The sequence below is a fragment of the Flavobacterium sp. S87F.05.LMB.W.Kidney.N genome, assembly GCF_004366435.1.
Taxonomy (GTDB): domain Bacteria; phylum Bacteroidota; class Bacteroidia; order Flavobacteriales; family Flavobacteriaceae; genus Flavobacterium.
In genome coordinates this window covers 679,344-737,014 of record NZ_SODX01000001.1, presented here as the reverse complement: position 1 = coordinate 737,014, position 57,671 = coordinate 679,344, and the positions used below count along the sequence as shown (strand labels likewise).

The 57,671-nt window shown below is 32.7% G+C and carries 50 protein-coding genes and 1 riboswitch (2 of these 51 cut by a window edge); of the genes, 25 read left to right on the top strand and 25 right to left on the bottom strand.

What is annotated here, in order from left to right; translation table 11 throughout:
- The 7 genes from thrA to EDB96_RS03235 form a co-directional block, all read right to left on the bottom strand.
- A protein-coding gene (gene thrA / locus EDB96_RS03265; RefSeq protein WP_134139207.1) for a bifunctional aspartate kinase/homoserine dehydrogenase I crosses the window boundary here: on the bottom strand, positions 1-1,101 show its 5' portion. The gene continues 1,314 nt to the left of window position 1, outside the view; 1,101 of the gene's 2,415 nt are visible here — the first part of the coding sequence; the start codon lies at positions 1,099-1,101; its stop codon lies off the left edge, out of view.
- A 1-nt stretch (position 1,102) separates the two neighbouring features.
- On the bottom strand, positions 1,103-2,086 hold the full coding sequence (locus tag EDB96_RS03260) for an alpha/beta fold hydrolase (RefSeq protein WP_243839302.1): 984 nt from the start codon (positions 2,084-2,086) through the stop codon (positions 1,103-1,105).
- Positions 2,087-2,165: 79 nt separating this feature from the next.
- Positions 2,166-2,273: riboswitch (SAM riboswitch) on the bottom strand.
- A gap of 189 nt (positions 2,274-2,462) precedes the next feature.
- Positions 2,463-2,666 (bottom strand): hypothetical protein, encoded by a 204-nt coding sequence (locus tag EDB96_RS03255; RefSeq protein ID WP_057117582.1) that lies wholly within the window; start codon positions 2,664-2,666, stop codon positions 2,463-2,465.
- 643 nt (positions 2,667-3,309) lie between these two features.
- Positions 3,310-4,398, bottom strand: coding sequence for an aspartate kinase (locus tag EDB96_RS03250; protein WP_057117685.1), 1,089 nt, complete (start codon positions 4,396-4,398; stop codon positions 3,310-3,312).
- A 212-nt stretch (positions 4,399-4,610) separates the two neighbouring features.
- On the bottom strand, positions 4,611-5,915 hold the full coding sequence (locus EDB96_RS03245) for an O-acetylhomoserine aminocarboxypropyltransferase/cysteine synthase family protein (protein ID WP_134139203.1): 1,305 nt from the start codon (positions 5,913-5,915) through the stop codon (positions 4,611-4,613).
- A 78-nt stretch (positions 5,916-5,993) separates the two neighbouring features.
- Positions 5,994-6,188 (bottom strand): hypothetical protein, encoded by a 195-nt coding sequence (locus EDB96_RS03240; RefSeq protein WP_057117584.1) that lies wholly within the window; start codon positions 6,186-6,188, stop codon positions 5,994-5,996.
- A 394-nt stretch (positions 6,189-6,582) separates the two neighbouring features.
- On the bottom strand, positions 6,583-9,429 hold the full coding sequence (locus tag EDB96_RS03235) for a TonB-dependent receptor plug domain-containing protein (protein WP_134139201.1): 2,847 nt from the start codon (positions 9,427-9,429) through the stop codon (positions 6,583-6,585).
- Positions 9,430-9,961: 532 nt separating this feature from the next.
- Between EDB96_RS03235 and metK the strand changes: the two genes are divergently transcribed.
- Entirely contained in the window at positions 9,962-11,212 is a 1,251-nt protein-coding gene (gene metK, locus EDB96_RS03230) for a methionine adenosyltransferase (RefSeq protein WP_057117586.1), read from the top strand.
- A 111-nt stretch (positions 11,213-11,323) separates the two neighbouring features.
- Here metK and EDB96_RS03225 read toward each other — a convergent pair whose 3' ends face one another.
- From EDB96_RS03225 to EDB96_RS03215, 3 genes are all read right to left on the bottom strand, one after another.
- Positions 11,324-13,570 carry a hypothetical protein gene (locus EDB96_RS03225; RefSeq protein ID WP_134139199.1) on the bottom strand — a complete coding sequence of 749 codons (2,247 nt, stop codon included), beginning with the start codon at positions 13,568-13,570 and terminating at the stop codon, positions 11,324-11,326.
- 92 nt (positions 13,571-13,662) lie between these two features.
- Positions 13,663-16,347, bottom strand: coding sequence for a carboxypeptidase-like regulatory domain-containing protein (locus tag EDB96_RS03220; protein ID WP_134139197.1), 2,685 nt, complete (start codon positions 16,345-16,347; stop codon positions 13,663-13,665).
- A gap of 38 nt (positions 16,348-16,385) precedes the next feature.
- Positions 16,386-17,270, bottom strand: a complete 885-nt coding sequence (locus EDB96_RS03215) for a GLPGLI family protein (protein ID WP_057117686.1) — start codon at positions 17,268-17,270, stop codon at positions 16,386-16,388.
- 224 nt (positions 17,271-17,494) lie between these two features.
- On the opposite strand from EDB96_RS03215, the gene EDB96_RS03210 reads away from it, so the two are divergent.
- The 3 genes from EDB96_RS03210 to EDB96_RS03200 all read left to right on the top strand — a co-directional run bounded on the left by EDB96_RS03210 (position 17,495) and on the right by EDB96_RS03200 (position 19,689).
- Positions 17,495-18,298: a hypothetical protein gene (locus EDB96_RS03210; protein WP_317126455.1), complete on the top strand. Its 804-nt coding sequence runs from the start codon at positions 17,495-17,497 to the stop codon at positions 18,296-18,298.
- A complete protein-coding gene (locus tag EDB96_RS03205) occupies positions 18,298-18,912 on the top strand; it encodes a deoxynucleoside kinase (RefSeq protein ID WP_057117590.1) in 615 nt (204 codons plus the stop codon). Before EDB96_RS03210 ends, EDB96_RS03205 begins: the two co-directional genes overlap by 1 nt.
- 105 nt (positions 18,913-19,017) lie before the next feature.
- Positions 19,018-19,689, top strand: a complete 672-nt coding sequence (locus EDB96_RS03200; RefSeq protein WP_208326179.1) for an Imm6 family immunity protein — start codon at positions 19,018-19,020, stop codon at positions 19,687-19,689.
- A gap of 168 nt (positions 19,690-19,857) precedes the next feature.
- On the opposite strand, the gene EDB96_RS03195 is transcribed toward EDB96_RS03200, so the two are convergent.
- The 5 genes from EDB96_RS03195 to EDB96_RS03175 form a co-directional block, all read right to left on the bottom strand.
- Positions 19,858-22,383 (bottom strand): sodium-translocating pyrophosphatase, encoded by a 2,526-nt coding sequence (locus EDB96_RS03195; protein ID WP_134139194.1) that lies wholly within the window; start codon positions 22,381-22,383, stop codon positions 19,858-19,860.
- Between the two features lie 111 nt (positions 22,384-22,494).
- Positions 22,495-23,025 carry an inorganic diphosphatase gene (locus tag EDB96_RS03190; RefSeq protein WP_057117592.1) on the bottom strand — a complete coding sequence of 177 codons (531 nt, stop codon included), beginning with the start codon at positions 23,023-23,025 and terminating at the stop codon, positions 22,495-22,497.
- Positions 23,026-23,136: 111 nt separating this feature from the next.
- Entirely contained in the window at positions 23,137-23,736 is a 600-nt protein-coding gene (locus EDB96_RS03185) for a DNA-3-methyladenine glycosylase family protein (protein ID WP_134139193.1), read from the bottom strand.
- Between the two features lie 207 nt (positions 23,737-23,943).
- Complete coding sequence (locus EDB96_RS03180; protein ID WP_134139191.1) at positions 23,944-26,445, bottom strand: DUF5686 family protein; 2,502 nt, start codon at positions 26,443-26,445, stop codon at positions 23,944-23,946.
- A gap of 70 nt (positions 26,446-26,515) precedes the next feature.
- On the bottom strand, positions 26,516-27,493 hold the full coding sequence (locus EDB96_RS03175; protein ID WP_071636151.1) for a pyruvate dehydrogenase complex E1 component subunit beta: 978 nt from the start codon (positions 27,491-27,493) through the stop codon (positions 26,516-26,518).
- Between the two features lie 500 nt (positions 27,494-27,993).
- On the opposite strand from EDB96_RS03175, the gene EDB96_RS03170 reads away from it, so the two are divergent.
- From EDB96_RS03170 to EDB96_RS03155, 4 genes are all read left to right on the top strand, one after another.
- A complete protein-coding gene (locus EDB96_RS03170; RefSeq protein WP_134139190.1) occupies positions 27,994-28,740 on the top strand; it encodes an electron transfer flavoprotein subunit beta/FixA family protein in 747 nt (248 codons plus the stop codon).
- An 86-nt stretch (positions 28,741-28,826) separates the two neighbouring features.
- Positions 28,827-29,795: an electron transfer flavoprotein subunit alpha/FixB family protein gene (locus tag EDB96_RS03165; protein WP_134139188.1), complete on the top strand. Its 969-nt coding sequence runs from the start codon at positions 28,827-28,829 to the stop codon at positions 29,793-29,795.
- A gap of 164 nt (positions 29,796-29,959) precedes the next feature.
- The gene (locus EDB96_RS03160; protein WP_057117598.1) at positions 29,960-30,583 is read left to right on the top strand and encodes a bifunctional nuclease family protein; all 624 of its coding nucleotides are present in this window, start codon (positions 29,960-29,962) and stop codon (positions 30,581-30,583) included.
- A gap of 119 nt (positions 30,584-30,702) precedes the next feature.
- Complete coding sequence (locus tag EDB96_RS03155) at positions 30,703-31,554, top strand: thymidylate synthase (RefSeq protein ID WP_134139187.1); 852 nt, start codon at positions 30,703-30,705, stop codon at positions 31,552-31,554.
- A gap of 37 nt (positions 31,555-31,591) precedes the next feature.
- On the opposite strand, the gene EDB96_RS03150 is transcribed toward EDB96_RS03155, so the two are convergent.
- Positions 31,592-31,888 carry an isoamylase early set domain-containing protein gene (locus EDB96_RS03150; RefSeq protein WP_057117600.1) on the bottom strand — a complete coding sequence of 99 codons (297 nt, stop codon included), beginning with the start codon at positions 31,886-31,888 and terminating at the stop codon, positions 31,592-31,594.
- Positions 31,889-32,127: 239 nt separating this feature from the next.
- Here EDB96_RS03150 and EDB96_RS03145 point away from each other — a divergent pair, with 239 nt between their 5' ends.
- The 4 genes from EDB96_RS03145 to EDB96_RS03130 all read left to right on the top strand — a co-directional run bounded on the left by EDB96_RS03145 (position 32,128) and on the right by EDB96_RS03130 (position 34,992).
- On the top strand, positions 32,128-32,472 hold the full coding sequence (locus EDB96_RS03145) for a 2TM domain-containing protein (RefSeq protein WP_057117601.1): 345 nt from the start codon (positions 32,128-32,130) through the stop codon (positions 32,470-32,472).
- A 12-nt stretch (positions 32,473-32,484) separates the two neighbouring features.
- On the top strand, positions 32,485-32,967 hold the full coding sequence (locus EDB96_RS03140; protein ID WP_057117602.1) for a dihydrofolate reductase: 483 nt from the start codon (positions 32,485-32,487) through the stop codon (positions 32,965-32,967).
- Positions 32,968-33,548: 581 nt separating this feature from the next.
- A complete protein-coding gene (ubiE, locus tag EDB96_RS03135; RefSeq protein ID WP_057117603.1) occupies positions 33,549-34,280 on the top strand; it encodes a bifunctional demethylmenaquinone methyltransferase/2-methoxy-6-polyprenyl-1,4-benzoquinol methylase UbiE in 732 nt (243 codons plus the stop codon).
- Position 34,281: 1 nt separating this feature from the next.
- Complete coding sequence (locus EDB96_RS03130) at positions 34,282-34,992, top strand: porin family protein (protein ID WP_134139185.1); 711 nt, start codon at positions 34,282-34,284, stop codon at positions 34,990-34,992.
- Positions 34,993-35,001: 9 nt separating this feature from the next.
- Here the strand turns inward: EDB96_RS03130 and EDB96_RS03125 are convergent, their stop codons facing one another.
- Complete coding sequence (locus EDB96_RS03125; RefSeq protein WP_134139184.1) at positions 35,002-35,730, bottom strand: TrmH family RNA methyltransferase; 729 nt, start codon at positions 35,728-35,730, stop codon at positions 35,002-35,004.
- A gap of 37 nt (positions 35,731-35,767) precedes the next feature.
- On the opposite strand from EDB96_RS03125, the gene EDB96_RS03120 reads away from it, so the two are divergent.
- From EDB96_RS03120 to accD, 3 genes are all read left to right on the top strand, one after another.
- Positions 35,768-38,341, top strand: coding sequence for a BamA/TamA family outer membrane protein (locus tag EDB96_RS03120; RefSeq protein ID WP_082586809.1), 2,574 nt, complete (start codon positions 35,768-35,770; stop codon positions 38,339-38,341).
- A 60-nt stretch (positions 38,342-38,401) separates the two neighbouring features.
- Entirely contained in the window at positions 38,402-39,469 is a 1,068-nt protein-coding gene (gene fbaA, locus EDB96_RS03115) for a class II fructose-bisphosphate aldolase (protein WP_057117606.1), read from the top strand.
- A 75-nt stretch (positions 39,470-39,544) separates the two neighbouring features.
- Positions 39,545-40,399: an acetyl-CoA carboxylase, carboxyltransferase subunit beta gene (gene accD / locus EDB96_RS03110; protein WP_026728501.1), complete on the top strand. Its 855-nt coding sequence runs from the start codon at positions 39,545-39,547 to the stop codon at positions 40,397-40,399.
- Positions 40,400-40,570: 171 nt separating this feature from the next.
- On the opposite strand, the gene EDB96_RS03105 is transcribed toward accD, so the two are convergent.
- Together EDB96_RS03105 and EDB96_RS03100 are read right to left on the bottom strand one after the other, a co-directional pair.
- Positions 40,571-41,458 carry a cupin-like domain-containing protein gene (locus EDB96_RS03105; protein WP_134139183.1) on the bottom strand — a complete coding sequence of 296 codons (888 nt, stop codon included), beginning with the start codon at positions 41,456-41,458 and terminating at the stop codon, positions 40,571-40,573.
- A gap of 79 nt (positions 41,459-41,537) precedes the next feature.
- Positions 41,538-42,785, bottom strand: coding sequence for an ABC transporter permease (locus EDB96_RS03100; protein ID WP_134139181.1), 1,248 nt, complete (start codon positions 42,783-42,785; stop codon positions 41,538-41,540).
- A 165-nt stretch (positions 42,786-42,950) separates the two neighbouring features.
- Between EDB96_RS03100 and purH the strand changes: the two genes are divergently transcribed.
- From purH to rodA, 6 genes are all read left to right on the top strand, one after another.
- Complete coding sequence (gene purH, locus EDB96_RS03095) at positions 42,951-44,477, top strand: bifunctional phosphoribosylaminoimidazolecarboxamide formyltransferase/IMP cyclohydrolase (RefSeq protein WP_057117609.1); 1,527 nt, start codon at positions 42,951-42,953, stop codon at positions 44,475-44,477.
- 54 nt (positions 44,478-44,531) lie between these two features.
- A complete protein-coding gene (locus EDB96_RS03090) occupies positions 44,532-45,560 on the top strand; it encodes a rod shape-determining protein (protein WP_008466528.1) in 1,029 nt (342 codons plus the stop codon).
- 111 nt (positions 45,561-45,671) lie between these two features.
- Positions 45,672-46,502: a rod shape-determining protein MreC gene (gene mreC, locus EDB96_RS03085; RefSeq protein WP_057117610.1), complete on the top strand. Its 831-nt coding sequence runs from the start codon at positions 45,672-45,674 to the stop codon at positions 46,500-46,502.
- The gene (locus EDB96_RS03080; RefSeq protein WP_134139180.1) at positions 46,495-47,001 is read left to right on the top strand and encodes a rod shape-determining protein MreD; all 507 of its coding nucleotides are present in this window, start codon (positions 46,495-46,497) and stop codon (positions 46,999-47,001) included. The genes mreC and EDB96_RS03080 overlap by 8 nt, the downstream gene beginning before the upstream one ends.
- Complete coding sequence (mrdA, locus tag EDB96_RS03075) at positions 46,998-48,971, top strand: penicillin-binding protein 2 (RefSeq protein ID WP_134139178.1); 1,974 nt, start codon at positions 46,998-47,000, stop codon at positions 48,969-48,971. Before EDB96_RS03080 ends, mrdA begins: the two co-directional genes overlap by 4 nt.
- A gap of 15 nt (positions 48,972-48,986) precedes the next feature.
- Positions 48,987-50,222: a rod shape-determining protein RodA gene (rodA, locus tag EDB96_RS03070; protein ID WP_057117613.1), complete on the top strand. Its 1,236-nt coding sequence runs from the start codon at positions 48,987-48,989 to the stop codon at positions 50,220-50,222.
- Positions 50,223-50,514: 292 nt separating this feature from the next.
- Here the strand turns inward: rodA and EDB96_RS03065 are convergent, their stop codons facing one another.
- The 6 genes from EDB96_RS03065 to xrtF form a co-directional block, all read right to left on the bottom strand.
- A complete protein-coding gene (locus tag EDB96_RS03065; RefSeq protein WP_057117614.1) occupies positions 50,515-51,195 on the bottom strand; it encodes a DedA family protein in 681 nt (226 codons plus the stop codon).
- A 133-nt stretch (positions 51,196-51,328) separates the two neighbouring features.
- Positions 51,329-51,670 (bottom strand): heavy-metal-associated domain-containing protein, encoded by a 342-nt coding sequence (locus tag EDB96_RS03060; RefSeq protein WP_057117615.1) that lies wholly within the window; start codon positions 51,668-51,670, stop codon positions 51,329-51,331.
- A gap of 59 nt (positions 51,671-51,729) precedes the next feature.
- The gene (locus EDB96_RS03055; protein WP_134139177.1) at positions 51,730-53,736 is read right to left on the bottom strand and encodes a TonB-dependent receptor plug domain-containing protein; all 2,007 of its coding nucleotides are present in this window, start codon (positions 53,734-53,736) and stop codon (positions 51,730-51,732) included.
- 114 nt (positions 53,737-53,850) lie between these two features.
- Entirely contained in the window at positions 53,851-54,249 is a 399-nt protein-coding gene (locus EDB96_RS03050; RefSeq protein ID WP_134139175.1) for an HYC_CC_PP family protein, read from the bottom strand.
- 47 nt (positions 54,250-54,296) lie between these two features.
- Positions 54,297-54,743 (bottom strand): exosortase F system-associated membrane protein, encoded by a 447-nt coding sequence (locus EDB96_RS03045; protein WP_134139174.1) that lies wholly within the window; start codon positions 54,741-54,743, stop codon positions 54,297-54,299.
- On the bottom strand, positions 54,733-55,269 hold the full coding sequence (gene xrtF, locus EDB96_RS03040; RefSeq protein ID WP_134139172.1) for an exosortase family protein XrtF: 537 nt from the start codon (positions 55,267-55,269) through the stop codon (positions 54,733-54,735). The genes EDB96_RS03045 and xrtF overlap by 11 nt, the downstream gene beginning before the upstream one ends.
- A gap of 71 nt (positions 55,270-55,340) precedes the next feature.
- On the opposite strand from xrtF, the gene EDB96_RS03035 reads away from it, so the two are divergent.
- From EDB96_RS03035 to rpsO, 4 genes are all read left to right on the top strand, one after another.
- Positions 55,341-55,796, top strand: coding sequence for a GAF domain-containing protein (locus EDB96_RS03035; protein ID WP_057117619.1), 456 nt, complete (start codon positions 55,341-55,343; stop codon positions 55,794-55,796).
- Between the two features lie 33 nt (positions 55,797-55,829).
- Positions 55,830-56,525 (top strand): hypothetical protein, encoded by a 696-nt coding sequence (locus tag EDB96_RS03030; protein WP_134139171.1) that lies wholly within the window; start codon positions 55,830-55,832, stop codon positions 56,523-56,525.
- Positions 56,526-56,549: 24 nt separating this feature from the next.
- Positions 56,550-57,491, top strand: coding sequence for an energy transducer TonB (locus EDB96_RS03025; protein ID WP_134139170.1), 942 nt, complete (start codon positions 56,550-56,552; stop codon positions 57,489-57,491).
- 155 nt (positions 57,492-57,646) lie between these two features.
- Positions 57,647-57,671 carry the 5' end (the start) of a 30S ribosomal protein S15 gene (gene rpsO, locus EDB96_RS03020; protein ID WP_057117622.1) on the top strand. It continues 242 nt past the right edge of the window, so only the first 25 of its 267 coding nucleotides appear in the window; its start codon is at positions 57,647-57,649; the stop codon falls past the right edge of the window.

The window sequence follows — 57,671 nt, the reverse complement described above, 5'->3', positions numbered from 1 at the left end:
ATTTTCGAACTCTTTTTCTAATTCTACAACTGCAGTTGTCGCTTTATCTGTTGCTACAACTAAGCCAATTCCTCTTTCTGAAGATCCTTGCGAAATAATACTCACACTAATATTATGATCGCCCATTACCTTAAAAATACGGGCATCTACTCCTGCCTTTCCAAGTAATCCGCGTCCTTCAAGGTTAACAAGAGAAACATTTTCCAAAACAGAAAGTGTTTTAATTCCTTCTTTAGCAGAATCGGATGTAATTAAGGTTCCGCGGTTTTCGTGATTGAAAGTATTTAAAATACGAAGCGGAATATTTTTTTCTAATAACGGAATTATCGTTTTGGCGTGCAGAATTGTTGCTCCAAAATTAGCCAGCTCATTTGCTTCGTTAAAAGACAAATATTCGATTTTTTTAGCATCTGCAACTAAATCTGGATTTGCCGTGTAGATTCCGTCTACGTGTGTAAAGTTTTGAAGTTCTTCGGCATTTAAATAATTCGCAATTAACGAAGCGGTATAGTTACTGCCGTTTCTACCTAAAGTAGTTGTGTCGTTGTTGTTGTTGGAACCAATGAAGCCTGTAACTATATTAACCGTTTCGCCGTTATGTTCTTTAAAATAATTTACTACGTTTTTCTTTGAAAGCTGTTCTAGAGGCTGTGCATCACCAAATTTAGAATCGGTTTTCAGCAATTCTCTTGAATCTACAAAATTCGCTGGAATTCCTTTTTCTATCAAAATAGCGGTCAATAATTTAGCCGAAAGCAATTCTCCTTTTGATAGAATCTGATCTTTGATTTTTTTACTGTAATCGCCAATTAGACTTACACCTTCAAAAAGTTTGTCTAAAACATTAAATTCCTCAGATAAATCTACATGCGGATAATCTGATATTTGATATTTTTTAAAATTCTCTAATAATTCTTTATAACTGCCATTTTTAGCAGCAATGCTTAAAATAAATTCTAATTCATCTGTTGCGTTTCCGCGTGCAGAAACTACAACGGTAATTTTTTCACCTTGATTTACCTTATCCGAAATGATTGAAACAACTTTGTTAAGTCCTTCTCCGTTTGCTAATGATTTACCTCCAAATTTTAATACTTTCATTTTATTTTTTTATTGTTTCTGCCTTAAAAATGTCGGCAAGTAAATGATCTAATTGTTTGTACTCGATTAAAAAAGCGTCATGTCCGTGAACCGAATCAATTTCGCTGTAGAAAACATTGTCTTTAAATTTCTTCAATTCTTCGTAGGTTTCTACGTTTTCTTTTGCTGTAAAAAACAAATCCGAATTAATTCCTACTATATGAATTGATGCATTTGATTGTGACAGTAAGTTTTCAAAACTTTCACTATTTCTAGTAATATCAATTGTTTTAAGCAGCTGATTCATTAATTTATAAGAAGCTAACTGAAATCTATGCTGCAATTTTTTTCCGTGATGCGCCAGCCAGCTTTCGATATTAAAAATCAAAAGATCTTGATTGATGGTACGCTGAAATTTTTCTTTGAATGATTCTGGCGAACGATAACACAGCATGGCGTGTATTCTCGCATCTTCGATTGGTTTTGAAGAATTATTAAGAATTTGTTCTTGCAGGAAACAATTGGCAATAAGCCAGTCTGTCGATTTCCAATCGCTTGCAATCGGGATAAGGTGTTCTGTGATATTTGGTTCTAAAGCTAAGATTTCCCAAGCAATTCCGCCTCCAACTGAGCCTCCAATTATGGCATAAAGCTTTTCAATATTTAAAGCTTTTAGTCCTTCAATAAAAATTCGGGCAATGTCTCTGGCAGTAAAATCTAGATAATTTTCGATTAGGAAAGAATTGCTTCCGTTTCCTGGAATATCAAACGCTAAAATGGTATAGACAGCAGTATCAATGGTTTTACCTTCACCAATTAAGTTATTCCACCAGCCATTCTCGCCAGTAACTTGGGCGTTTCCTGTCAAGGCATGATTTACCAAAACAATAGGCGCACTATGCAAAGGCTGACCATCAATAGTAAAACTTAAAGGCAGTGTATGATAAAGCGCACCATTTTCTGTGGTGAAATTTTGTATGCTAATAGGGTTTGGTATATTTTCCAATTTCAAATCTGTTGTATTATCTGATTTGTATCTGGAAATATTAGAAAGAAAAAACTAGTATAAACTAGAAAAATTCTTGTTGTTATCTTTCCACGTTGGGCGTGGTAGAATGCAGCACCTTCTTCGAATTAACGAAGGGTTGCTAAGGATTCATCGGGTCTAATCCCTCGTCCTTTCTTTATAACATTTCAATACTTTTTTGAACTTAACGAGTGCAAATTAACTACTAATTTCTTTAACAAACAAATTTTATCGAAACTGTTTGCTAAATTTCATAAACATATTGCAGCAAAAACTATTATACGCAAAAATTTACCGAACAGAAATGCCCAGTAAAATTAAGCAGGCCGAAGCCTATTTTGCGATGCTTTTTAATTTAGATAAAAAGCGTTTCATTTTCTTTTGAATACATCAAAAACAACAAAGAATTTGGTGTTATTTTTTCGGTATTTTTATCCGTTTCAGTAATTCCGAACCTTGGGTGAGCCAATTCGTTTGCTGGCGGCGGCGGATTATTTCTTTTCGTTCTTTTGTTTTTCAAAGTAGAAATCGTTTTTGCTAAGTAGTTCAATGTGCTCATGATATTAAGTTTTAGTTTAGTTGCGTTTTATAATCTTTATTTCTTTTTTATGTTTATGTTAAATCGCTTTCAGGAATAAAAAAACCCTTTTGGAATTTCAGATACCAAAAGGGTTAAGTTTTTTAAACTCATTTATTCTTTTAGTATCAACAGACGTTCACGCAAATAAGCGCGACAGCAAACATCTTGTTCATCTGTAAGGATTTATTCATCTGTGATTTATATTGTATTTTATTTAAATTCTGCATTTTTGTGTAAAATTAAAAAGCCTCCCAATATGTTTTGGGAGGCTTTACTATATATTGTATTCTTACAATTTTTTAAGCAATAGACAACCCAGCCTCGGTTATAACCGAAATGGCGCAAAACATTTTGTTGACTTTTAAGTTCATTTGATTGTAGTAGTTTTTGGGTATAACAAATATGCAACTATTATTTTTATTAAACAAATAAAATTCAAGAATTTAATTACAAAATACGTTAAAAAGTGATTTTTTTACGTCGAAAAACATCTTACAAAAATAATTTACAGAAAAAGACTATAAAAAATTGATCAATAAGCAGTTTTAAAGCTTTCTAAACTTCCTTAACGAATCAGTTTATCAAAGAACATTAGTTATATTTTTTATTTTCTACGAAGTTTTTAAGACCAAACGGCCTCTTTATTTCTAATTCTTTCCGCTACTTTCAAAATATCGGTTATAATTCCTCTCGAAATTGCCTGTTTGCACGGCGGTGCACTTTGGATTACAATTGGAACCTGTGCGTAAGATTGTGTATAGATTTCAAAAATGGTATCCGAGCCCTTTAATTGTCCAATTGCAGAATGTGCAGGTTCTGAAATCAATTTGACTTCCAGCTTATTTTTCTCAAAATCAAATTCGCCCACATAACGAAGTACATGATTATCAGACTGTGTTATTTTTGCTATTTTAAATGATTTGTCAACTGCTTCTTTATTCAGCACTCCATTTTGTTCCAGATGATTTTCTGTAATAAAAGGATGTATTTGAATATCTGAGAAATTGAAATCTTTGCCAACTTCTCTGGCCAATATTAGAAGTTTTCTTGCCGTGTCGTTTCCAGATAAATCTTCCTTGAATGTTGATTTCATTAATCCCAAAAGACTTGCATCTTTTAAAACGGATGAAAACGAAACATCTTCAGAAGAAAATCTATTAAACACGTAACTCAAATTATCTGAAAATACTCCTCGAATCTTGGTGATTTTTTCTCCCGAATAATACAAATCTCTTAAAGTCTGCAAAACCGGAATCCCTGTATCGACAGATGTTTCATACAAAAACTCTTTGTCATACTTTTTAAGATTTGATCGCAGCTCTTTGTACAAGTCTATCGGCAGTGTGTTTGCTTTTTTATTGACAGCCACAATATTAAATCCGTTTTTGATGAGCGTATTATAATGTTTCACCAATTCATCACTGGCTGTTGCATCTACAGCAATCAAGTTTTCGAATTCATTTTCTTTAGCAAATTCAATAATATCTTCTACTTTAAAAGGAACAGCCAATTGTCTAAAATTGGTTTCCCAAGCATAACCAACACCTTCTTTCTCGAAAAAGGCCACTGTAGAATTGGTTATAATAGGAAAATGAAAATCTACGTTTTTACTTTCAAGAAAAAAGTCCTGACTTTCAATAATCTGATTAATCAAAGTACTTCCGATATTTCCAATTCCAAAAAGGATAATGTTTATTTTAAGCTTTGACATAATTTCTACTATTTTGTTTTTTAGCCATATAAGTGATATAAGTTCATTTAATTTTCTTTGCGTTAAATTGCTAGACGCACTGTGGTGCATTTTACTAAATGAACTTATATCACTTATATGGTTGAATTTTTATAATGATGCTTTTCATAAAAAATTACCTTTAGCAATAACCAATCACTAAAGGCAATCTTTCAAACAAAAAACAAAAAAACCTAATTTTTATTAATACTGTATTGTGATAGCGAAACACTCTCAAAAACAGTTTGCAGATCTGCAATTAAATCTTCAATATCTTCAATTCCCACAGACAGACGAACCAAATCTTTTGAAACTCCTGTTTCGATTTGTTCTTCATCTGTTAACTGCTGATGTGTGGTACTTGCCGGGTGAATAATCAGCGATTTAGTGTCGCCAATATTGGCTAGTAAAGAGAATAATTTTGTATTATCTACAACTTTTTTAGCAGCATCAAAACCACCTTTTAATCCAAAAGTAATGATTCCGCTTTGGCCTTGTGGCAAATATTCTTGGGCTAAATCGTAATATTTATTCGATTTTAAACCTGGATAATTTACCCACACGACCTCATCTTGTTTCTCTAACCATTCGGCCAAAGCCAAAGCATTCTCACTATGTTTCTTGATTCGGATTGGAAGTGTTTCTAATCCTTGAATAATCTGAAAAGCATTAAATGGACTCAAAGCAGAACCAAAATCACGCAGTCCTTCAATTCGCGCTTTTGCAATAAAAGCCGCATTTCCTAAAGCTTCGTGATATACTAATCCATGGTAACCTGCAGACGGTTCGGTAAATTCAGGGAATTTTCCGTTTGCCCAGTCAAAATTTCCAGCATCAATGATAACGCCCCCTAAAGAAGTTCCGTTTCCAGCGATATATTTAGTTAAGGAGTGAATTACAATATCGGCACCATATTTAATTGGGTTCAATAAGTAAGGTGTCGCAACTGTATTGTCTACTATAAATGGCACTTTAAATGCTTTGGCTTCTGCCGAAATTCCTTTTAAATCTAAAACATCTAATTTTGGATTTCCGAGAGATTCAACAAAAAAAGCTCTTGTGTTTTCTTTTGCCGCTTTGGTAAAATTTTCTGGTCTTGAAGGATCTACAAATGTTGTTGTAATTCCTAATCTTGGTAATGTAACTTTCAGCAGATTATAAGTTCCTCCATATAAGCTGTTTGATGCAACTATATGATCTCCAGCTTTTAGCAAAGTCAATAATGTTGTAGAAATTGCCGATGCTCCAGATGCTGTTACTACCGCTCCGATTCCGCCTTCAAGTGCTGCCAGACGCTGTTCTAAAACGTCGTTTGTCGGATTATTTAATCTTGTATAAATAAATCCAGCTTCGGCAAGACCAAATAAATTGGCAGCGTGATCTGAATTGTTAAATACATACGATGATGTTTGGTAAATTGGCACTGCTCTTGTGCTTCCGTTTTTAGTAACATCGTGTCCTGCGTGTAATGCGTTTGTTGCAAATTTTTGTGTACTCATGATTTCTTAGTTTTTTTAGGTATTGTTATACGTTTATATTGTAATTAAGTTTTGAAATTGTAATTCAGTTAAAATGACTTAAATAAAAAAATCTTCTCCTTCTTCTTCAAGTGCATACATATGAAACAGTACTGATTTGTGAGTTTTTAAATATTGTTCCGGGTTATATTTTAAAGTTTCACTCGTTGATTCTTCAACTTTAGTATTATTTTTTTGTGAATCTGTTCTCAATAAGTATTGAAATGCAATTGTATTTATATCTAGTGTATTCATGATTTAAAATTTAAAATGAAAAAAGCCCTTTCGGATGGCTACCAAAAGGGCTTATAGTTCTAACTATAACAAAGATTTTATCTTTCACTTTTGGCAACAGCAAGTCGGGATGCACATTTGCATCATTCCACAACACATCATATTTCTTCTTGCTATTGCTTTCATTTTTTTAAATTGGTTTGTTTTTTTAATTCGACTAATTCGATAGAGTAAATGTAGTAATATTTTTTTAACTACCAAATTAAAATTCGATTTTTATTATTAAATTTTTATAATCACTTATTATATATACAATTATTCTAAAAGATGTCTCCAATTTAGCCACAGATTAGAAAATTAAAATGATTAAACAAACCTTTTAATTTGAGTAATCTTCGGCATCAATTCTAAATTCTTAAAACTTAAAGCTTAAACGTGCAAAACCAAATCTTCCGTTCAATCCAAATTGAGAAACTGCTCTTGAATAAGCAAACTGATTTGCATTGGTCAAGTCTGTACTTGGTGCTGGAGATAAAGTTGGAGTTGTATTTGTAAAAGCTGGAGTTGCCGGATTGTTTCTATCTGGATAAACGTCTCCTATATTATTAAATCCAACAGTCGCTCTAAAATGTTCGTTAATCTGATATCCGAAAGATAAATCTGTTACTAATTTTGCACTGTATTCTGGATGCTCGTATACAGAAGCTGATCCGTCAAGATTAACATCTGTTGCTCCTGGATCTGTAACTTTTCCGAAATAGCTGTTTCTTAAATAAATATCTAGTTTTTTGATGCTGAAAGTTGTCATTAAGTTTGCTTTTAATTTTGGAATTGCTTCTTCTAAATAAATTCGGCTTGATTCTGGAAAGAAAGAATAAATATACGGATCTCCTCCTGCATCAATTATTGATTGCGGAATGTGTAAATCTCCAACTCTTTTGGTTTCATTGTAACTCAAAGCAAAATCATTTCTGATTACGAAATCCTGAATAACATCATATTTTTGAGATATTACCAAATCAATTCCTTTAGTTTCAGAGTCGATTCCGTTTGTCCAGAACGAAGCTCTTTCTACACCTTTCAAATCAAATGCCTGTTGGAACAATGTCAACGCTTCTGCCTGCGTTGGAGATGTAGCGGCAGCAATTTGCGCATCTGTTGGTCTTGCATATTGTCCCGACAATACAACGCGATCATTGATTCTTGTAAAATAAGCATCAGTAGCAATGGTTATGTTAGCTTCAGGAATTTTAAATGTAAATCCTGTACTGATGCTTTTTGATTTCTCTGGTTTTAGGTTTTCTACACCAATACTTTTGGCAGCCTGCGAATCGTTTGTAAAATAACCTACTTGATATGGCGAACCATTGATGAATTGTGTTGAACTTGCTTCAAAATACTTTTGCTGTAATGAAGGCGCTCTAAAACCTGTTTGTCCAGAAATCCTCCAATTAATATTATCTGTCAATTTTAAAAGAGAGGCTAGTTTAAAAGTAACTGTACTTCCAAAATCTGAATAATTTTCATAACGCGCAGCTCCATTTACCAGCCATTTTTCTGTTGCATTCAATTCTAAATCAATATATCCTGCACCACTTTTTCTATCGCTTTCTTTAGCATCTGAAGGCTGGAAACCTGAGAATCCCTGTGCTCCTGCTCCACGTTTGTTTCCAAAGAAATCTGTAACTATTAAAGGAGAAGTGCTTGGCAAAATTCCCGTTACCAAATTTCCGTTTACATCATATAAGCCATAAGAAGCTTCATCTCCTTGTTTAATTTGGTAATTTTCATATCTGAATTCCCCGCCAAAAGCAACGTTTAATCCTGAAAGAACATCGTATTTTTTACTAAAGTCTAAATTGGTTGTACTTTGTAAAAACGAAACTTTACCGGCATCAAAACTAAAAGGAGAATTTGTTCCAAGGGTTGCATTAATAGTATTGTTTACATCATATTTGAATGAGTTTGTTCCAAGGTTTGTACTTAAATCGGTATCAAAACCAAATAATTCTGTGTTTACGCCAACCGCTGCAGAAGCATCTAATATATCTGATTCTATTTCTGGCAAAAATCCATTTTGATACACTTGCGTGAAAGTTCCAGAACCGTTTGGAAGCCTGTTAAACGCATACGATTTTCCATTTCTATACGACACTCCACCAAAAGAGTACAAAGAAGTACTTTCTGTTAAGGGATATTTCGCATTATAATATGCCTGACCAGAAGCAAGTTCTGACTGGCCAACACTCATATTATAGTCACTTCTTTGCTGTCCTCTGTAGGCTAATTCATTATTAGTAACATCAAAATTCAAAGCTGTCTGCATTTGCGCAATTGTTGTTGCAGATGCGATTGCAGTTTGCTGTGCTGCTGTAAAATAGCTTACTTGAGGAGCATATTGCTGTAATGAACTAATAATTTGAGCCGAGTTTCCAGTGGTATTAATGTTGGTGAATAATGAATTTATTTCAACTCCATTTTGTGCTGCTCGATTTTCAACAGCATTATAGGCATTAAAAATATTATTGCTTCTAATTCCTGCTCTGCTTGTTGCTTGTCTTGTAACGGCAGTTCCTGTAATATTGAAGAAACTTCCCGGTTTACCTAACGAAGTTCCGTAATTTAAATCGACTTGTACAGTTTGCCCGTCTGCTCCTCCTTCGAAATTATTAGATCCAGATGACAAATTAGTTCCGTATTGAATTCCTCCAGTAAGAAAGTCAGCGTTCTTTTTTAATACAATATTAATTACTCCGGCAATTGCATCAGAACCGTATTGGGCCGCAGCTCCATCTCTTAAAACTTCAATTCTTTCTATTGCAAAAGACGGAATCGCATTTAAATCTGTTCCAACAGAACCTCTTCCTGGCGATCCGTTTATATTAACTAAAGCACTTGTGTGTCTTCTTTTTCCGTTTACTAAAATTAAAACCTGATCTGGTCCTAATCCTCTTAATTGCGCTGGATCAACGTGATCTGTTGCATCTGCTGTTGATGTTGCGTTACTTGTAAACGAAGGCGCAACATAGTTTAATATTTGAGTTACGCTGGTTTGCGGCGCACCTTTTGTTATTTCGCCCACGTTAAAAACATCAACCGGAACCGGCACATCTGTTTTTACTCTGTTTTTACTTCTAGATCCAATAACTGTTACTTCTGTTAATTCATTACTCTTTAAAGTATCCTGCTCTTTTTTATTGTCCTGAGCATAAATACCTGAAAATGTAAAAAGACCTAAAACGATTAGTACATTTTTTTTCATTTTTTTAACTGATTAATTAGTTGTTTTTGGCTTAAAAAAAATCTTACAGCTTTCTTTTTTGAACAAAAAAAACCTCTGCGGTCTGCAGAGGTTCTATATATGTTGTTGAAAAAAAACTACAATAGAGTCTCTGCGGATAACTCCGGCATCTTACAAGACATCATATTGCAAATTGTAAATTTCATTTCTTTCTGTTATTTTAACGAAGCAAATGTGCGAACTATTTTTTAATCGACCAAACAAAAACCAAAATAATTTCTATTACCCTATCAATCTAGTATGTTTTTGTTAAATTTCTGTTGTAAAAAATAAAAAAAGTTGAACTTTAATTTGCAAATCAAAATGGTTTTGTACTTTTGCACGCGAATACAGAGGAAAAATTTGAACTGATTGCAACCTCTTCATAATGAAATGGTTCGTTATGAATACTGAAAGATAGATTTCAGTAGTAAAAAATGCTAAAGCAGGAACTCTCCTTTAGCACTTTCAGCAATTACTTTTTCCTCGCTTAATGTTAATTTAATAAATTATTATGGCTTATTTATTTACGTCAGAATCTGTTAGTGAAGGGCATCCAGACAAAGTTGCAGATCAAATTTCGGATGCTTTAATTGATAACTTTCTGGCATTTGATGCTGATTCAAAAGTAGCTTGTGAAACATTAGTTACTACAGGTCAGGTAATTTTAGCAGGTGAAGTAAAATCGAATACTTATCTTGATGTACAACAAATTGCACGTGAGGTAATCCGTAAAATTGGATATACTAAAAGTGAATATATGTTTGAAGCGAATTCTTGTGGAATTCTTTCTGCAATTCACGAGCAGTCTGCAGACATTAATCAAGGGGTTGACAGAGCGAAGCCAGAAGAGCAAGGTGCTGGAGACCAAGGAATGATGTTTGGTTACGCTACAAACGAAACTGAAAACTTCATGCCATTGGCACTTGATTTATCTCATAAATTATTACAAGAGTTAGCTATTTTAAGACGTGAAAACAAAGAAATCACTTATTTACGTCCAGATGCTAAATCTCAAGTAACTTTAGAATACAGCGACGATAACAAACCGACTCGTATTGATGCAATTGTTATCTCAACACAACATGACGATTTTGATGAAGAGGCTGCAATGCTTGCTAAAATCAAAAAAGATATTATCGAAATCTTGATTCCAAGAATTATCGCTAAAAACCCAGAGCACGCTCATTTATTCAACGATAAAATCAACTACCATATTAACCCAACAGGAAAATTTGTTATTGGAGGACCTCACGGAGATACTGGTTTAACAGGAAGAAAAATTATCGTTGATACTTACGGTGGAAAAGGTGCTCACGGTGGTGGTGCATTCTCTGGAAAAGATCCAAGTAAAGTAGATAGGAGTGCCGCTTATGCGACACGTCATATCGCTAAAAACTTAGTTGCTGCAGGTGTTGCTGACGAAATCTTAGTTCAGGTTTCTTACGCAATTGGAGTTGCTGAACCAATGGGAATTTTCATTGAAACTTACGGAACTTCAAAAGTAAACTTAACTAACGGTGAAATCGCTAAAAAAGTAGAAGCTATCTTCGATATGCGTCCTTACTTTATCGAGCAGCGTTTAAAATTAAGAAACCCAATCTACAGCGAAACTGCTGCTTACGGACACATGGGACGTAAACCAGAAACTGTAACTAAAACTTTCTCTGCTCCAGGCGGAAACGAAAAAACAGTTACTGTTGAATTATTTACATGGGAAAAACTTGATTTTGTTGATCAAGTAAAAGCTGCATTTGGATTGTAAATCTAGACTTATAGACTCGCTTAGATCGTTAGACATCTTAGTTAGCCTGAACATAAAAAAGCCGATTTCTTAAATTAGAAATCGGCTTTTTGCTTTTAGAACTTAGTCTTATTAATATGTTCCGTTTTGCATTTTTGCTAACGTGTCTTTAATTTCAGTCGCAGTTTCTTCTTCAGTCACACCAGATAAATATTTCACTGCTAAAGTCTGAGTTTCGATTGCTTTTTGCTTTTGTCCGTCTTTATAATATAACTGCGCCAAAGTATCTAAATAATATGGATTGTTTTTAGTAACAACCAAACTGTATTCAGACCATTTGATAGCATCTTTTAAAAAGTTAGAATTCTGAGGTTTTAATACCACACTCCAAGCTGCTGTATTTGCAAGGTTAGAATGATATTCTTTAAACATATTCCAGCCGTCATAAGAATAACTTGAACTAGAATCTAATCCTGCAAAAATGGCGTCTAATTTTTCAATTGGACTTGTTCCTGCCAAAGTATTATCAAAATAGGTATTGAATTCTTTTAAGAAAGTTGTGTTAGAACCATCTTTGTCTTCAACCTGACCTAAATAATCAAAATAATTGCGGTAAGCATCAAAATTACCTTTACCAGACGCAATTATCTTTTTATAAATAGAATTGACTTTTTCTTTATTGATATTTCCTGTAACTCCATCTTGAGATGCATAAAGGTTTAACTGTAACGCATTTGAAATTTCAGTAACTGGACTTCCAACATTATGAAGTTGTCCTACTATACTATTGAACTCTGCACGTTTGTTTTCTATATCATCAGAATGTTTAAGCAAATAGTCTATCGCCAAGAAATCGGTGTCGTTTAAAATTTTATCTTCATTAAAAAGCTGTTTTGTAAATCCTTGGTTTTTGATTTCCTTTACAATTGTTTCAACCAAATACATATCTGATTTAGTATCTTTTTGATGAGCTTCAATTAATTTTTTCCAACTTGCGGCAACTTCTTTTTTGTCTAAAGGTGTTTTTGTGAATACAAATTCTGTTGAATTAGGATCTGTTACTACATCTTCTGAATCGTAGTCATAAGAAGCTTCGAGCATTGCTGCTTTATTAAAAGCCTTAATTATATCGGCATCACCTGCTTTTTTATTCTTTAAAACAGTATTCATTGCTAAAAAAGCATCTGTTCGCAGAAGTTTGCGATAAAAATCGCCATAATAACTAAATTGATATTTCTGAGCTTCTAAATCAGATTTTGCAACTGCTAGTATATTGCCTTGACCGTTCAATACCAATACGCTTGGATCATTTGTTATTTTATTGTTTTTGAGCCATTTTTTATCATCGGCTCCAGCCAAATAATAATTAAAAACATCGTAAACAGGATTATAAGCATCGTACATACTATATCCTGCTTGAGTTTCTTGATCTTTTATAAATAAATCAAAACTCTCTTTTGCTTCTTTTTTACTATTGACATAAACTCCTAAAAACTTATTATTGTTTGATTCTTTAGTCGCCGAAATGGCTTTGTTCAGATTATTTTCAATTTTTAATTTAAAATCATATTGTGTATAAGCTGGAGTTGCTACATCTTCAACGGCAACCACAACACTATCTTTTGCAACAATTCCTGTCCCAAAATCTTCGTTAACCAAAACATTTTCTTTACCTGGATAAGTCCAATTTGCAATAGACAAACTTTCTAGAGGAGTAACTTTTGAAGTTTTGGCTGCTGGCTGAGGATCTTTTTCATTAGTAAAAACCAAAGGATTTAATCCTGATTTTTCAGAGATTATCAATTGATTGGTTTTTCTATCAAAAAATCCTGAAATTTTCAAATCTCCCAAAACTGCCAATTCATAACCAATTGTTATTTCAGAAACATCTTTTGGCAATGCATATTTATTAACCGTCGTTGGGTTGTAATTATCTTCAAATACTAAATATAAAAAGTCTGCTTTTTCAATTTCAAAAGTAAGATCAGTTTCCTTCCATTCTGGATCTATCTTCGTTTTAATGTCTGAAATTCTTTGGTATTTAATTTCTTCTTTACCTTTTTGGGTTCCTATATAAAAGGAATAATACGAAGGATCTAAGAATTTTACTTTTACACTTTTGGCTTTTTTATCAACTTTAAAAGAAAGATCAAAGTTAGTTTGTGCTTCTACATTTTTAGCAAATAGCAATGAATCTCCTTTTACCTCATAATCACCTGAATAAAATACCAGCTCATATTTGTTGCCGTCCAATAAATTTAATTTGATTTTCTGGCCTTTGTTTGTAGATAAATACGTTCCTTTTTCATTATTTTCTTGAGAAAAAGACATAGAAATTGCCGAAGTAGATAGCAATAAACTCCAAATAAAATTGCGCATAATATAAAAATTTGGCTGTTAATATTCATGTAAAGATATTCCATTCTTATTTAAATAAACACCTTATTTATAAAATTAAACCAATTCTATTACTATAAATTATATTTCATCGAAAAGATGATGTATCGGGGCTGTACGGTATATTGAGAAACTCTTGTAGAGAATTGCGTAAAATTATCATCGTTCAAATATCTTGTATTTAACAAGTTGGTTGCCGAAATTTTATACTCCCATTTACTGTTTTTCTTTTGATAAATTAAACTGGCACTTAAGAAATCATATTCATTATCGACCGTTTTATCTCCGTTGTAATAATGGTAAAATTCATACTCCGAAACAAAAGAGAAACTATCTAAGAAATAGTAATCTAATCGGGCAAATGGTTTATCGGTATAAAAGGTAGAACCGCTGTATTTATTCACCAAAAGATTGTAACCAAATTCGATATTCGGGAGTTTTTTATAATTTGTTGATGCTTTTATGGTGTAACTCTGCACAAAACTTTCGGTTGTTCTCAATTCGTTATCTTGAATATTATTGAACTTTGACCAGTTGATACTCGCACTTGCCGACGCTTTGTAATTTTTTAAAAATGAACGCCCATAAGATCCCATTCCAGAAAAAGTTTCATCGTCTAAATTTGAATTGTATGGAACTGACGATTGATTAATTCCATCAAAATCTGCTTTCGTTTTAATAGCATCTACTTTTCTCGTGTAAGTTGCATTGGCAAAAATATTTTCAAAATTGAACATATTATACTTGAAATAACGAAGCGAATGCACTTGCGAAGTGGCATTTTCTAAAAATCGATTTCCATGAAACAAATTGCTGTAATTGGACAAAACATAACCTGCTGCCAACTGATTAACATCTGTAAAATCATTGGTTAAAGAGAAATTATAAGTCAATGTTTCTGACTTTTTAATTTGATATAAAGCGAAGAAATCCGGCAGTAATTTGGTAAAACTTTGAGAATAATCACTCCCTAATTGTCCGTTTGTCATTTGGTAAGAATGCAGGCTGACTCCTGGTGTTAAAGTAAATTTTCCCTTTAAGATTTTATAATGAAAGCCTAGAAAAGCATCATTAAATCTATAATCTACATCATTGTTATTCGCCGGATCGTTCAAATCATTTCGTGTTCCGTTATCCAATATTTGGAAAATATGAGAATTGAAATTTTGGTACGAATAAGTATTTCCTAAAGTAATATTGATATTGCTTTTTGGCGTTACCATATAATAGTAATCCAGTTTAGCATCTAGTTTATTGGTTTTTACAAAACGATTTTGATTGTAATCATTTCGATCTTGTTTAACAAATCCTGACAAACGAAAAGGAAGCGTCGCCAGATTGGCATTATAAAAAGGATTCTCGTCTTGGTACAAATGCTGCATTTCAAAAGCAAAAATATTTTTGTCGCTTTGTGTGTAATACAAACTCAAGTTCTGATTAATCGAAGTTGGATCTTGTTTTTTTGTTGTAAAAATAGTTTCTGGAGTAGATTCGTTCAGTACAATCTGTTCTCTAAATAAATCTGAATATTCTTCTTGTTTGGTCAACTTGGTTAAGATATCATAATCAAACTGAAATTTATCGTTTGGTTTGTAAGTCGAACTTAATTTGAAAAGCCCCAAGTTATTCTTTTGACTTGTATTTTCGTCTCTTCTTTCCTGATTTCCAGAATTTAAAAATGTAGTCTGAGATTTGGTTTCTAATTCTGTTTTTGAAGTAGAAAGAATTCCGAAACCACTAATATTCCAAGATTTTGTAACTGAATAAGCGAAGTTTGTTGCACCAAATTTTGTTTCAATTTCTTTAGCGCGATTATTTCGAAGCAATGAAATTCCTAAATCGTTTGACGAAACATTAAAACTGCTTCCACCTTTTTTCATTAGATTTTTGAATCCTCCGGTGAACTTAAAATAATCCTGTGCCGTTAAAGGTAATTCTCCAATATTATTAAAATTGGTAATTAAATTGATGCTGTATTTCGGACTGTAATAAAATAATTTTGGGTTAATTATATAACGGCTGTCTAATTCTCCAACGCCAATTCCTGCGGTAACATCTCCAAACCAAAAGTTCTTCTTTCCATCTTTTAGTTTAATATTCATCGCCACATTGTCTTGATCGTTTTCCAGACCTTTTAATGCACTGACTTCATTATAATTTCTAAGAACTTGGATTTTATCAATGGCATCTGCGGGAATATTTTTTACGCCTAATTTAGTATCTCCGTCAAAAAAATCTTTTCCTTCAACCATCAATTTACTGACTTTTTTTCCTTCCACTTCAATTTCTCCGTCGGCATTTACCTCAACGCCCGGAAGTTTTTTCAAGACATCTTCCAGTTTTTTTTCAGTTCCTGATTTAAAAGAATCTGCGTTATAAACAATCGTATCTCCTTTTATTGAAACGGGCATTTCGCGCACAATTTCAACACCTTCCAATTCAATTCCTGCTCCATCCAACACAATATTCTGGTTCATGTTTTCAGCTTTAGTTGTTACGGCGATTTCTTTCGATTTCATTCCGAGGTAACTAACTTTGATTGTATAAGCAGTATTCGGTTTTAAAGTCAGCTGGAATTTTCCTTTATCATTGGTAATTCCGTAAGAGTCCATTGCTTTTGTAGCTGTATTTACAGCCATAATATTGGCCATCTCCAACGGATTTTTTTGTTCGTCTTGAATAAATCCATCAAAACGAATACTTTGTGAAAAAGAAACAGAAGTAATTAAAAAAGCTAAGAAAAGATATAATTTGCTCATTAAAAGAATACTTAGAATAAATAATAAATGCCAGAAATTTATCTTCCCATTGGAGGTGGCCCGCCGGCGCGACCACGGTTCATTTCTCTAAATTCTTCCATTTTTTTAATTACTGTTTCGTCGTAATCTTTTTGAGAAATTACTTTCCCTTTTTTAGAAGGTTTTATTTCTACTTTATCCTTTGCATTCAAAACAATTTTAGAACATAAAATAGTTGTTCTTCCATCATTTACTTCCAAAATCAAACCTGGAAGTCCCCAATAATTCTCTGGCCCCTGATTTACAGGAATCTCTGGTGTATACCAAGCCGTTACAACAATTTCTTTTGGCATCTCGAAGTTATCCTCAAAATTGGTTTTTGTGTCTCCAGAAGTCTTCTTTGGTTCTTCTTTTTTATCATCATTATTTTTAGGTCGGAAGTTTCTAAAATCGGTTTTACTTGCTTCTTTTACTGCTGTTGCTTTAAAACAATTGTAACCGCCAATTTGTTTGGTTTCCTGCTCTAGCTTCCAGTTTAATTTCGGCAGCGAATCGACAACTAAAAATTCTTTTCCCATAAATTCTTTATCAACGGTATACGATTTTGTTTTCACGTCTTTGTAGAAAGTGCCTCCGCCTCCCATGAAAGAGTTCATCATAATACGCATACCGCCTTGCTGTCCAGGAGCTTCTAATTTTTCCTCCTCTTTATAAATTGATGCCGATTTATCGAAGTTTAGAATAAATGTTTTCTCCAGCATTTTTTTCATACGCTCTTCCATATTCTTTTGCATCTCTGGCGTAATGTCTCTGTTTCCGCGCATTCCTTCAAACTTTGGCGCTTGAGTTTTTGACTCATAAACTGCCATTCCCTGAAAATCTTTTTGAGCTTGAATTTGTGTACCAACAAGCATCAATGTCATATAAAAAAATATTTTCTTCATTTCATTTTCTTTAAAAGTGAGTAAATCCGAGAAACTTACAATCAAATGTATTATTAATTTAAAAGTACTAAAAATTAAATATATTAATAGCCGCACGGCATAGACAGAAGCCCTTATTTTTTAGACTATTAGAATTAAAAAAGGTTTAAATGCTAAAATTGAACTTCTAATGAGGGATTTTTGTAATTTGCACTCTTGTAAATTTATTTCTAATGCGTGAAACTGTGCAAAAACTTGTATATTTTTTATTTCTTTTCTGCACTTTTAATGCATTGACTGCTCAGGAAGCCAGCATAAATCCGAAATTAATTTCTCATTATAAAAATGAAGCTGAACAATTTTTAGGATACGATTCTTTTGGTTATTCTTATCAGATAACAAATAATGTTTTTAGTAAAATTAAAGGGAAAGAGATATTTGAATATAAAAATGTTTCTCTTGGAAAAATTACAAAAGTCGATTTACAAAATCCGCTGAAAATAGTTTTGTTTTATGAAGACTTTAATAGCGTCGTTTTATTGGATAATCAATTGAATAAAATGACAGAAATTAATTTTTCGCAAAATTCAACGCCTATTGTAGTTGCCGGAATCGGGATGTCTACTCAAAATCAATTATGGATTTACAACACTTTAAATCAGCAGATTGGTCTTTTTGATTATTTAAAAAATGAATATAAAACCGTTTCAATTCCGTTAACAGAGCCTATTAAATATTATCAGACTGATTTCAATACTTTCTATTGGATCGACAAAAATAACAACTGGTTTTCTTGTGACATTTTTGGAAAAATTACTTCGTTGGCCAAAATAGAAGACTTTGATAAAATTGAAATAATAAATCCTTCACAATATATCTTCAGCAGAGATAGCTTACTTTATTTTAAAGGGATTAATAAAGCAAATCCTGATGTAATTTCTGAGATTAAAATTTTAGAAAAAACCTTTACCAATTTTTATTACAAAGACCAAATTTTATCTATTTTTACATCTACAGATATATCAAATTATAAAATCGTAACACCGTAATGCACATAGCAATAGCAGGAAACATAGGCGCAGGAAAAACTACTTTGACCAAATTATTAGCGAAACATTTTAAATGGGAACCTCATTATGAAGATGTAGTTGATAATCCGTATTTAGATGATTTCTATCATCAGATGGAACGCTGGTCATTTAATCTTCAGATTTATTTCTTGAACAGCCGTTTTCGTCAAGTGCAGCAAATTCGCGAAAGCGGGAAAAAAATCATTCAAGACAGAACGATTTATGAAGATGCACATATTTTTGCTCCGAACTTATATGCAATGGGTTTGATGACAAGCCGTGATTTTGAAAATTACACTTCTTTGTTTGAATTAATGGAATCTTTGGTTAAAGCTCCAGATTTGTTGATTTATTTAAGAAGTTCTATTCCGAATTTGGTTGGGCAGATCCATAAACGCGGACGTGAGTACGAAAACTCAATTTCTATTGATTATTTAAGCCGTTTGAACGAAAGATATGAAGCTTGGATTCAGACTTACACCAAAGGAAAATTATTAATTATTGATGTTGATAATATTAATTTTGTTGATAATCCGGAAGACTTAGGAAACATCATTAATCGAATTGATGCTGAATTGAACGGGTTGTTTTAGTTTATAAATTTACCATATACCATCCTCATTACAAGTTTTTAGTAATGAGGATTTTTTATTTGAGAAATATTTCTTACTTTTTCAAATAAATAGGTATGTTTTAAAATGAATCTAAAATTAATAAAAACTGAACATAATTATGATTTAGCTTTAGAAAGAATAAATATTCTTTCTAAAGCTAAATTAAATATAAATGACACTAATGAATTAAATACATTAGTAAAACTTGTTGAAGAATACGAACAAATACATTATCCGTTCTCAAAAATAGATGTAATTGATAGAATTAAATATATGCCTGAGGAAAATAAAGTGCTTTTATTACTAGTACTATCTCAACAAATCGTACCTAAATTATCCCAAAAACAAGATCAGAATATTGCCCAGCAAGCCCTTGATCTCTGTTGGACTTGGATGCAAACTCAAAATGATATAGGTGAATATTTGTATAATATATTAGATGATGAAAATAGTAAAGGAATAACTATAATCCAGGAAATGTCTGAAATTAATAAAGATAAAATGGCTTGGGATTGTATTATTGATGCAGTTGCTTATACAAGCCGTAAAGCATATGAAAAAACAGGTGCAAACTTTTTCCCTGAACCTATAGCATTAGTGGATGATACACTGATAAATCATTTTATAGAATGTTATAGTAAATGCATTCCGAAATATGTAGAATACATTAACAAGATTGAATATTATTTGAATGATTACAAGATTGACAGGAATAAAACATTGAAAGATCAAATATTAAATCAATTAATTTTTTAAAAATATTTTTGTGATTTGATTCACATAAAAAAAGCCTCTAAATAATTTTTAGAGACTTTTCCTTTTAATTATCCTAACAGGTTTCCAAAACCTGTTAAGTATTTTTTTATTCTCATCGCTTAACTAGATATCTAACAGGTTTTGGAAACCTGTTAGGAGTATCGTTTTTTATTGTGCAGCATTAATTTTTGCCTGCACTTCTTCTTCTGTTCCTTCGTAAACTTCTGTAGTTGTTTTACCATTTTCTGTTTTAGTAACAGTTCCAGTCGTTTTTCCGTTTATATTTTTAACCTCAACTCGAACAGATTTTCTTTCATAACCTGCATCAGAGTATTTTCCCCTTGCATCAAAATGCGCTAAACATTTAGCCGTTTCTTCTGGAGAACAGCCTTTTTCTTTGCACATTTTAATACATTCTTCTTTTGTCATTCCAGACATGTCTCCACATTTAGAAACTCCTCCATGCATTTCAGTTTTTGCACAGCAAGAAGCTGAAGCTGCTATATCTGATGGAGAATGTCCTTCTCCCAAAATCGGCGCAATTACCAATCCAATCAAACAGGTTAATTTAATTAAAATATTCATTGATGGTCCAGAAGTATCTTTAAATGGATCTCCAACTGTATCTCCAGTAACTGCTGCTTTATGTGCATCAGAGCCTTTATACGTCATTTCACCATTAATCATAACTCCTGCTTCAAAAGATTTTTTAGCATTATCCCAAGCTCCTCCAGCATTGTTTTGAAAAACTGCCCAAAGAACTCCAGAAACGGTAACTCCAGCCATATATCCACCTAACATTTCTGCAATTAGCTGGTTATTATCTCCGTAAACTAATTTTCCAATCAAGACAATTAGAATCGGAAAACCAATTGTCAAAATCCCAGGAAGCATCATTTCGCGTAAAGCAGCTTTTGTAGAAATCTCAACGCATTTCCCATACTCTGGTTTTCCAGTTCCTTCCATAATTCCAGGAATTTCTTTGAACTGGCGGCGCACTTCGTATACCATATCCATCGCAGCTTTTCCAACAGAATTCATCGCCAAAGCGGAGAAAACCACCGGAATCATTCCGCCGACAAATAACATCGCTAAAACGGGTGCTTTAAAAATATTAATTCCGTCAATTCCTGTAAAAGTTACATAAGCTGCGAATAATGCTAGTGAAGTTAAAGCTGCAGAAGCAATTGCAAAACCTTTTCCAGTTGCGGCTGTTGTATTTCCAACAGAATCTAAAATATCAGTTCTAGTACGAACTTCTTTTGGTAATTCGCTCATTTCTGCGATTCCTCCAGCATTATCAGAAATTGGCCCGAAAGCATCAATTGCTAATTGCATTGCTGTAGTTGCCATCATAGCTGATGCTGCCAAAGCCACTCCATAAAATCCTGCCAAAGCATAAGAAATCCAAATTGCTCCAGCGAACAATAATACGGTTGGAAAAGTCGAAATCATTCCAGTTGCCAAACCAGCAATTACGTTTGTTCCCGCCCCTGTGGATGATTTTTGAACAATAGCCAAAACTGGTTTTGTTCCTAATCCTGTATAATATTCTGTTACAGATGAAATAGCACCGCCAACAACTAATCCTACCAAAGTAGCATAGAAAACTCGCAATGATGAAATCGCTTTTGATCCTTCACCAAAAAAACTCATCTGCATCGTTTCCGGAAGCATATATTGTACTAAAAAGAAACACGCAACAGCAGTTAAAGCTATCGAAACCCAGTTTCCTATATTTAATGCTTTCTGCACTTGTGCTTCTTTTGCATTGTCATCTGAAATTTTTACTAAAAGTGTCCCAATAATTGAGAATATAATTCCGAAACCAGCAATTGCCATTGGAAGCAAAATTGGACCAATTCCCCCAAAAGCATCATTGATACTTCCGCCCATATCTTTGATCACATAATTCCCTAGTACCATTGCGGCAAGAACTGTTGCTACATACGACCCAAATAAATCGGCTCCCATTCCGGCAACGTCTCCAACATTATCTCCCACGTTATCAGCAATTGTTGCAGGATTACGTGGATCGTCTTCTGGAATTCCCGCTTCAACCTTACCAACTAAATCGGCACCAACATCTGCTGCTTTGGTATAGATTCCGCCTCCAACTCTGGCAAACAAAGCGATTGATTCTGCACCAAGTGAAAATCCAGCTAATGTTTCTAGAACAACTGTCATTGTTTCGGTGTCTTTCCAAACTCCGTCAGAAAAAAGATTAAAGAAAATAATAAAAAAAGCTGTTAAACCTAAAACGGCTAAACCTGCAACGCCTAAACCCATTACGGTTCCGCCTCCAAAAGAAACCTTTAAGGCTTGCGGAAGACTTGTGCGCGCAGCTTGAGTAGTTCTAACGTTTGTCTTAGTTGCTATTTTCATTCCAATATTTCCAGCGTAAGCCGAAAATAATGCTCCAAAAATAAATGCAATTACGATTAATAAATGTGTTTTTACACCCGGAATAAAAGTAATTCCTGCCAAGGCTAAACTGGCTATAATTACAAATATGGTTAATAGTTTATATTCGGCTTTTAGGAAGGCTAAGGCTCCTTCGTAGATGTAATCTGAAATCTCTTTCATCTTGCCATCTCCAGCATCTTGTTTTAAAACCCAAGTCCTTTTTATTCCCATGAAAAGTAATCCTAAAACTGCCATAATAATTGGCAGGTAAATCATAAATGCATTCATAATTTTTAATGGTTTTGGTTAATAGTCAACAATCTAACTGAAACGAATTTAAACAAAAAAGCAATACTCCTGACGGAGTATTGCTTTTTTTATAAAATATAGAACCTTAAATTATTTAATACTAAATAATCCCTCTGGTTTATTTTCAATATCGTTAAAACGTTTTGTACACTCAGCAATAATTTCAAATGCTTCGTTCACGTCTCCCCATCCTTCAACATCTACTTTCTTGTTTTCAAGATCTTTGTAAACTTGGAAGAAATGCTCGATTTCTTTAACTAAGTGAGGGTTGATGTCTGATAAATCTGTTAATGAATTCCAGATTGGATCTGAAACTGGTACACAAATAATTTTTTCATCTGGTCCTTTATCATCTGCCATATGGAAAACACCAATTGGCTTAACTTCCATAACACATCCAGGAAAAGTTGGTTCGTTTACCAAAACTAATACATCAAGAGGATCACCGTCTAAAGCTAAAGTTTCTGGAATAAATCCGTAATCTGCTGGATACATCATTGAAGAGAATAACATTCTGTCGAAACGCATTCTTTTAATTTCAAAATCGTACTCGTATTTATTTCTGCTTCCTCTTGGTATTTCGATTAATACATCGAAAGTCGTTAATTTGTCTGCGGTCATTTTCGTTTTTTATTGTTTCTATAATTTCGGTTGCAAAAATAACTAAAGAATCCAGTTTTACAATAAAAAACAAGGTTAAATTATCCTCATTAGAGTTTAAAAAACAAGCATTTAATAGGTAATTTTTCTGTTTCGCTTATTTAGGTAGTAATGCCAGAGCAAATAGGTTGCATACGATCGATACGGGCTCCATTGTTCGGCATGAATTTCCATTTCTTGTTTATCGTGTATATTCAACAATTCTTTAATGGTATTTACGACTGCAATATCTCCTAACGGAATCAAATCTGGGTCTTGAAGGCAGAACATTAAATAAATATCTATTGTCCAGTTTCCGATGCCTTTTAACTTTATAAGTTCTTCACGAACTTCCTTTGCTGATTTTGAAGCCAAACTTTCAACATCTAATTCTTTGTTTAAAATCGCTTCGGCTAAAATCTTAATGTATTTTGTTTTTTGACGGCTGACACCAAGATTTCGATATTCTTCATCAGAAAGGACAGCCATAGTTTCTGGATTACAAGTAGTGTAAGATTTAATTTTTAAGAATGTGGCTTTCGCCGAATCTATGGAAACCTGCTGTTCGAGTATTAATAAAACCAAAGTCTCAAATCCCTGCGGTCGTTTCGGAATTGCCGGAAGTCCATACTTCTCGATTATCTCTCGAAATATTGGATTTTTATTGATTAGAAAATCGATGGCTTCCTGCATGGCTTTTACTTTGAAATCTATCTCAAAATTAAAGAAAAAAGAATTTCGCAGGGATAAAGTTTTTTCACGCAGATTTTGCAGATTTAAACAGATTTTTAAATTTAGCAGAAATTACAAATCTGCAAAATCTGGCTCAAACAAAAAAGCCGCAAAGATTTAAACCTTTGCGACTTTGTAACTTTGTACCTGTGAACCTCATCTAAAAACTTAAAAATAGAATCCGAAAGATCCTTTTATAGCAAATTTATGAGCATCTGGCATATCTAAATAATTTCCTCTCCACGAAAAATCAAGTCTGAAAACTTTAAAGATATTTCCAATTCCGGCGTTGTATTCCCAGTATACTTTTTCAGGAGCATTATAAGGCAATCCAGAAGCATTAATGGCGCGATTAGCATCAGAAATAGTTCCATGAACGGCTCTAACTCCTATAAATTCTCTCCAATTTAATTTTCTCATGAATGGAATTCTAGCAAATAATCTTCCTCCAAAATCATGATTCCATTGTAAGGTTGTGTATTGATCTGTAACAAATTCGTAGAAATTCAAATTACTAAACGTATTTTCTATCGTAAAATAAGTTTGGTTACCTGGAATTACGCTCATCAATCCTAACGGAATTGTTCCAAAGGTTTTTCCCGTTTCTACTATAATATTTGATCTTCCTAATGGTCCGATAATAATAGGCTGTTTATAGAAAATCTGAATTTTTTCATACGCAAAATCACTATCCATAACTCCTTTAAGACCGTAACTAAAGTTTACAAAGAAATGACTAAAAGGACTGTCTACTAAATCTCTTTCTACTCCGTAACCAATCGTTTTTCGGTTCGGCATATATTCAAATTGAATATTGGCTTCTGATTGTTTTACGTCACTTTTAACAACTCCCATCGGATTTGCTGCAGTTGGCAATGTCGTATAATAATCTAAACTAAAAGTTTTCGAAGCCGATTCTAATGTTCGATATGAGAATCCCGCCGAAACAATAAAGTTCTTCTTAGCTTCCATTTCAACAGAAACATTGCTCAGGTTTATATTGGTCAGCTTTCCGTTACTTCCTGTTGTAAATAAGGCAGAAGATGCAAAACTTCGTCCTAAAACATCATTCGTAGTAGTTAAACTTGCTCCAATTTGCTCGATGTCGCGCCTGTTTCCTCCAGAAATAATAACTCGGTTTTTCTTATCAACCATCCATTTTCCTGAAAGTCCGTATTTGAATTTATTATCATCAAATCCGTATGCTGTATAAGCTTGTATACGCCAAGGGTCATTTGGACCAAAATAAGTTCTTCCGCCTACCCTTAATCTTAAACCTTCAACTTCATTATACCCAAAGGTCGAATAAATAGGTCCGTAATCGAAATTCTTAAATTCGACGTAACCGCTTCCCAAGATGGAGACGAGATTATACAACTGTTTAAATCGCTTAACGGTCTGCAATGTATCAAGCATTTTATAAACGCCTGCTTCGTCTTTATTTAATTTTTCAAAACGATTTTCTTCCCAGAATTCAGGCGGTCGTTCATAGACGGCATTGTCTATAAAATTGACTTCTTCTTTATAGAATTTCTCTGGTTTTTGAATATTGAATTTATGATTACGATACAATGTCGTTCGTTTTCCATAAACTCCTTTTGATTTTTCTTTTTTATTTAAAGCAAAATCAGACATCATATAATCACGGGTTAAAAGGAAAACAGAATCGTTTTGTACTTCAAACTCCTGTTCGATATAAATATCTTTTACCCAGTTAATATTGGCGCTTTTTGTTACACCCATATTAATTTTTTTGATCGCAAAAGTCGTATCGTTTACCCAGAAATCACCTTTAAAAGTCAATTCGTTTTTACGTCTTGGATAGAAAACAATGTTGTAACACCATTTTTTATCAATATACGCACTGTCTTTTAAGACATAATTGTAAACATCAATCCCTGTTCGCGAAAGCGGACTTGTGAAGCTTTTATCAAAAAATTTAAGGTGATTATCGTAAATATTATAATCGGAATAAAGGTCTTTTACAAATGATAAAATCTGCTGATTCCCATTAAAACCAGACATTTTATTTCCAGTTAGGTTTTCTTTTACTTTCTTTAGTTTATTATCTCCGTAAACATCATAAACTGATTCGTTGATGAAAATTGGCAGATAAGTTTTTCCGGTAACATCCGAAGTATCAACATGATTAAAGATAAACTCCATTCCCTTGAAAAGTTTGTTTTTCATGAATGCGCTATCAATAGTATTCATATCAAACTCTACTTTTTCATACTTCTGCATTTGATATTGATTAAATTGGTAAAGTCCGTTTTTACGTTTTCTTTCCCATATTTTTCTCAAAATATCAAGCGCTGGATTATTCTTTTTGGAGGTTTTACCAGTATAAATTACAACTTCATTAAGTGCTTCGGCTTCGCCTAAAACAATTTTAAAATTATAATTAACTGCTTTTTCTAGTGGAACTTCTTTATCTGAAAATCCTGCCGAGGTAACTAATAAAGCTGTATAAGTATTTGGAGATTCTAAATAAAAACGACCGTCTTCATTAGAAACGATTCCAGTATTTGAACCTTTAAAAACAACATTTGCAAAAGGTATCGGCTGATTAGATTTGTCCAAAACAATTCCACTCACTTTCGTTTGTGCAGTAGCAATAGTCGCAAATGCGATTACAAAAAATAGGCTGAGTAAAATTATTCTTTTCATAATCTGGGCAAAAAAAAACTTCATCAATTAACTATGAATGATGAAGTTTTGTGAGTATTTTAAATATGTATTATTTGTATAATACTTTTTTAACTGCTTTTACTACATCACCTGCGTTTGGCAACCAGTCTTTTAACAGTACTGGAGAGTAAGGTGCAGGAGTGTCTGCTGTTGTAATACGTTGAATTGGCGCATCAAGGAAGTCGAATGCTTGTTCTTGAACAATATATGTAATTTCAGAAGAAATACTTGCAAATGGCCAAGCTTCTTCAAGAATTACTAAACGATTTGTTTTTTTTACAGATTTAAGGATTGCATCTTTATCCATAGGACGAACTGTTCTTAAATCGATAATCTCACAAGAGATTCCTTCTTTAGCTAATTCGTCAGCAGCAATAAAAGCTTCTTTGATAATTTTTCCGAAAGAAACAATAGTTACATCTGTTCCTTCACGCTTAATATCAGCAACTCCTAATGGAATTGTGTATTCTCCGTCCGGCACTTCACCTTTGTCACCATACATTTGCTCAGATTCCATGAAAATTACGGGATCATTATCGCGAATTGCAGATTTTAAAAGTCCTTTCGCATCGTAAGGAGTTGAAGGAACAACAACTTTAAGACCTGGAGTGTTAGCAAACCAGTTTTCTAAAGCTTGCGAGTGTGTAGCTCCTAATTGACCAGCAGAAGCTGTTGGTCCGCGGAAAACGATTGGCACATTAAATTGTCCCCCGGTCATTTGACGCATTTTAGCAGCATTATTTATGATTTGATCAATACCAACTAAACAGAAGTTGAATGTCATATATTCTACAATAGGACGATTTCCGTTCATTGCAGAACCTACTGCAATTCCTGTAAAACCAAGCTCAGCAATTGGAGTATCAATAACTCTTTTTTCGCCAAACTCTGCAAGCATTCCTTTTGAAGCTTTATATGCTCCGTTGTATTCTGCAACTTCTTCGCCCATTAAATATATGGATTCATCGTGACGCATTTCTTCACTCATCGCTTCGCAAATGGCCTCTCTAAATTGTATTGTTCTCATATTTATATTGTATGTTGAATTTTCTGAAGAGCAAAAATAAATATTTTAAATAACTTAAAAGCATAAATTGAATTTAAAATCGCATGAAGTTCTTTCTCTCTTTAGCTTTTAACTTTTTAAAGTTAATTGTGATATTTACGAAATCGATATAATAACGTAAAATTCACACTTAATTTACTGAAAATATTTTTTAGACAAACTTTAATCTATTTGTTTAATTCTTGTTTCTCTGAAATTCATTCATCAAAACGTAAATATTCGAAGTTTATTATTTTTAACACAATTTTTTTTACATTGCAAATTTGTACGATATTATAAAATTACTAATAATCAGGCAAAATGATTGATTTTTTATTTTTAGATTCCGATAAAAATCATCTCAAACTATAGAATCTGCGAAATCGTAATAGTTTTAAAAAATATTATGCATGCATAGTATAATTATTCCAAATTAAATTCTAAATTTGTAAAAGCATATTATAAATTCAAAATATATACTTATGAAAATACTAGTTTGCATCAGCCATGTGCCTGATACTACTTCAAAAATTAACTTTACTAACGGCGATTCAGAATTTGATACAGCCGGCGTACAATATGTGATTAATCCTAACGACGAATTTGGGCTTACACGTGCAATTTGGTTTCAAGAACAACAAGGTGCAAATGTAACTGTAGTAAATGTCGGAGGTCCTGATACTGAACCAACATTACGTAAAGCTTTGGCAATTGGTGCAAACGAAGCAATTCGTGTTAACGCGAATCCTACTGATGGTTTTTTTGTTGCTAAACAATTAGCAGAAGTAATTAAAAACGGCGGTTACGATCTTGTAATTGCAGGAAAAGAATCTCTTGATTATAATGGCGGAATGGTTCCTGGAATGATCGCTGGAATTTTAGGTTCTAACTTTTTAAATTCTTGTACAGCTCTTACAGTTGACGGAAACAATGTAAAAGCTGTTCGTGAAATCGATGGTGGTAAAGAAACAGTAAGCACTACTCTACCTTTAATTATTGGAGGTCAAAAAGGTCTTGTTGAAGAAAAAGATTTACGTATTCCGAACATGAGAGGAATTATGACAGCAAGAACTAAAGCTTTAACTATTTTGGAACCAGTTGATGCTCCAGTAAATACTAAAGCGGTGAAATTTGAAAAACCAGCTCCAAAATCAGCAGTAAAATTAATTTCTCCTGATAATTTAGATGAGTTAATCAATTTATTACACAACGAAGCGAAGGTAATCTAGTAATCAGTTCAGTCTCGGTTTTCAGCTTTCAGTTGATCAACTTGAAACCTGAAACTTGAAACTCATAACCTCTAAACAAAAAAATCATGTCAATATTAATATATGCAGAATCTGCAGAAGGAAAATTTAAAAAAGTAGCATTCGAATTAGCTTCTTATGCAAAAAAAGTAGCCGAAAGTTTAGGAACAACTGTTACGGCTTTAACTGTAAACATTAGCGACGTAAGCGAATTAGGCAAATACGGAGTTGATAAAGTTTTAAAAGTAAATAACGATAAATTAGCTGGTTTTACTGCTAAAGCTTATGCCGATGTAATTAAACAAGCTGCTGAAAAAGAAGGAACAAAAGTAGTTTTACTTTCTTCTACAACAGATAGTATTTATCTTTCATCATTGGTTGCAGTAGCTTTAAATGCTGGTTTTGCATCAAATGTTGTTGGATTGCCAGTTAGCACTTCTCCTTTCCAAGTAAAAAGAAATGCGTTCTCAAACAAAGCTTTCAACATTACTCAAATCGATACAGATGTAAAAGTTCTTGGTTTAGCTAAAAACTCTTACGGAATTTTTGAAAGTGCAGGATCTGCTGCTGAAGAAGATTTTAATCCAACTATTGGTGATAATGACTTTAGTGTAAAAGTAGAATCTGTTGAAAAAGTTTCTGGAAAAGTTTCTATTGCTGATGCTGATATCGTAGTTTCTGGCGGACGCGGATTGAAAGGTCCAGAAAACTGGGGATTAATCGAAGATCTTGCTGCTGTTTTAGGCGCTGCAACTGCATGTTCTAAACCCGTTTCAGACTTAGGATGGAGACCTCACAGCGAGCACGTTGGACAAACAGGAAAACCAGTTGCAACTAATTTATATATTGCTGTAGGTATTTCTGGAGCTATTCAACATATTGCTGGTATTAACTCATCAAAGGTAAAAGTGGTTATCAATAACGATCCTGAAGCTCCTTTCTTTAAAGTTGCTGATTACGGAATTGTTGGTGATGCTTTTGAAATTGTACCTCAATTAACAGAGAAATTAAAAGCTTTTAAAGCTCAGCATTCTTAATTCAAGAATTCTCTTCAAAATATTTGCTGCCTAAAAACAAGATATTGTATCTTTGTTTATAGGCAGCTTTTTTGTTCCATATTTTTTGATTAAAATTGCAGCTTTATTTTTCAAACAAAAAAAGCAATAAAACAAGGCTCTAAGTGCCTTTTTTACAAACATATATGAGTCTAGTAAAATTATCTATAAAAGGAATTTCATACAGTCAAACTCAAAATGGAGCTTATGCCCTAATTTTGAACGAAGTTGATGGCGAACGAAAATTACCTATCGTTATTGGCGCTTTTGAGGCCCAGTCGATAGCTATTGCCTTAGAAAAAGAAATAAAACCACCTCGTCCGTTAACACACGATTTATTCAAAAACTTCGCTGAAAGATTTGATATTGTAGTAAAACAAGTAATTATTCACAAACTGGTTGACGGCGTTTTTTATTCTAGTTTAATCTGCGAAAGAGATAAAATTGAAGAAATTATCGATGCCAGAACTTCTGATGCAATCGCTTTAGCTTTACGCTTTAATGCACCGATTTTTACTTATAAAAACATCTTAGATAAAGCAGGAATTTATTTAAAATCAAATACTGCAGATACAGATCAAGGTTCTCAGGAAATTGATGATGTTCTTTCGAATCCAGAAACTTTTGGACACGAGGAAGAAACAAATCAATCTGGAGAAGTTTACGCAAAACATACCCTGCAAGAACTGAATGAACTTTTGGATCAAGCCGTTTCTCAGGAAGATTACGAAAAAGCAGCCAAAATTAGAGACGAAATCTCGAAAAGATAATTTTATGGCTATAAGCCATAGGCCTTAGGCTGTAAGCTTAAGCTAAAAACATAAAAAATCCAAGCTATAAGCATTTTAGGAAAAAGCCTAAAGCTTATAGCATAAAGATTAAAGCATTTATGAAGCAATACTTAGATTTAGTAAAACACGTTTTAGAAAACGGCTGTCAAAAAGGAGACCGAACTGGAACTGGAACAAAAAGTGTTTTTGGTTACCAAATGCGTTTTGATTTAAGTGAAGGTTTCCCAATGGTTACGACCAAAAAATTACATTTAAAATCGATCATTTACGAATTGCTTTGGTTTTTAAAAGGCGATACAAACGTAAAATATCTTCAGGAAAACGGAGTAAAAATCTGGGATGAATGGGCAGATTCTAATGGTGATTTAGGACCTGTTTACGGACATCAATGGAGAAACTGGAACAGTGAAGAAATTGATCAGATTACTGAATTAATTACTGAATTAAAAACAAATCCGAACAGTCGCAGAATGCTGGTTTCTGCTTGGAATCCTTCGGTTTTGCCAGACACTAAAAAATCATTTGAAGAAAATGTAGCTAACAATAAAGCGGCTTTGCCTCCATGTCATGCATTTTTTCAATTTTATGTGGCAACACCAGATTTAGAAAAAGGAGAAACTAAAGGAAAATTATCTTGTCAGTTATACCAAAGAAGCGCAGATATATTTTTAGGAGTTCCTTTTAATATTGCTTCTTACGCATTATTGACCATGATGATTGCTCAGGTTTGTGATTTAGAACCAGGCGATTTTATTCACACTTTTGGTGACGCACATATTTACAACAATCATTTTGAGCAATTGGAATTACAATTGACTCGCGAACCAAAACCATTACCAAAAATGATTTTAAATCCAGAGATTAAAAACATTTTTGATTTTGATTTTAATGATTTTACATTAGTAGATTACGATCCGCATCCTGCTATAAAAGGAAGTGTTGCAATATAATTATAAAAAAATCCGCTTGAATTTTAAGCGGATTTTTTTATACAACTAAAACACTATTTTCACTTCCAGCATAATCATTCCATTTGTAGAAATCTGCTTCTGGATCATTTACATAAATCCCGTCGATTACATACTTAAATTCGTAAATCGCATCTTTCACCAAATCATAAGTCGCTTTAAAAGTTCCATTTTTCAACTTACTTAAAGTTCCTTCTTCAACATTCCAGTTGTTAAAATCCCCTACGACCGCTGCCGAATCAGCGTCTTTGGCATCTATAGAAAATGTTACTTTACAAACTGGCTTCGTTTTGATAAATTGTTTTTTTAAAGACATAACTATTTAGTTTTTAGTTTTATACATCTAAAATTAATTAAAATCAACCAAACACTCACCACCACGGCAATCGATTTATGATAATACTAAAAACAGGATGTCATTTTAGATTTATCTATAATTTTAAAGACATAAAATTTCGTTTTTCAAATTCTTATATCGATTTAAAACAAATATTGTATCTCCAAAATATTGACTTTCAAAAATAAATTTTAACTTTATAATCTCATATTTATCTTATGGAAAAAGAAGTGCACGAACAATACGAATACGCTAGACGACGATTAAGACAAAAAAAAATACTATATTTTCATTTTGTTCTTTTCCTTTTAGGAAGTTTATTTTTATTTATTGCTAATAGATTTTTTGGTTTTGGAGAAGGGACAACTCAAAACTGGTGTATTTGGGGTATTACGATCTGGCTTTTTATTTTTATTTTACATTTTATAAAAGTTTACATTACCGACCGCTTTATGAATAAAAAATGGGAAAGAGAGCAAATTGACAGATTAGTGGCTTTACAACAAAAAAGAATCACGCAGCTTGAATCCTCTATTAATGAAGAGAATGAAAATAAAATTTAGTTTCAGCATACCATGATTATAATGATAGCGGCAGCAGCCGAAAACAATGCGCTTGGAAAAAACAATGAATTAGTATGGCATCTGCCAAATGATTTTAAACGTTTTAAATCGCTTACTACAGGGCATCATATTATTATGGGAAGAAAAACTTTTGAAAGTTTCCCAAAACCATTGCCAGACCGAGTTCATGTTGTAATTACACGTCAGGAAAATTACCAGCCAGAAGGATGTATTGTTGTCGACAGTATTGAAAAAGCAATTGCTGTTTGTCCTGAAAATGATGATAGTTATATTATAGGAGGCGGTGAAATTTACAATCTGGCACTTCCATTTACCGATATAATAGAACTTACTAGAGTTCACCATACTTTTGAAGCAGATGCTTTTTTTCCAAAAATTAGCAGAAGTGAATGGATTTTGGTAGAATCTGAAGAAAATTACAAAGATGAAAAACATCTTTATGATTATACTTATGAAACTTACATTAGAAAATAAATAAAAAAACATCCTCTTTTGGGAGGATGTTTTTAAAACGATTGATTTTTTAGACCTGACTTACTCAAGAATAGTTTTGTTTAAAATCACAAATACTTAAAAAGCATTTGAAATAACTGAATAACATTTAATGTTATTTGAGATATAAATCTCAAAAACGCCTTTAATAACAAATACCACTAAGATATTAAAGGCAGAAAATTAAAATTTCCAAAAACAAATTTAATCCTAAGAACGTATTTTGCACTATAAAATAGTATTTCCCCCCAAGAACAATACTTACAAAACTTTTTCAAGAACAAATGAAATTACAAGTGCAAAAAAAGTAACCATCTGCTTAAGTCTTTGCGGTACTACCAATCATTAAAACTTTAATCATTTTTACTTCTACAAAGTTGCTCATAATGGAGCGATTGGACAATACCGTGATTTGGTTATTTTACCAAAATCCCTAAATTTAGGGATGCAGAGAATACAACTTGAATTAACTTTAAAATAAATCATTCAAAACATTTATTTTACAAATTAAAAAACTCAATTACAGTTAAACTAGATTGTTTATATTTGCCTAAATAAAAAAAATGTCTGAAAAAATAACTCCGTATAAAGACTCTTCTTTAGGTAAAAAAGAGCAAGTAACCCAAATGTTTGACACCATTTCTGGGAATTACGACAATTTAAACCGTGTCATTTCATTTGGAATTGATGTAAAATGGCGTAAAAAAGTATTGAAAATAGTCTCAGACAAAAAACCAAAAGTTATTCTGGACATTGCAACAGGAACTGGCGATTTGGCTATTTTACTTGCACAGACTAATGCTGATAAAATTATTGGTTTAGACATTTCTGAAGGAATGCTGGAAGTTGGAAAAAAGAAAGTTGCAGAAAAAAATCTTTCTAATATTATAGAATTAGTTTTAGGAGATTCTGAAAACATGCCTTTTGAGGATAATTATTTTGACGCTATTACGGTAAGTTTTGGTGTTAGAAATTTTGAAAACCTTGAAAAAGGTTTTGGAGAAATCTTAAGAGTTCTAAAACCAAATGGTGTTTTTGTTATATTAGAAACTTCTGTTCCAGATAAGTTCCCTTATAAACAAGGTTATAATTTTTATAGTAAAAATATACTTCCTTTGATCGGGAAATTATTTTCTAAAGACAATGATGCCTATGGTTATTTATCTGAATCTGCTGCTGCTTTTCCTTATGGAGAAGCGTTAAACAATATTTTGAGAAAAACTGGGTTTATAGATGTTGTGGCAATGCCTCAAACTTTTGGTGTCGCAACGATTTATTCTGCATCTAAAAAATAGTATGAAAAAAGCTGTAATCTTATTTTTATTGGTCTTCGCGACAAATGGGTATTCACAATTTGCTAAAAACATGTTTAGCAAAGACCCTATTATTAATCTTGAAAACTGGCAAAAGCAGCGTGTCTACTTTGGCTATTATTTAGGCTTTAATAGTTTTGACTTTAAATTTGATTACAAAACTCCTGTACAAGCTGATATTCAGGTAAAAAAAACTACTGGTTTTAATGTGGGTGTTGTTGCCGATTTAAGATTACAGGAATATATTAATCTGCGTTTTGAACCAGGATTGTATTATACAAAACGTGATTTATATTTTCCTGGCGTAGGAACTTCAGAAAATGATTATTTGAGAGAAGTAAATAGTACTTATATTCACTTTCCTTTATTATTAAAATTCTCTGCTTTGCGTACAGGAAACATTCGTCCTTACTTAGTTGGCGGTATGTCTACAACTTTAAATTTATCGAGTAATTCTAAATCTAAAGACGATAACTTTCAGCAGAAATTTAGAGTTAAACAATGGACCGCTGCTTATGAATTAGGTGTAGGAATTGATATTTTTACTGAATACTTCATTTTCTCGCCTTCTGTAAGAGGAATGTTTGGTATAACCGACGAACTTATCAGAGATAATACTGCAGATAGTCCGTGGACTGGAAATATTGATTCAATGAAATCTAGAGCGATTTTAATAAATTTCACTTTTCATTAAAACAAAAATCTAACTATTTCGTTTAAATTCACTAAGAATAATTGCTGTTGCTGTAGCTACATTTAAACTTTCGGTTTTTTGCAGCTCTCCAAATCTAGGAATTGTTAGACGAGTTGTAACTAATTTCTCAATCTCTTCTGAAATACCGTTGGCTTCGTTACCCATAATAATGATGCCGTCTTGAGGTAATTCTGATTGATAGATATTTACGCCGTTCATAAAAGTTCCAAAAACGGGCAGTTTAGTTTGAGCAAGGAAAGATTTTAAATCAACGTAATTTATATTTACCCTAGTAATGGAGCCCATTGTTGCTTGCACTACTTTTGGATTATAAATATCTACCGTTTCTTTAGAACAGATTACTTGTTTAATACCAAACCAATCGCAGAGACGTAAAATAGTTCCTAAATTTCCAGGATCTCTAATGTCGTCCAAGACCAAAATTAAACCCGAATCGATTATTTTCTTTTCGGCAGGAATTTTAAAAACAGCCAGACAAGAATTTGGAGTTGCTAAAGCACTTATTTTTTTTAGTTCTTGTTCATTAATAAGAGTTCGTTTAGAAGATTGAACCTCTTCAAAATCATTTAATGTTGTGTATAAATGTTCTAATTCAAAATTGGATTGCAGCAATTCTTGAATTACTTTTACTCCTTCAGCAAAAAATAATTGATTAGCAAAACGCTGCTTTTTTTGGTGTAAACTTGAGATAAGCTTTATTTGGTTTTTACTAACCATAAAATAATGTACTTTTGAATTAAATATTAAAAAACACTTGAAAAATAATTCCACAAAAATAATAGCATTTCTTCTAATTGCAATACTTATTTGCGCTTGTAATGCCGTAAAAAGAGTTCCCGATGGAAAAAACCTTCTTGTAAAAAACAATATTATAGTAAATGGCAAATCTTCAAACGACGAAATTGCCACAAATCAAATGTATCAAAAGCCTAATGGTAAACTATTGGGTTACAAACTTCGATTGAATTTATACAATTTAGCCAATTTAAATCCAGACTCAACTTACCAGGCAAAATTCAAAAACAATCCTGGCAAATATGAGCGTATGTCTAAAATATTATCTGCAAAACAAGTAGATCGTCTGGGACAGTCTTTTTATTACAAAGGAATTCATGAGTTTTTAAAAAATACTGGCGAACCTCCTGTAATTATTGATACTTCTAAAACTAAAAAATCATTGCTTCGTTTGAAATTCTATTATTTCAATAATGGTTATTTTAATGTGAAGACTGATTATACTATTGATACAGTTGGACGAAAAAGAGCCGCAATTAATTATAACATCACTACTGGTCCTGCTTATAAGCTGGATACAATCAAAAGTAATATATTGACACCTGCGCTAGATTCATTATACAAAACAAATAATGAACCTTCTTTGTTAAAATCTGGCAATCAATACAAAACTACAGATTTTGAAGATGAAAAAAATCGTATTACAACATATTTCAGGAATCATGGTGCATATTACTTTCAGCCCACTTACGTAACTTTTGATATTGATACCATTGGCAAAAAGAATAAAGCTGATGTTACTTTAAATATTACTAATAATGTTATTCAAGGAAGAGATTCAAGCCGTACTGAACCTTTCAAACTATACACTATTAGCGACGTTAATATTTACACCGATTATTCTGCCGCAAATTCAAAGAAAAAACCAACCGACAGCACAACGTACAATAATTTCAACCTTTACAGTTACAACAAACTTAAGTACAAGCCTCGTGCCATAACTGATGCTATTTTTATAACCAAAGGAAGTACTTTCGCAGATTTTAGAACTACCCTTTCTTCTCGTTATTTAAACAATTTAAAGATCTTTAATTATCCTTCTATACAATATGAAGTAGACAAAAGAGATTCTACTGCTCAATCTCTTATAGCTAATGTTTATTTAACGCCTAGAAAAAAATATAGTTTTGGAGCAACTTTCGACGTAACGCATTCTAACATTCAAGATTTTGGAATTGGAGCAAGTGTTTCTGAAACCATACGAAATGTATTTAATCGTGCCGAAACCTTAGAAATTTCTGCCCGTTTAAATATTGGTTCTTCTAGGGATATGGCAAATCCAAATAACAATTTCTTCAATGTTTCCGAATATGGTTTGGATCTGAAATTAAACTTTCCGAGAATTTTACTGCCTTTTGGAACTGAAAAAATCATTCCTAAAAGTATGATTCCGTCGACCTCTATTACTTCTGGTTTTTCAAAACAGCGGAATATTGGTTTAGATAAAGAGAATTTCACTGGAGGTATTGCTTATAACTGGTCGCCAAAACGTCATAACACTGCAAAATTAGAATTATTGAATGCACAGTTTGTTCGTAATTTAAATCCTGGCAATTATTTTAATGTCTATACATCTTCTTATAATGATTTGAATAATATTGGAAAAGATTACAATATTAACCCGCTTAACTGGGGAGAAACAACAGAAGAGCAAAATAGAAAAGACCTAACGATACCTAATGGAACTACAGGTTTTACCAATGACGTTTTAACGAATCAAACAGCTTTACTGCCTGGAAATCCGGAATATAAAGAGGTACAAAGTATTGAAGAGCGCCGCATTAGGCTGACAGAAAATGATTTTATTTTGGCTACAAGTTATTCTTTCACTAAAACAACCAAAAAAGATTTAGCAGATAATAACTTCTATCAATTTAGAACAAAAATAGAATCGGCAGGAACATTATTATCTGCGATTTCAAGCATAGGAAATCTACCTAAAAATGCAAGAGGTAATTATGAGATATTCAACTTAGAATACTCAGAGTATATCAAAACCGAATTTGATTACATTAAACACTGGGATTTTGGAAAAGAAAAAGTGCTTGCTGTAAGAAGCTTTTTCGGAATTGCCATTCCGTTTGGAAATTCAAATTACATTCCATTTTCACGAAGTTATTATGGCGGAGGTTCAAACGACAACCGTGCTTGGCAGCCTTATGCTTTAGGACCTGGAAGCACAAATGCTGTAAATGACTTTAATGAGGCAAATATGAAAATTGCAATGAGTGCAGAATTTCGTTTCAAAATTGCGGGTGATGTAAAGGGAGCGATCTTTGCAGATGCCGGAAATATCTGGAATGTGCTCGATAATGTTACTGATGAGAAAGCAAAATTTGACAACTTAAACGATTTAGAAGAAATTGCTTTAGGTACAGGATTTGGTTTAAGATACGATTTAAGCTTTTTTGTTATTCGTTTAGATTTAGGCTTTAAGACTTATAATCCGGCACATGAGAAGGGAGATCGATGGTTTAAAGAATATAATTTTGGACACTCGGTTTTAAATTTTGGTATAAATTATCCGTTCTAATGCTAATTAATTCTTATTTTTGCAACCTAAAAACTAAAAACAACTATAAAAAAAATTACAATGGCACACAATATTAAACCCGGAGTAGCTACAGGAGATCAAGTTCAGGAGATTTTTAATTATGCGAAAGAAAAAGGATTTGCTTTACCTGCAGTAAACGTTACAGGATCTAGTACAATTAATGGAGTTCTAGAAACTGCAGCAAAATTAAATGCACCGGTTATCATTCAATTTTCTAACGGAGGAGCACAATTCAACGCTGGAAAAGGATTATCAAATGCAGGCGAAAAAGCAGCAATCGCTGGTGGTATCGCTGGAGCAAAACACATTCACACTTTAGCAGAAGCTTACGGTGCAACTGTAATTTTACATACTGACCACTGTGCAAAAAAATTATTGCCTTGGATCGATGGTTTATTAGATGCTTCTGAAAAACACTTTGCAGAAACAGGAAAACCATTATTCAGTTCTCATATGATCGATTTGTCTGAGGAGCCAATCGAAGAAAATATTGAGATCTGTAAAGAATATTTAGCTAGAATGAGCAAAATGGGCATGACATTGGAAATCGAACTTGGTATTACAGGTGGAGAAGAAGATGGTGTAGACAACTCTGATGTTGACAGCTCAAAATTATATACACAACCAGAAGAAGTAGCTTATGCTTACGAAGAATTATCTAAAGTAAGTCCTAAATTTACAATTGCTGCTGCTTTTGGAAACGTTCACGGTGTTTACAAACCAGGAAACGTAAAATTAACTCCAAAAATCTTAAAAAATTCTCAAGATTTCGTACAAAAGAAATTCAACACTGGACATAACCCAGTAGATTTCGTTTTCCACGGAGGTTCAGGTTCTACACTTGAAGAAATCAGAGAAGGAATTAGCTACGGAGTTATCAAAATGAACATCGATACAGATTTACAGTTTGCATACACTGAAGGAATCCGTGATTATATGGTTAAAAACCTTGACTATTTAAAATCTCAAATTGGAAACCCAGAAGGTGCTGATGCTCCTAACAAAAAATATTATGACCCAAGAAGATGGGTTCGTGAAAGCGAAGTAACATTCAACGCAAGACTTGAACAAGCTTTTGCTGATTTAAATAATGTGAATACACTATAATAAAAAAGTTTAAAGTTTCAGGTTTCAGGTTTAGCAACTTTAAACTTTAAACCTGAAACAAAAAAAACATTCAATATGGCTTGGTTTAAAAGACAAGAAAAAGGGATTACGACCGCTACAGAAGATAAGATGGACGTTCCGAAAGGATTGTGGTACAAATCTCCTACTGGAAAAATTATTGATGCTGACGAATTAGCTCGTAACTTATTCGTAAGCCCTGAAGATGATTTTCACGTTCGAATTGGAAGCGCAACCTATTTTGAAATTTTATTCGACAACAACGAATTTGTTGAGTTAGATAAAAACATGACATCAAAAGATCCTTTGCATTTTGTGGATACAAAAAAATATGCAGAGAGATTAAAAGATGTAATGGAAAAAACTCATCTTAAAGACGCTGTACGTACGGGAGTAGGAAAATCTAAAGGAAGAGAACTTGTAATTTGCTGTATGGATTTTGCCTTTATTGGCGGATCTATGGGAGCAGTTGTAGGTGAAAAAATCGCAAGAGGTATTGATCACGCGATCAAAAACAAACTGCCTTTTGTAATGATTTCTAAATCTGGTGGAGCTCGTATGATGGAAGCTGCTTATTCTTTAATGCAATTAGCTAAAACTTCTGTAAAACTAGCTCAATTAGCTGAAGCTAAATTACCTTATATCTCTCTTTGTACAGATCCAACAACTGGAGGAACAACTGCATCTTACGCTATGTTAGGAGACATTAATATCTCTGAACCAGGCGCTTTGATTGGCTTTGCTGGCCCACGTGTTGTTCGTGATACTACTGGAAAAGATTTACCAGAAGGTTTCCAAACTGCTGAGTTTCTTTTAGAGCACGGTTTCTTAGACTTTATCACGCCAAGAAAAGAATTGAAAGATAAGATCAACTTATATATCGATTTGATTCAAAACAATGATATTAGATAGTTTTTGAACTATTCAAAATAGAAAAATCCCAAGAAATTGCTTCTTGGGATTTTTTTATATCTACCGATGTGTCGTTCCTACAGAACTTTTTTACTGAATAAATTCACCATAAACATGACATTGAATAGCAATCCTAAAATCCTTCTTCTTTGAAAAAACAAAAAAATTAAATCATCCCGCTTTTTTCAAATCCTTTTTCAATTCCCTATCAGCAATTTTAAAAGCTAGTTTCTCACGCCAAATTGCATAACGTTCTCTAAAAACTATTTTTATGGCGCTATCGACTGCACCATGCATAAACAAGCTCCAAACGCTTCCCATTTTTCGAGTTATTGATCTATCCCACGCACGAAGACTTAGCGAGAAAGAGCCGTCTATGTAGCGCATCCAGTGCCACATTCCGGTAGGCATGAATAGAGTGTCTCCGTGTTCTAGAAAAACCTCATACCCTTCTACTCCTTTTAGTGCCGGAAATTTTTCAAAATCTGGATTGGCAACATCATAATCTTCTAAAGCATAAGTAGTATTTGGCACACAATAGAGCCTCTTTTTCCATTTATTATCGAACAAGATTATATGTTTTCTGCCACCAAAATGTGTGTGAAAGAGATGTGGTAGATCAATATCGTAATGCAGGAAAGTAATCGCCTTCGATCCTCCAAAAAACATGGCAGGCATACTTTCTATAAAACCACCCATTAATTCTTTGGGAATTTTTACATCATTAATTAATTCAGGCCTGTGTTTAAAAAGATTGAAGAAAAAAATACGTAATTGAGTCGGCTCCCTTTTTATTAAATCGAGATATTCACCAAATTTCATACTGGCAATAGAAGCATTAATTACTTTTGCAGGATCTGCCTTAGAATTATCAACTAGCTTTACTTCAATATCTCCTGCAATTTCTTTAAAATAATCCGTAGACCATTTTTCTCGTGCAGGCCAATCTTTGGTTAATCCTTTTATTATAAGAGGCTTTCTTTTATCTAGATAATTCTTTTTAAAATCTTCTCTAGAAATAGATTCAACTGTATCAACATTTTTTAGGATAAAGCTCATTGTTTTCCGATTTAAATTATCTACACCACCACAACAATTATTCTAGTTTTAAAATTTAAGAAGCAAATACACACAATAACTACATTCCAGTTCGAATAGCTTCTACCGGATCTAGATTTGCTGCAGAAATAGCAGGTAAAATTCCCGAAATTAAACCGATAAATGCCGCTAAACCAGTTCCTAAAAGAATATTTCCTAAACTCAAAACAAATTCAAAGTCAAGTAATTTAGTTAAGACTAAAGCAATTCCCCAAACCATAAGAAGTCCAATGATTCCGCCTATAACTGATAAAATTACAGCTTCAAATAAAAACTGGAATAAGATAAATTTATTTTTTGCTCCTAATGATTTCTGAATTCCGATCAGGTTTGTCCTTTCTTTAACAGAAACAAACATAATATTAGCAATTCCGAAACCACCAACCAAAAGCGAAAATCCACTGATTATCCATCCAACAACATTCATTTGTCCTAGAATCCCATCAATAAAATCAGTAAATCCAGAAAGTACATTAATAAAGAAATTATCCATTTCTCCCGCTTTCATTCCGCGAATAGCTCGGAGTTTTTGAGCTATTTGAGCTTTATAAGCTTCCATGTCTACTCCTTTAACTGGTTTTAAAATAATCACAGGTGTCATGGCATCAGTGTCCCCGTACATTCTTCGTAAAAAATTGGCTGGAAGATAAACCGAAGTATCATTACTATCTCCAAAAAAACCTGCACCTTGTTTTGCCATTACACCAATGACGGTAAATCGCTGTCCGTACAAACGGATATTTTTTCCAATTGGATCACTTGAACCAAAAAGTCCTTCAGCAATATCATATCCAAGAACAATAACTGCTGTTCCAGAATTAGATTCAGATTCGTTATAAAATCTGCCTTTATCGAAACTTAATCCATCAATGTTAACCATTTCGCTTGACGATGGAACAATATTTACATCACTAACCGTTTTAGAATCGTATTTTAAACTTTCTCTATTGACAAAAAGCTGATATCCTACTTGATCAGTATCGTTCATAGAATTTTTCAACCCAATATACTCATCATACTTTACATTTGGAAACTGCTCTCTTTTCCATTGTGGAATTTCAGATGGTCCAAAGCAGAATTTCATTAAATAAATCGTATTTTTATCTAAGCTGCTCAAATCTTTAGAGATTTTTTTATCTAAAGAGTCAACGGCAGCCAAAACAGCAATAATTGAAAAAATACCAATTGTAACACCTAAGAGCGACAACAAAGTACGTAATTTATTATTTCGCAAAGCGTTAATAGCAAAGCTCAGACTTTCTTTTAATAATCTTAAATAAACAAGCATATTTTAGTATTTTTCAATAAAGTAAAATTCAATAATTTAAAATCAAAAACCTAATAAAAGTTAACTTACTCATCAGTAGATTTTTTTAGCATTTTGTTACACTAATTTTTTTTAATATAATATATAAAAAAACTACTTTTGCAGTCTCAAAATCATAACTACAAAATGAGCACAACTAAAAAAATACAATCGGCATTAATTTCTGTTTTTTCGAAAGATGGATTAGAACCAATCGTTAGAAAATTACACGAACAAAATGTTACACTTTATTCTACTGGAGGAACTGAAGATTTTATCAAAAACCTTGGAATTCCTGTAGTTCCTGTTGAAGACATTACATCTTTTCCTGAAATTCTTGGAGGAAGAGTTAAAACCTTACATCCAAAAATTTTCGGTGGTATATTGAATCGTCAGGATAATGAAAGTGATGTACAACAAATGAAGGAATTTGATATTCCTCAAATCGATTTAGTTATCGTTGATTTGTATCCTTTTGAAAAAACAGTTGCTTCTGGTGCAAGCGAACAAGATATTATTGAAAAAATTGATATTGGCGGAATTTCATTAATTCGTGCTGGTGCAAAAAATTTCAAAGACACTGTAATTGTAGCTTCTGTGAATGAATACAGTTTGCTTTTAGATTTAATTACAGAACAAGACGGAGCAACAACTCTTGAAAACAGAAGATTGTTTGCCACTAAAGCGTTCCACGTTTCTTCTCATTATGACGGAGCTATTTTTAATTATTTCAACACAGACGAGACTATTTACAAAGAAAGTATTGCAAACGGTCAAGTTTTAAGATATGGTGAAAACCCTCACCAAAAAGGATTTTTCTTTGGAGATTTTGACGCAATGTTCAGCAAACTTCACGGAAAAGAATTATCATACAACAACTTACTTGATGTTGATGCTGCAGTAAATTTAATTGCTGAATTTAAAACTGACGGACCAACGTTCGCAATTTTAAAACATAACAATGCTTGCGGTTTAGCGTCAAGAAAAACAATCAGCGAAGCTTATTTGGCAGCTTTAGCTTGCGATCCTACGTCTGCTTTTGGAGGTGTATTAATCTCAAATACTAAAATTGACTTAGCTACAGCTCAGGAAATCAACAAATTATTCTGCGAAGTAGTTATTGCTCCAGCGTATGATGATGAAGCTGTTGCTGTTTTACAAGAAAAGAAAAACAGAATTATATTAGTTCAAAATGATGTTGAATTACCATCTCGCCAAGTAAGAACTTGTCTTAATGGATTGTTAATTCAGGATAGAAATAATATTACGGATAATAAAGAGCATTTAAAAACCGTTACTATAACAGAACCTACTGCTCAAGAGATCGAAGATTTGATCTTTGCTTCTAAAATCTGCAAGAATACAAAATCAAACACAATTGTTTTTGCTAAGAATGGGACATTGATTTCATCAGGTACAGGTCAGACTTCAAGAGTTGACGCCTTAATACAAGCTGTTGATAAAGCAAAAGCTTTTGGATTTGATTTAAATGGAGCTTCGATGGCGAGTGATGCATTTTTCCCATTTCCGGATTGTGTAGAATTAGCCAAAAAAGCAGGAATTACAGCAGTAATTCAGCCAGGAGGTTCGATAAAAGACGAATTAAGCATAAATTATTGCAACGAAAATAATCTTGCAATGGTATTTACAGGAACTCGTCATTTTAAACATTAATTTGTTTAACTTTGTTCAAAATAATTTATAACATTTTAAACCCCTAAAAAACTTATGGGATTTTTTGATTTCATGACTGAGGATATTGCAATAGACCTTGGTACCGCAAACACTTTAATCATTCATAATGATAAAGTTGTTATTGACAGCCCCTCTATCGTAGCACGTGATAGAGTATCAGGCAAAATCATCGCTGTTGGTAAAGAAGCCAACATGATGCAAGGTAAAACGCATGAAAACATCAAGACCATAAGGCCTTTAAAAGATGGTGTAATTGCAGATTTTGACGCGTCAGAAAAAATGATCAATATGTTCATTAAAAGTATTCCTGCGTTAAAAAAGCGAATGTTTACACCAGCGTTAAGAATGGTAGTTTGTATTCCTTCTGGAATTACTGAGGTTGAAATGCGTGCAGTAAAAGAATCTTGTGAGCGTGTAAATGGAAAAGAAGTTTACTTGATTCACGAACCAATGGCCGCTGCAATCGGTATTGGAATTGACATCATGCAGCCAAAAGGAAACATGATTGTTGATATTGGAGGTGGTACAACAGAAATCGCTGTAATTGCCTTAGGTGGTATTGTATGTGATAAATCTGTAAAAATTGCAGGTGACGTTTTCACAAATGATATTGTTTATTATATGCGTACACAACATAACCTTTTTGTTGGAGAAAGTACTGCTGAAAAAATAAAAATTCAAATTGGAGCTGCAATCGAAGATTTAGATGGTCCTCCAGAAGACATGTCTGTTCAAGGTAGAGATTTACTTACTGGTAAACCTAAACAAGTAGATGTTTCTTACCGTGAAATTGCAAAAGCTTTAGACAAATCCATTCAACGTATCGAGGATGCAGTAATGGAAACATTATCTCAAACTCCTCCTGAGTTAGCTGCCGATATTTATAATACTGGTATCTATTTAGCGGGTGGTGGATCTATGTTGAGAGGTCTTGACAAACGTATTTCTCAAAAAACAGATTTACCTGTTTACATTGCAGAAGATCCTTTAAGAGCTGTTGTTCGCGGTACAGGAATGGCACTTAAAAATATTGCAAAATTTAAAAGTATCTTAATCAAATAAGATTCAAAATAACAATCAATTTACTTTTATGAGGGTCAAATTTTTAATATTTGATCCTTATAAAATCTGAAACCATAAAGCATATCCTGAAACAAAATAACCAAACAAGAAATGCAGCAAATTTTTAATTTCATTATAAGAAACAGTAATCGATTGCTGTTTTTGCTGCTTTTAGGTATTTCGTTAGGACTCACAATTCAATCTCATTCTTATCACAGAAGCAAGGTAATCAGTTCTGCTAATTTTTTAAGCGGCGGTGTTTATGAAAAAATAAATCGTGTAAATGAATATTTGAATTTAAGAGCTGAAAACGACGAACTTGTACTTGAGAACGCAAGATTAAAAAGTCTTTTATTCAACAAGGAAGACACTACAAAATTACCTTTACCTGACAGTATCAAAGGCGTAAAACCTGCTGACATAATCGTATCAAAAGTAATTCACAACTCTTATAATACACATGAAAATTACATCACCTTAAATGCTGGAAGCAATGAAGGGATTAAACAAGATATGGGTGTTATTAACAGCTTAGGAATTATTGGAGTCGTTGATAATACTTCGCCAAGATATTCTACTGTTGTGAGTATTTTAAACATGAAATCGCAGATTAATGCTAAAATCAAAAAATCAAATCATTTTGGTTCATTAACTTGGGATGGAAAAAGTACAGGATTTGTGCAATTAGAAGATGTTCCTAGACTAGCTTCTATTAGAAAAGGCGATACTATTGTAACTGGAGGTCAATCTGTGATTTTCCCAGAAGGAATCAATATTGGTACGGTAGATAAAATATACATCAAAAAGAATACAAGTTATTATGTCATAAATGTTAAGCTATTTAATGATATGACAAATCTTGGACACGTTTATATTATCAAGAGTAAGGACAGAGAAGAACTTATTAATTTAGAAAACAAAAGCAAAGAAAAAGATGAATAGCGCTTTGTTGGTAAATATTTTTCGATTTATTATGCTGCTGGCAATTCAGATTGTTATATTCAACAATATGAATTTCTTAGGATACATAAGTCCTTTTCCGTATATCTTGTACATTATTTTATATCCTGTAAACAGCAATAAAGCCGGTTTAATTCTTTCTAGTTTTTTACTAGGATTAACAATGGATATGTTTTGTAATTCTGGCGGAATACATGCAACTGCTTGTGTTATTCTAGCCTACTACAGGCCTTATATTTTTAAGTTTTCTTTCGGACTTAGTTATGAATATCAAACTATAAAACTAAATGAATCTCTAACTCCAGAGCGTTTTTCATTTATATTGGTATCGGTTTTAATACACCATATTGTATTATTTGTTCTCGAGGCATTTCAGTTTAAATTTATCTGGGACATTTTACTCCGAACCTTATTCAGCTCTATCTTTACTATAATCACCTCAATAATAATAATTTATCTTATTAAGCCCAATAAACGATGAGAAAAGTTCTGCTGCCCACTATAATTATTATTGCAGCATCTTTGCTAGTGATTAGGATATTTTATCTGCAGATTATTGATGATTCATTTAAATTGAAATCAGAAAATAATGCGATAAAAAAAGTTTATGATTACCCTGAGCGAGGTTACATTTATGATCGAAATGGAAAACTCCTTGTGGCTAATCAGGCTTCATATGATATCATGGTTATTCCTCGAGAAGTAAAAAAAGATCTTAATATTGCTGAATTTTGTTCACTTCTAAATATTACTCAAGAAGAATACAATAAGCGTATTGCAAAAGCAAAAGTATACAGCCCGAGACTTCCTTCTGTTTTTCTTTCGCAGTTAAATAAAAATGAATTTGCTGCTTTTCAGGAAAAAATCAGAAAATATGATGGTTTTTATTTCCAGAAAAGATCACTTCGTGATTATGAGGTAGATTATGGAGCCAATATTTTTGGTTTTATTACTCAGGTAAATGAAAAACAAATTGAGAAAAATCCATACTATAACAGTGGAGATTTAATTGGAAAACAGGGGGTAGAGCAAAGTTATGAGGAAATTTTGCGCGGAATAAAAGGTGTAAAATACATTCAGAAAGACAAATATAACCGAGAAATTGGTCCTTACAAAGAGGGAAAATACGACACAATTGCTGTAGCTGGAGAAGACATCAATATAACTATTGATGCCGAACTTCAAAAGTACGGCGAAGAATTGATGATCAATAAAAGAGGAGGGATAGTAGCTCTTGAACCTAAAACAGGAGAAATCTTAGCATTAGTTACTGCGCCTTCTTACGATCCTGGTATCATGGTAGGACGCCAAAGATCTAAGAATTATACGCTTTTGTATCGTGACTCTATAGCGAAACCTTTATACGACAGAGGACTTTTAGCAGAATATCCGCCAGGTTCTCCATTTAAAATTCTTACTGGATTAGTTGCTCTTCAAGAAGGTGTAATTAATGAGCAAACCACTTTTATGTGTCATCACGGATTTAGTTATGGTGGAGGCCGTTTCATGAAATGTCACGGTTTTGGACCTCATCAACTGCATAATGGAATTTACAATTCTTGTAATACTTATTTTGGCCAGGCATACATGTTAACAATTAACAAGTATTCTGATCCTGGCAAGGCTGTAGATGTTTGGAGTGATCACGTAAGAAGTTTTGGTTTAGGACAATTTATGGGTTATGATTTACCAACTGGCAAAAAAGGAAATATTCCGACCTCTAAAACATATAAACGAATTTACCCTAACGGAGGATGGAGAAGTTCCACCATTGTATCAAATGCAATTGGTCAGGGTGAAGTTTTGATGACTCCGATTCAATTAGCCAATATGATGGCAACTGTTGCAAATCAGGGTTATTATTATACTCCTCATATCATTAAAAAGATTGAAGGAGAAAAAATTGACGAAAAGTTTACCACAAAGCATGTTACAACTATTGATCAGAAATATTTTCCACCAGTTATCAGCGGATTATTTGATGTTTACAATAAAGGTACCGCATATGCTCTTAGAGTAGAAGGAATCGATATTTGTGGAAAAACAGGAACAGCTGAAAACTATGCTAAAATAAACGGTAAAAGAGAAAAACTAAAAGATCACTCGATATTTGTTGCTTTTGCACCAAAAGATAATCCGAAAATTGCAATTGCAGTTATGATTGAAAACGGAGGTTTTGGAGCAACTGTAGCTGGACCTATTGCGAGTTTAATGATAGAAAAATATCTTAGAAAAAAAATCACGAGAACTGATTTGGAAGTAAGAGTACTAAACAAAAGCTTACTTTCTGAATATGCGAAATTGGGCGGATTAGGAGAGGCTCTTAAAATAGAATCTGTACCAAAAGATTCTGTTTTACAAGCCAAAATTGTAAAACCAAAAGCACCAGTCACAACAGCACCAACAACTGAAGTTAAGAAAACAGCAGTAGACACTACTAAGAAAAACTAAGAAAGATTATTTCAAATGAAAAATCAAAGTGTAAAAAATAATATCGATTGGATAAGTGTCTTTATCTACATTGCGCTGGTAACTTTAGGTTGGCTGAATATTTATTCGTCTTCATTATTGTCAACTGACGGAACTTATCAAAAACAGCTTATTTTTATCTGCTGTACTATTCCTTTGATATTTATAGTTCTTTTTGTTGATGGTAAGTTTTATGAAAAATATGCCAGTATTATCTTTGGAGTTTCTCTATTATCTCTTGCGGGCCTATTTCTTTTCGGAAAAACGATTGCAGGTCAGCGATGCTGGTATGCCATAGGAAGTTTTACTTTACAGCCTTCAGAATTTGCAAAAGCCGCAACTTCATTGGCGCTGGCTAAATATCTGAGTGACACTCAAATTAATTTAAAAGAAACCAACAGACAGATTCAGGCATTAGCTATTATGTTATTACCTGTAATACTTATTTTACCACAGCCAGATCCTGGAAGTGCTTTAATTTACAGTGTTTTTATCCTTGTTTTATATAGAGAAGGCCTACCTTCTTGGTATGTCTGGACCGCTTTTATTACTATTGTTCTCTTTGTTCTTACATTAGTATTAGAACCTTATGTAGTTGTCATAATTGCGTTTGTTGTATTAGCTATTATCCATTTCAAAGGCAGGGCTGTTGACCGCAATATAATTTTGAGCGCTATATTGTTAGCCTTAATCTCTGGTTTTGTCTTTTCTGTTGATTATGTTTTTGATAATGTTTTTAAACAACACCATAGAGACCGTTTCAATATTTTATTAGGTAAAAGCGTCGATATGAAAGGTATTGGATATAATACCAATCAGTCTGAAATTGCAATTGGATCTGGGGGATGGATTGGAAAAGGTTTCTTGGAAGGAACACAAACCAAAGGCGGATTTGTACCCGAACAACATACCGATTATATCTTTACAACAGTTGGTGAAGAATGGGGATTTGCAGGCTCTTTAACCGTAATTGCACTTTTCGTTGGATTATTGCTTAGAGTAATTTATTTAGCTGAAAGACAAAAAACAAAATTCAGCCGAGTCTACGGATATTGTGTCGCAGGTATTCTCTTTATACACTTTTTTGTAAATATTGCGATGGTAATTGGAATATTCCCTACAATTGGGGTTCCTCTGCCTTTCTTTTCATACGGAGGTTCTGGACTCTGGGGTTTTACCATTTTGTTGTTTATTTTTCTTAAAATGGACGCTAACAAAGTAAATGAATGGTAGGTTTTAAAATTGTTAATTGTTAATTGTTAATTGTTAATTGTTAATTGTTAATTGTTAATTGTTAACTACAAATTTTAAAACTTCTTAAGAAACACTAACATTTACAGAAACTCTTACAAGTTAGTTCTAATAATCAAAAGTGTTTGTTATTTTCTTATATCCGGTTGAAACCGCACTATAGTAAATACTAGAGAGAATTCATTTATATAAATAGAAATTATTTCTAAATTAAATATGAAAATAAAAAAGTCCGAAGTTTTGAAGCTTCGGACTTTTTTATTTTTATTTCTTATTATATCTTTTCTGCTGGTCTCTTTTTCAAAAGCTTCATTAACACTGGGAATGTTGATATGATTACAATAATTATAATAATATATTCTATATGTTTTTTCAAATCTATTCCTTGTTTTAAAAAGATGCCGTACAAATAATGTCCTGCAAAAATTAATATGAAAGACCAAAGGAAAGAACTCAAAATATTATAAAACATAAACTTCTTTTTATCCATCGAAACAATTCCTGCAACTATTGGCGCAAACGTTCTAAAAATAGGAAGAAATCTAGCGTAGATAATGGCTTTTCCTCCATACTTTTCGAAGAAATCTTTTGATTGAAGCAGATATTTTTTCTTAAACCAGAATGAATCTTCTTTTTTAAATAAATAATAACCACTTTTGGCTCCAAACCAATAACCTGTCATATTTCCTAAAACTCCCATTATTCCCACTAAAGTCGCAAGTAGTAGTACGTTTAAAAAATCGTTAGGAATAAACATAACATTTTCAATCAAGTCACGGCTATAAATACCTGCTAAAAAAAGCAAACTATCTCCAGGCAGAAAAAAACCTGCAAAAAGCCCTGTTTCAGCAAACACTATAAACAGCACAATAAACAACCCAATCTGAAAACCTCCGACACTTAAAGTAATATAAAATTCAGGGTTAATTAACTGGGTCCAATCAAAATTATTCATAAAACGAAGTTGGTTATCTTTATAAGTGTGTGAAAGTAACAATAATTTACTGTAACCGCAATAAAATGCGGTATTTTAAACATAAATTAACTATTAAAAAAAGCCCAAACTAACGCTTGGGCTTTAAAAATAATTATTCTCTTACGTACTTGCAGCAAGTGTGTAAATTGTCATAATCTGCTGTTTCAGCTTTAACCTCCTTAGTATCGTGACCTGCTTTTGCGACTGCCTTATTTAAATCTAAAGGAGAAGATTTTTCTTCGTTTAAAATAACTGAAAGCTGATGTGAACTTATGTCCCAGCTAGCAGTTTTTACTCCAGGAACACCATAAGCAGCTTTTTCTATTCTTTTCTTACATTGTTCACAGTTTCCGTTTACTTCTGTGGTGTATTTTAAATTTTTATTCTTTTTAGTTTGTGCCTGCGCAGAAAACCCTAAAAAAGATATCATTACTATTAAAACTAATTTATTCATTTTGTTTACTATTTATTAACGTTATATTGATTTTTGAAATTGTTATTACGATTAAAATTTTATTTAATCTTAAATCTTAAACCCGCGTAATACATTTGCCCAAAAATTGGAGCATATGCTACAGAGGCATCAAAATTTGGTCCAAAAGGATTCTCTGCACCTAGAATTGCTTTTTCTTGTCTATAGTTTCCAATATTTTCTCCTCCAATGTATACTTCAAAAACAGAAGAAAAAACACGAGTTACTTGGGCATTCATTACAGCATATGAAGGCGAAAAATCTGGAAATTGATCTGCCTCAGGATTGGAAGCCGTATAAGGCAATTGCTGCTTTCCAGACCAATTATAGGTAAAATCAAACCTCCATTGTTTGTCTTCATCCATTGTTGTTTCATACTCTAAATTTCCTAAGAAGCGATGTTTTGCCTGTAACGGACGCTGAAATGTTCCCCTTAAATAATCGGTTTGGATGTCATAATATTTATAGGCTGTTCTTAAATTTAAATTATGAATGAGCTCATAATTAAATTCCACTTGCAAACTATTGGCAAATGAGCTTCCTTTCAAATCATAAAACAACACTTGCTGCGGACTTTGCATTAAATCTACGACAGCTTGATTTTGAAAATCGGTTCTATAGATGTCAAAACCGGCATCGGCATTTTTATTGAAAAGACGGAATTTCTGTGAAAAACTCACACCATAATTCCATGCAATTTCAGGGTTTAGTCCATATACTTTTCCGCTTGAATCCAAGATCGAAAAATTTCTTGAGCTGGCAAAAAGCTGCTGGTTTTCGGCAAAAATATTCGCTGTACGTTTTCCTCTGCCTGCAGAAAAACGAATAACACCATTTTTCCAAGGATTATATCGCATGTGTAATCTAGGAGTAACAAAAAATCCTAATCGATTATGATTATCTACTCTTCCTCCTAAAATCAAACTAAAATTATCTGTATTGTCATAAGTATATTCGAAGAATGCTCCAACCGAGTTATCAATGCGGCTGTAATCGGTAACATTTACAAATTCCTGATATTGATCGTACGTAAAATTCAAACCAGTCGTAAACTTGTGCATTGTATTGTTTATGATGGAATTGAAAATCAAATTAGAATAAAAACTATTCTGTTTGATATCGTATTGATTTAATCCAAAATAAGAATCTTGTTTGTGACTGTTGAATGCATTTTGAAAACCAATACTTTGATAAGGCATATCTTTAAAAACATAACCTATTTTTGTTGATACATCAAAGCGTTCTGTATTGATCTCAGATCCCCAAAAAATTGTGGTTCCACGATCACGATCTTTATCAAAATCAACTTCTCCTGTTTGTTTTTTATCATTCATATACCTGAAATTGATAAAACTAACTAAACCACTTTCTGGATTATAATATTGATAACGGTTTAAAACATTGATTTGTTTTCCTAACGGATTGTCTAAAAATCCGTCATTGTTCATGTCGTTTTTGGCTACACGAGTGTTTCCGTGAACAAACAAACTTGTTGCCCATTTATCAGAAAGTTTTTTGTTGAAATGGGTATTTACTTCAAAACGAGAATCGGTTGAACCATAAGCATTCAGGAAAAAAGGAATATCGCTTAAAGGTTTTAAAAGCTCAGTATTAATTTGACCGGAAATACTTTCGTAGCCATTTATAACACTCCCCGCTCCTTTGGTAATTTGAACGCTTTCTATCCAGGTTCCAGGTGTAAATGATAAACCGTATGCTTGTGAAGCTCCCCTAACAGAAGGTATATTTTCTTCGGTAATCATTAAATAAGGACTTGTTAAACCGAGCATTTTAATTTGCTTGGTTCCTGTTAAGGCATCCGAAAAATTGACATCTATGGATGGATTTGTTTCGAAACTTTCGGCCAGATTACAACAAGCGGCTTTAAGCAGCTCTTTACTTGTAATTAAAGATGTATTGGCTGTTACTGTGAAGGATTTTTTTATTCCTTTTTGCTTTTTATTAATTTTTACTTCCTCTAAGTCTTCTTGCGAAAAAGCAGCAACAGAAAGCAAAAACGCCAAAAAAAGCATTATATTTTTTTGCATAAAAAATGATTTTAATGTTGAAAAGAATTACATGTTTGATGTTTGCTCAAAACAAAAACCAAAATGTAAATGCAAAGTCTTAATCAAGACCTGCAGTGCATCTTAACATTAAAATCAGGAATAGAAAATATACTGATGATATAATTTGAATAAGGGGGGCGCATTCGCATCTGAATAATACGAAAGGACTTCTTTCTTTTTAAAATTTGGAAGTGCTAAAAAGGCTAAAGGCTTATAGTCTTGAATAACAGCCGGAAATGCAAATTGGAAAAAGAAAAATTTGAAAGTTGCATTGTCTGATTTTTTTTCAAAGTGAACCAGTTTATCCTTGCAGCAAGAATTCTTTTTCTCTTTTGAACCACAGCATTTTTTTTCTACAACAGGCTGTACTGTTGTGTTTAATGAAACGGAAGCAATTTTCCCTCCGCAATAATGTACATCAAAAGCAAACCCAATATTGGAAACCAATAAAAGGAACGCCAAAAATAGACCTGTACACTTTTTCAAATTCATACTGCAAAGCTATTCAAAAAACAATCGATAAAAAACAAAAAGAAATGTTATTTTTTTGAATTCTGAAGCTGATAATAGAATCCTGGAATAAACAATAACACTAAAATAGGCTGGATTATGAATCTTCTTACATAGAAAAGAAGCCAGCTTGCATCTGGAAAATATTCTAGAATTACATAAAACATTCCCAATAGTACGACTAGAAACAAGGTATATATTAATAAACTAAATTTTAAAATATCACGATCTTTAAATAATGCGTAAATCAAGATCAAAGACAAAACTGCATTTAATAGATATCGAAAAAAAAGTCCTAAAAAGAGCTTTGGAGTTTCAACTTGAGGATAAGGCTGACTATGAAAGTCATTTTTAAAATAGTTCAAAAACGGATCGTAAAACAATTTTGTTTCAAATGCTCTTATTAATGCAAAGCATACTACAATAACTATTGCTATGAAGATTTTAAACTTATTTTCTTTTAAATTATTTAGCATATTTTGAAAATCTATTAATCCAAAAAATCCATAAAATAAAAACATATCCGTAAATAATTAACGGAAACAAAACTCCATGAAGAAATGCGTTTTGTTTTGGGAAATAGAATAACAGCACCGTTAAAAGAGCAATTCTAATTACGTTCAAAATATAAATAGAGATAAGTCCTAAGATTATAAATAAGAATGTTTTTTTAAACTTTCCAGAAAAAGCTGCGACAAATGAAACAAAAAGAATCATTACACTTACCGCGTTGCAGCCTTCGGTTATACGAGCTAAATAAGCACCATTCATAATAATCTCCTGCCAAGGATTTTGAGAGCTTTTTTGAATTATTACATCATAATTAAAAAGCTTTAACAACAACTCTGCATTTTTACCTGTAACTATAGTAATACCATCTAAATCGTCTGCTTCATAACTATTTAAATAAAATTTATAAAGCAAAGTCAAGACAATATAGGTCAAGAAAAAGATGCTTACAAAAATCAAGAAAGGCTTAAACTGAACTAAATATTTTTTCAAGAGATTTTTTTTTTCAAATTTATGTATTTTTTGAGTTCAGCTTTAAATACTTTTGTATAAAATTTTACATCATGACATTTCAAGAATTAGAACCACAAATAACCGCCATTGTTACTGGCAATGAAGCAAATAGAGACGAGAAATTATTAGCAATCTGCAAGCTTTTAAATGAAAATATAGAATATTACAACTGGGTTGGTTTTTATTTTGCCAATCACGAAGCGAAAACTTTGCATCTAGGTCCGTATGTTGGAGCAGAAACAGACCATACTGTTATACCTTTTGGAAAAGGAATTTGCGGACAAGTAGCAGAAAGTAATGCTAATTTTGTAGTGCCAGACGTTAAAGCACAGGATAATTATATTGCATGCAGTTTTACAGTGAAATCTGAAATAGTAGTTCCGTTATTTGTGAATGGAGTAAATATTGGTCAAATTGATATTGACAGTCATGTTATTGATCCGTTTACAGAGGCTGACGAAAGATTTTTAGAATTTGTTAATCAGGAAGTTGCTAAACTATTCTAGAAGGACTATTTTTAGTATAAAAAATAGAACTGAATGAAAAGAAACATATTCCTTTTTTTGCTTCTGATAATTTCAGTTAGTCTGTCTGCACAAATTAGCATGGTCTCAAAAAAAATCTTTTTAGACTCGTTAAATCAGGAATGCACACCCGACAATTACAGCTATACGAGAGTAATTACCAATTATTCGCAAAAAAGCATGCGATATGTCGTAACTGATTTCTATAAAAATGGACGAAAGAAGATGACTGGCGCTACTTTAGACCGTGATATTCTAAAAAAAGACGGAGAGTTTATTTACTATTACAAAAACGGAGCCAAGGAAGCTGTTGTTAATTATACTGACGACCACAAAAATGGCAAGGAAATTAATTGGTACGAAAACCAAAGTAAAAAATCTGAGAAACAAAATATTTGGGATCCAAAAACAAAGAAATCTCAAACCTTAATTCTTAATTGCTGGGATGAAGATAAAAGCCAAACCGTGACTGACGGAAATGGAGAATATGAGGAAACAGATAAGTTTATATCACAAAAAGGAACGATTAAAGATGGACTGAAACAGGGTTCTTGGCAAGGAAACGACCTATTGCACAAAACGACTTTTGTCGACAATTATGATAGGGGGATTTTAACTTCGGGAATAAGTGTGGATGAAAACAATGTGAAAACCACCTATTCATCATTAACTGAAAAACAGAATACAAAAAACGTTAAGAAATTAAAATAAGAAATATATACTAGCCAACATTCAATGAAAAAAACTCTTCATTTACTTTTTTTAATATTTCCAATCTGGATTTTTTCGCAAAACACATCAGATAAAATCATTTATTATGATTCTATTGGAAAAGATGTTTCAAAAGAAAATCACAGTTCTTACAGAATTATAAAAGACTATCATACAGAAAAAGATTTATATCAAATTAAAGATTATTATAAATCTGGTGTATTAAAAATGGAAGGGAATTCTAAGACAAAAGAGGGAAATTCTAGAGAAGGCGAGTTTGTTTACTACTATGAAAGCGGGAAGAAAAAAAGAATAGAAAACTATATCAAATCGAGGTTAAACGGAAATTTTTCTGAATGGTATGAAAATGGAAATCCTAAATTAAAAGGTGAATATATTGAATCTGAAAGAGGATTTAATTCAGATTTAAAGATTCATGACTTTTGGAATTCCAACAATGAGCAAACGGTAAAAACAGGCAACGGTTTCTATGAGGAAAATGGAGAAAAATTTTCTTTAAGAGGAAATGTAAAAAATGGACTTAGAGATGGTGAATGGCAAGGCTATAATGAAATTACAAAATATCGATATACCGATATTTATAATAACGGAAATTTTGTCTCTGGAAAAAGCATAAGTTCTGATGGCTTAGAAAGACAATATAATACTCTAGAATCAAGGCCATTGCCTCAAAAAGGAATTAATGACTTTTATAAATTCATCGGATCTAACTTTGTAAAAACAAAAGACGCCGTAATAAACAAAGTATCTGGAAAGGTTATCGTTCAATTTGTAATTGAAAAAGACGGTAAAATTGTCGAACCAAAGATTCTAAAGTCATTAGGATATGGTCTTGATGAAGAAGCCATTAGAGTAATTACAAGCTATGAAAACTGGCTTCCCGCAAAACAAAGAGGAATACCTGTCAGAGTACTATATACAATACCAATAACAGTATCTAATTAATAAAATAAAAAGTTTTAAATCGTTAAAAATAAATTTCTTAGCTCTTATTTTTAGATTCTTGTATTTTTTTTTGATTTTTCTGTTTTTTTAATCTAATTTTGCACCGTCTTACAAAAGATGTATGACATACATAAAAATCATTAAATAATATTGGAATGTATTTAACTAAAGAAAAGAAAG

What these genes read in the sequence shown, in the direction of transcription:
- EDB96_RS03255 (WP_057117582.1), bottom strand. Translation starts at nt 2,666, where the DNA reads ATGAGCACATTGAACTACTTAGCAAAAACGATTTCTACTTTGAAAAAC.
- EDB96_RS03250 (WP_057117685.1), bottom strand. Translation starts at nt 4,398, where the DNA reads ATGTCAAAGCTTAAAATAAACATTATCCTTTTTGGAATTGGAAATATC.
- EDB96_RS03245 (WP_134139203.1), bottom strand. Translation starts at nt 5,915, where the DNA reads ATGAGTACACAAAAATTTGCAACAAACGCATTACACGCAGGACACGAT.
- EDB96_RS03240 (WP_057117584.1), bottom strand. Translation starts at nt 6,188, where the DNA reads ATGAATACACTAGATATAAATACAATTGCATTTCAATACTTATTGAGA.
- EDB96_RS03235 (WP_134139201.1), bottom strand. Translation starts at nt 9,429, where the DNA reads ATGAAAAAAAATGTACTAATCGTTTTAGGTCTTTTTACATTTTCAGGT.
- metK (WP_057117586.1), top strand. Translation starts at nt 9,962, where the DNA reads ATGGCTTATTTATTTACGTCAGAATCTGTTAGTGAAGGGCATCCAGAC.
- EDB96_RS03225 (WP_134139199.1), bottom strand. Translation starts at nt 13,570, where the DNA reads ATGCGCAATTTTATTTGGAGTTTATTGCTATCTACTTCGGCAATTTCT.
- EDB96_RS03220 (WP_134139197.1), bottom strand. Translation starts at nt 16,347, where the DNA reads ATGAGCAAATTATATCTTTTCTTAGCTTTTTTAATTACTTCTGTTTCT.
- EDB96_RS03215 (WP_057117686.1), bottom strand. Translation starts at nt 17,270, where the DNA reads ATGAAGAAAATATTTTTTTATATGACATTGATGCTTGTTGGTACACAA.
- EDB96_RS03205 (WP_057117590.1), top strand. Translation starts at nt 18,298, where the DNA reads ATGCACATAGCAATAGCAGGAAACATAGGCGCAGGAAAAACTACTTTG.
- EDB96_RS03200 (WP_208326179.1), top strand. Translation starts at nt 19,018, where the DNA reads ATGAATCTAAAATTAATAAAAACTGAACATAATTATGATTTAGCTTTA.
- EDB96_RS03195 (WP_134139194.1), bottom strand. Translation starts at nt 22,383, where the DNA reads ATGAATGCATTTATGATTTACCTGCCAATTATTATGGCAGTTTTAGGA.
- EDB96_RS03190 (WP_057117592.1), bottom strand. Translation starts at nt 23,025, where the DNA reads ATGACCGCAGACAAATTAACGACTTTCGATGTATTAATCGAAATACCA.
- EDB96_RS03185 (WP_134139193.1), bottom strand. Translation starts at nt 23,736, where the DNA reads ATGCAGGAAGCCATCGATTTTCTAATCAATAAAAATCCAATATTTCGA.
- EDB96_RS03180 (WP_134139191.1), bottom strand. Translation starts at nt 26,445, where the DNA reads ATGAAAAGAATAATTTTACTCAGCCTATTTTTTGTAATCGCATTTGCG.
- EDB96_RS03175 (WP_071636151.1), bottom strand. Translation starts at nt 27,493, where the DNA reads ATGAGAACAATACAATTTAGAGAGGCCATTTGCGAAGCGATGAGTGAA.
- EDB96_RS03170 (WP_134139190.1), top strand. Translation starts at nt 27,994, where the DNA reads ATGAAAATACTAGTTTGCATCAGCCATGTGCCTGATACTACTTCAAAA.
- EDB96_RS03165 (WP_134139188.1), top strand. Translation starts at nt 28,827, where the DNA reads ATGTCAATATTAATATATGCAGAATCTGCAGAAGGAAAATTTAAAAAA.
- EDB96_RS03160 (WP_057117598.1), top strand. Translation starts at nt 29,960, where the DNA reads ATGAGTCTAGTAAAATTATCTATAAAAGGAATTTCATACAGTCAAACT.
- EDB96_RS03155 (WP_134139187.1), top strand. Translation starts at nt 30,703, where the DNA reads ATGAAGCAATACTTAGATTTAGTAAAACACGTTTTAGAAAACGGCTGT.
- EDB96_RS03150 (WP_057117600.1), bottom strand. Translation starts at nt 31,888, where the DNA reads ATGTCTTTAAAAAAACAATTTATCAAAACGAAGCCAGTTTGTAAAGTA.
- EDB96_RS03145 (WP_057117601.1), top strand. Translation starts at nt 32,128, where the DNA reads ATGGAAAAAGAAGTGCACGAACAATACGAATACGCTAGACGACGATTA.
- EDB96_RS03140 (WP_057117602.1), top strand. Translation starts at nt 32,485, where the DNA reads ATGATTATAATGATAGCGGCAGCAGCCGAAAACAATGCGCTTGGAAAA.
- ubiE (WP_057117603.1), top strand. Translation starts at nt 33,549, where the DNA reads ATGTCTGAAAAAATAACTCCGTATAAAGACTCTTCTTTAGGTAAAAAA.
- EDB96_RS03130 (WP_134139185.1), top strand. Translation starts at nt 34,282, where the DNA reads ATGAAAAAAGCTGTAATCTTATTTTTATTGGTCTTCGCGACAAATGGG.
- EDB96_RS03125 (WP_134139184.1), bottom strand. Translation starts at nt 35,730, where the DNA reads ATGGTTAGTAAAAACCAAATAAAGCTTATCTCAAGTTTACACCAAAAA.
- fbaA (WP_057117606.1), top strand. Translation starts at nt 38,402, where the DNA reads ATGGCACACAATATTAAACCCGGAGTAGCTACAGGAGATCAAGTTCAG.
- accD (WP_026728501.1), top strand. Translation starts at nt 39,545, where the DNA reads ATGGCTTGGTTTAAAAGACAAGAAAAAGGGATTACGACCGCTACAGAA.
- EDB96_RS03105 (WP_134139183.1), bottom strand. Translation starts at nt 41,458, where the DNA reads ATGAGCTTTATCCTAAAAAATGTTGATACAGTTGAATCTATTTCTAGA.
- EDB96_RS03100 (WP_134139181.1), bottom strand. Translation starts at nt 42,785, where the DNA reads ATGCTTGTTTATTTAAGATTATTAAAAGAAAGTCTGAGCTTTGCTATT.
- purH (WP_057117609.1), top strand. Translation starts at nt 42,951, where the DNA reads ATGAGCACAACTAAAAAAATACAATCGGCATTAATTTCTGTTTTTTCG.
- EDB96_RS03090 (WP_008466528.1), top strand. Translation starts at nt 44,532, where the DNA reads ATGGGATTTTTTGATTTCATGACTGAGGATATTGCAATAGACCTTGGT.
- mreC (WP_057117610.1), top strand. Translation starts at nt 45,672, where the DNA reads ATGCAGCAAATTTTTAATTTCATTATAAGAAACAGTAATCGATTGCTG.
- EDB96_RS03080 (WP_134139180.1), top strand. Translation starts at nt 46,495, where the DNA reads ATGAATAGCGCTTTGTTGGTAAATATTTTTCGATTTATTATGCTGCTG.
- mrdA (WP_134139178.1), top strand. Translation starts at nt 46,998, where the DNA reads ATGAGAAAAGTTCTGCTGCCCACTATAATTATTATTGCAGCATCTTTG.
- rodA (WP_057117613.1), top strand. Translation starts at nt 48,987, where the DNA reads ATGAAAAATCAAAGTGTAAAAAATAATATCGATTGGATAAGTGTCTTT.
- EDB96_RS03065 (WP_057117614.1), bottom strand. Translation starts at nt 51,195, where the DNA reads ATGAATAATTTTGATTGGACCCAGTTAATTAACCCTGAATTTTATATT.
- EDB96_RS03060 (WP_057117615.1), bottom strand. Translation starts at nt 51,670, where the DNA reads ATGAATAAATTAGTTTTAATAGTAATGATATCTTTTTTAGGGTTTTCT.
- EDB96_RS03055 (WP_134139177.1), bottom strand. Translation starts at nt 53,736, where the DNA reads ATGCAAAAAAATATAATGCTTTTTTTGGCGTTTTTGCTTTCTGTTGCT.
- EDB96_RS03050 (WP_134139175.1), bottom strand. Translation starts at nt 54,249, where the DNA reads ATGAATTTGAAAAAGTGTACAGGTCTATTTTTGGCGTTCCTTTTATTG.
- EDB96_RS03045 (WP_134139174.1), bottom strand. Translation starts at nt 54,743, where the DNA reads ATGCTAAATAATTTAAAAGAAAATAAGTTTAAAATCTTCATAGCAATA.
- EDB96_RS03035 (WP_057117619.1), top strand. Translation starts at nt 55,341, where the DNA reads ATGACATTTCAAGAATTAGAACCACAAATAACCGCCATTGTTACTGGC.
- EDB96_RS03030 (WP_134139171.1), top strand. Translation starts at nt 55,830, where the DNA reads ATGAAAAGAAACATATTCCTTTTTTTGCTTCTGATAATTTCAGTTAGT.
- EDB96_RS03025 (WP_134139170.1), top strand. Translation starts at nt 56,550, where the DNA reads ATGAAAAAAACTCTTCATTTACTTTTTTTAATATTTCCAATCTGGATT.